56 protein-coding genes and 1 tRNA gene (2 of these 57 cut by a window edge) are annotated in these 56,322 nt (G+C 67.0%); 32 read left to right on the top strand and 25 right to left on the bottom strand.

The features are described from left to right. The 3 genes from OG203_RS22250 to OG203_RS22240 form a co-directional block, all read left to right on the top strand. Positions 1 to 702, top strand: the 3' portion of a protein-coding gene (locus OG203_RS22250; RefSeq protein WP_405167531.1) for a hypothetical protein. 198 nt of this gene lie to the left of the window's left edge; 702 of the gene's 900 nt are visible here — the last part of the coding sequence; the start codon falls outside the window, past its left edge; it ends in the stop codon at positions 700 to 702. Between the two features lie 88 nt (positions 703 to 790). Next, entirely contained in the window at positions 791 to 1,306 is a 516-nt protein-coding gene (locus OG203_RS22245; RefSeq protein WP_405167530.1) for an ImmA/IrrE family metallo-endopeptidase, read from the top strand. Then, positions 1,303 to 2,313 (top strand): hypothetical protein, encoded by a 1,011-nt coding sequence (locus OG203_RS22240; RefSeq protein ID WP_405167529.1) that lies wholly within the window; start codon positions 1,303 to 1,305, stop codon positions 2,311 to 2,313. The genes OG203_RS22245 and OG203_RS22240 overlap by 4 nt, the downstream gene beginning before the upstream one ends. Positions 2,314 to 2,648: 335 nt before the next feature. Here OG203_RS22240 and OG203_RS22235 read toward each other — a convergent pair whose 3' ends face one another. Continuing rightward, a complete protein-coding gene (locus OG203_RS22235) occupies positions 2,649 to 3,065 on the bottom strand; it encodes a helix-turn-helix domain-containing protein (RefSeq protein WP_011207048.1) in 417 nt (138 codons plus the stop codon). Positions 3,066 to 3,427: 362 nt separating this feature from the next. Beyond that, the gene (locus tag OG203_RS22230; protein ID WP_405167528.1) at positions 3,428 to 4,591 is read right to left on the bottom strand and encodes a steroid 3-ketoacyl-CoA thiolase; all 1,164 of its coding nucleotides are present in this window, start codon (positions 4,589 to 4,591) and stop codon (positions 3,428 to 3,430) included. Between the two features lie 97 nt (positions 4,592 to 4,688). Here OG203_RS22230 and OG203_RS22225 point away from each other — a divergent pair, with 97 nt between their 5' ends. Next, positions 4,689 to 5,990 carry a cytochrome P450 gene (locus OG203_RS22225; protein WP_405167527.1) on the top strand — a complete coding sequence of 434 codons (1,302 nt, stop codon included), beginning with the start codon at positions 4,689 to 4,691 and terminating at the stop codon, positions 5,988 to 5,990. Between the two features lie 72 nt (positions 5,991 to 6,062). Here OG203_RS22225 and OG203_RS22220 read toward each other — a convergent pair whose 3' ends face one another. From OG203_RS22220 to OG203_RS22200, 5 genes are read right to left on the bottom strand one after another with little or no spacing between them, the layout of a single operon-like run. Beyond that, the gene (locus OG203_RS22220; RefSeq protein ID WP_405167526.1) at positions 6,063 to 6,476 is read right to left on the bottom strand and encodes a nuclear transport factor 2 family protein; all 414 of its coding nucleotides are present in this window, start codon (positions 6,474 to 6,476) and stop codon (positions 6,063 to 6,065) included. Further along, on the bottom strand, positions 6,473 to 7,363 hold the full coding sequence (locus tag OG203_RS22215) for a TIGR03619 family F420-dependent LLM class oxidoreductase (RefSeq protein WP_405167948.1): 891 nt from the start codon (positions 7,361 to 7,363) through the stop codon (positions 6,473 to 6,475). Before OG203_RS22215 ends, OG203_RS22220 begins: the two co-directional genes overlap by 4 nt. A 5-nt stretch (positions 7,364 to 7,368) precedes the next feature. Next, a complete protein-coding gene (locus tag OG203_RS22210) occupies positions 7,369 to 8,535 on the bottom strand; it encodes a thiolase domain-containing protein (protein WP_405167525.1) in 1,167 nt (388 codons plus the stop codon). Next, complete coding sequence (locus tag OG203_RS22205; protein ID WP_405167524.1) at positions 8,532 to 9,569, bottom strand: thiolase domain-containing protein; 1,038 nt, start codon at positions 9,567 to 9,569, stop codon at positions 8,532 to 8,534. Before OG203_RS22205 ends, OG203_RS22210 begins: the two co-directional genes overlap by 4 nt. Positions 9,570 to 9,581: 12 nt before the next feature. After that, positions 9,582 to 10,550, bottom strand: coding sequence for a Zn-ribbon domain-containing OB-fold protein (locus OG203_RS22200; RefSeq protein ID WP_405167523.1), 969 nt, complete (start codon positions 10,548 to 10,550; stop codon positions 9,582 to 9,584). A gap of 115 nt (positions 10,551 to 10,665) precedes the next feature. On the opposite strand from OG203_RS22200, the gene OG203_RS22195 reads away from it, so the two are divergent. Further along, positions 10,666 to 11,703 carry an LLM class F420-dependent oxidoreductase gene (locus OG203_RS22195; protein WP_405167522.1) on the top strand — a complete coding sequence of 346 codons (1,038 nt, stop codon included), beginning with the start codon at positions 10,666 to 10,668 and terminating at the stop codon, positions 11,701 to 11,703. 22 nt (positions 11,704 to 11,725) lie between these two features. Further along, positions 11,726 to 13,324, top strand: a complete 1,599-nt coding sequence (locus OG203_RS22190) for an acyl-CoA synthetase (protein ID WP_405167521.1) — start codon at positions 11,726 to 11,728, stop codon at positions 13,322 to 13,324. A 110-nt stretch (positions 13,325 to 13,434) separates the two neighbouring features. Here the strand turns inward: OG203_RS22190 and OG203_RS22185 are convergent, their stop codons facing one another. After that, positions 13,435 to 14,433 carry a sigma-70 family RNA polymerase sigma factor gene (locus OG203_RS22185; protein ID WP_405167520.1) on the bottom strand — a complete coding sequence of 333 codons (999 nt, stop codon included), beginning with the start codon at positions 14,431 to 14,433 and terminating at the stop codon, positions 13,435 to 13,437. Between the two features lie 192 nt (positions 14,434 to 14,625). Here OG203_RS22185 and OG203_RS22180 point away from each other — a divergent pair, with 192 nt between their 5' ends. Then, positions 14,626 to 15,042: a VOC family protein gene (locus tag OG203_RS22180; protein ID WP_405167519.1), complete on the top strand. Its 417-nt coding sequence runs from the start codon at positions 14,626 to 14,628 to the stop codon at positions 15,040 to 15,042. Between the two features lie 87 nt (positions 15,043 to 15,129). On the opposite strand, the gene OG203_RS22175 is transcribed toward OG203_RS22180, so the two are convergent. After that, positions 15,130 to 15,912, bottom strand: coding sequence for a crotonase/enoyl-CoA hydratase family protein (locus OG203_RS22175; protein ID WP_405167518.1), 783 nt, complete (start codon positions 15,910 to 15,912; stop codon positions 15,130 to 15,132). Positions 15,913 to 16,015: 103 nt separating this feature from the next. On the opposite strand from OG203_RS22175, the gene OG203_RS22170 reads away from it, so the two are divergent. Continuing rightward, positions 16,016 to 17,668, top strand: coding sequence for an acyl-CoA synthetase (locus OG203_RS22170; RefSeq protein WP_405167947.1), 1,653 nt, complete (start codon positions 16,016 to 16,018; stop codon positions 17,666 to 17,668). Positions 17,669 to 17,727: 59 nt separating this feature from the next. On the opposite strand, the gene OG203_RS22165 is transcribed toward OG203_RS22170, so the two are convergent. The 3 genes from OG203_RS22165 to OG203_RS22155 all read right to left on the bottom strand — a co-directional run bounded on the left by OG203_RS22165 (position 17,728) and on the right by OG203_RS22155 (position 20,680). After that, on the bottom strand, positions 17,728 to 18,192 hold the full coding sequence (locus OG203_RS22165; protein ID WP_405167517.1) for a hypothetical protein: 465 nt from the start codon (positions 18,190 to 18,192) through the stop codon (positions 17,728 to 17,730). 169 nt (positions 18,193 to 18,361) lie between these two features. Beyond that, positions 18,362 to 19,465 carry an acyl-CoA dehydrogenase family protein gene (locus OG203_RS22160; protein ID WP_405167516.1) on the bottom strand — a complete coding sequence of 368 codons (1,104 nt, stop codon included), beginning with the start codon at positions 19,463 to 19,465 and terminating at the stop codon, positions 18,362 to 18,364. 21 nt (positions 19,466 to 19,486) lie between these two features. Beyond that, positions 19,487 to 20,680, bottom strand: coding sequence for an acyl-CoA dehydrogenase family protein (locus tag OG203_RS22155; protein ID WP_405167515.1), 1,194 nt, complete (start codon positions 20,678 to 20,680; stop codon positions 19,487 to 19,489). A 155-nt stretch (positions 20,681 to 20,835) separates the two neighbouring features. Between OG203_RS22155 and OG203_RS22150 the strand changes: the two genes are divergently transcribed. From OG203_RS22150 to OG203_RS22095, 12 genes are all read left to right on the top strand, one after another. Next, on the top strand, positions 20,836 to 21,024 hold the full coding sequence (locus OG203_RS22150; protein ID WP_405167514.1) for a ferredoxin: 189 nt from the start codon (positions 20,836 to 20,838) through the stop codon (positions 21,022 to 21,024). Between the two features lie 122 nt (positions 21,025 to 21,146). After that, on the top strand, positions 21,147 to 22,049 hold the full coding sequence (locus OG203_RS22145; RefSeq protein ID WP_405167513.1) for a 3-oxoacyl-ACP reductase: 903 nt from the start codon (positions 21,147 to 21,149) through the stop codon (positions 22,047 to 22,049). 342 nt (positions 22,050 to 22,391) lie between these two features. Then, positions 22,392 to 23,156: an ABC transporter permease gene (locus tag OG203_RS22140; RefSeq protein WP_150403813.1), complete on the top strand. Its 765-nt coding sequence runs from the start codon at positions 22,392 to 22,394 to the stop codon at positions 23,154 to 23,156. Between the two features lie 4 nt (positions 23,157 to 23,160). Continuing rightward, positions 23,161 to 24,012 carry an ABC transporter permease gene (locus OG203_RS22135; protein ID WP_357379630.1) on the top strand — a complete coding sequence of 284 codons (852 nt, stop codon included), beginning with the start codon at positions 23,161 to 23,163 and terminating at the stop codon, positions 24,010 to 24,012. A 6-nt stretch (positions 24,013 to 24,018) separates the two neighbouring features. Next, positions 24,019 to 25,215, top strand: a complete 1,197-nt coding sequence (locus tag OG203_RS22130; protein ID WP_405167512.1) for an MCE family protein — start codon at positions 24,019 to 24,021, stop codon at positions 25,213 to 25,215. Continuing rightward, positions 25,212 to 26,234 carry an MCE family protein gene (locus tag OG203_RS22125; RefSeq protein WP_405167511.1) on the top strand — a complete coding sequence of 341 codons (1,023 nt, stop codon included), beginning with the start codon at positions 25,212 to 25,214 and terminating at the stop codon, positions 26,232 to 26,234. The genes OG203_RS22130 and OG203_RS22125 overlap by 4 nt, the downstream gene beginning before the upstream one ends. Next, positions 26,234 to 27,298, top strand: a complete 1,065-nt coding sequence (locus OG203_RS22120; protein ID WP_405167510.1) for an MCE family protein — start codon at positions 26,234 to 26,236, stop codon at positions 27,296 to 27,298. Before OG203_RS22125 ends, OG203_RS22120 begins: the two co-directional genes overlap by 1 nt. Then, positions 27,295 to 28,563, top strand: a complete 1,269-nt coding sequence (locus tag OG203_RS22115; RefSeq protein WP_405167509.1) for an MCE family protein — start codon at positions 27,295 to 27,297, stop codon at positions 28,561 to 28,563. The genes OG203_RS22120 and OG203_RS22115 overlap by 4 nt, the downstream gene beginning before the upstream one ends. A 50-nt stretch (positions 28,564 to 28,613) precedes the next feature. After that, positions 28,614 to 29,840, top strand: coding sequence for an MCE family protein (locus OG203_RS22110; protein WP_405167508.1), 1,227 nt, complete (start codon positions 28,614 to 28,616; stop codon positions 29,838 to 29,840). Further along, positions 29,837 to 31,264 carry an MCE family protein gene (locus OG203_RS22105; protein ID WP_405167507.1) on the top strand — a complete coding sequence of 476 codons (1,428 nt, stop codon included), beginning with the start codon at positions 29,837 to 29,839 and terminating at the stop codon, positions 31,262 to 31,264. The genes OG203_RS22110 and OG203_RS22105 overlap by 4 nt, the downstream gene beginning before the upstream one ends. Further along, a complete protein-coding gene (locus OG203_RS22100; protein ID WP_405167506.1) occupies positions 31,261 to 32,142 on the top strand; it encodes a hypothetical protein in 882 nt (293 codons plus the stop codon). The genes OG203_RS22105 and OG203_RS22100 overlap by 4 nt, the downstream gene beginning before the upstream one ends. Continuing rightward, positions 32,139 to 32,624 (top strand): h domain protein, encoded by a 486-nt coding sequence (locus tag OG203_RS22095; RefSeq protein WP_405167505.1) that lies wholly within the window; start codon positions 32,139 to 32,141, stop codon positions 32,622 to 32,624. Before OG203_RS22100 ends, OG203_RS22095 begins: the two co-directional genes overlap by 4 nt. A 25-nt stretch (positions 32,625 to 32,649) precedes the next feature. Here the strand turns inward: OG203_RS22095 and OG203_RS22090 are convergent, their stop codons facing one another. From OG203_RS22090 to OG203_RS22075, 4 genes are all read right to left on the bottom strand, one after another. Further along, positions 32,650 to 34,095 carry a sensor histidine kinase gene (locus OG203_RS22090; protein ID WP_405167504.1) on the bottom strand — a complete coding sequence of 482 codons (1,446 nt, stop codon included), beginning with the start codon at positions 34,093 to 34,095 and terminating at the stop codon, positions 32,650 to 32,652. Further along, complete coding sequence (locus tag OG203_RS22085; RefSeq protein WP_405167503.1) at positions 34,092 to 34,829, bottom strand: response regulator transcription factor; 738 nt, start codon at positions 34,827 to 34,829, stop codon at positions 34,092 to 34,094. The genes OG203_RS22090 and OG203_RS22085 overlap by 4 nt, the downstream gene beginning before the upstream one ends. Positions 34,830 to 34,898: 69 nt before the next feature. Then, on the bottom strand, positions 34,899 to 36,455 hold the full coding sequence (locus OG203_RS22080; RefSeq protein WP_405167946.1) for a trehalose-6-phosphate synthase: 1,557 nt from the start codon (positions 36,453 to 36,455) through the stop codon (positions 34,899 to 34,901). A gap of 88 nt (positions 36,456 to 36,543) precedes the next feature. Beyond that, positions 36,544 to 36,714, bottom strand: coding sequence for a hypothetical protein (locus OG203_RS22075; RefSeq protein ID WP_396964800.1), 171 nt, complete (start codon positions 36,712 to 36,714; stop codon positions 36,544 to 36,546). 165 nt (positions 36,715 to 36,879) lie between these two features. On the opposite strand from OG203_RS22075, the gene OG203_RS22070 reads away from it, so the two are divergent. From OG203_RS22070 to OG203_RS22060, 3 genes are all read left to right on the top strand, one after another. Continuing rightward, a complete protein-coding gene (locus OG203_RS22070; RefSeq protein WP_405167502.1) occupies positions 36,880 to 37,713 on the top strand; it encodes an alpha/beta fold hydrolase in 834 nt (277 codons plus the stop codon). A 173-nt stretch (positions 37,714 to 37,886) separates the two neighbouring features. Next, positions 37,887 to 38,129 carry an MbtH family protein gene (locus OG203_RS22065; protein WP_011207082.1) on the top strand — a complete coding sequence of 81 codons (243 nt, stop codon included), beginning with the start codon at positions 37,887 to 37,889 and terminating at the stop codon, positions 38,127 to 38,129. A 117-nt stretch (positions 38,130 to 38,246) separates the two neighbouring features. Then, positions 38,247 to 38,318 (top strand) — tRNA-Thr (locus tag OG203_RS22060). Positions 38,319 to 38,442: 124 nt separating this feature from the next. Here OG203_RS22060 and OG203_RS22055 read toward each other — a convergent pair. The 5 genes from OG203_RS22055 to OG203_RS22035 form a co-directional block, all read right to left on the bottom strand. Further along, positions 38,443 to 40,359 carry a glycoside hydrolase family 9 protein gene (locus tag OG203_RS22055; RefSeq protein WP_405167501.1) on the bottom strand — a complete coding sequence of 639 codons (1,917 nt, stop codon included), beginning with the start codon at positions 40,357 to 40,359 and terminating at the stop codon, positions 38,443 to 38,445. 54 nt (positions 40,360 to 40,413) lie between these two features. Further along, positions 40,414 to 41,616, bottom strand: coding sequence for a sensor histidine kinase (locus OG203_RS22050; RefSeq protein WP_405167500.1), 1,203 nt, complete (start codon positions 41,614 to 41,616; stop codon positions 40,414 to 40,416). Positions 41,617 to 41,663: 47 nt separating this feature from the next. Next, positions 41,664 to 42,338 carry a winged helix-turn-helix domain-containing protein gene (locus OG203_RS22045; protein WP_405167499.1) on the bottom strand — a complete coding sequence of 225 codons (675 nt, stop codon included), beginning with the start codon at positions 42,336 to 42,338 and terminating at the stop codon, positions 41,664 to 41,666. 117 nt (positions 42,339 to 42,455) lie between these two features. Next, complete coding sequence (locus OG203_RS22040) at positions 42,456 to 42,881, bottom strand: HIT family protein (RefSeq protein WP_405167498.1); 426 nt, start codon at positions 42,879 to 42,881, stop codon at positions 42,456 to 42,458. Between the two features lie 10 nt (positions 42,882 to 42,891). Beyond that, positions 42,892 to 43,269 (bottom strand): PH domain-containing protein, encoded by a 378-nt coding sequence (locus OG203_RS22035; protein WP_405167497.1) that lies wholly within the window; start codon positions 43,267 to 43,269, stop codon positions 42,892 to 42,894. 160 nt (positions 43,270 to 43,429) lie between these two features. Here OG203_RS22035 and purD point away from each other — a divergent pair, with 160 nt between their 5' ends. Then, positions 43,430 to 44,743 carry a phosphoribosylamine--glycine ligase gene (gene purD, locus OG203_RS22030; protein WP_405167496.1) on the top strand — a complete coding sequence of 438 codons (1,314 nt, stop codon included), beginning with the start codon at positions 43,430 to 43,432 and terminating at the stop codon, positions 44,741 to 44,743. A 40-nt stretch (positions 44,744 to 44,783) separates the two neighbouring features. On the opposite strand, the gene OG203_RS22025 is transcribed toward purD, so the two are convergent. Further along, positions 44,784 to 45,773, bottom strand: coding sequence for a M23 family metallopeptidase (locus OG203_RS22025; protein ID WP_405167495.1), 990 nt, complete (start codon positions 45,771 to 45,773; stop codon positions 44,784 to 44,786). A gap of 138 nt (positions 45,774 to 45,911) precedes the next feature. Here OG203_RS22025 and OG203_RS22020 point away from each other — a divergent pair, with 138 nt between their 5' ends. The 5 genes from OG203_RS22020 (at position 45,912) to OG203_RS22000 (ending at position 51,168) form a co-directional block, all read left to right on the top strand. Next, complete coding sequence (locus tag OG203_RS22020; RefSeq protein ID WP_405167494.1) at positions 45,912 to 47,075, top strand: pyridoxal phosphate-dependent aminotransferase; 1,164 nt, start codon at positions 45,912 to 45,914, stop codon at positions 47,073 to 47,075. Between the two features lie 128 nt (positions 47,076 to 47,203). Continuing rightward, on the top strand, positions 47,204 to 47,848 hold the full coding sequence (locus OG203_RS22015) for a TetR/AcrR family transcriptional regulator (protein ID WP_405167493.1): 645 nt from the start codon (positions 47,204 to 47,206) through the stop codon (positions 47,846 to 47,848). Positions 47,849 to 47,931: 83 nt separating this feature from the next. Next, the gene (gene purB, locus OG203_RS22010) at positions 47,932 to 49,353 is read left to right on the top strand and encodes an adenylosuccinate lyase (protein ID WP_405167492.1); all 1,422 of its coding nucleotides are present in this window, start codon (positions 47,932 to 47,934) and stop codon (positions 49,351 to 49,353) included. A 305-nt stretch (positions 49,354 to 49,658) separates the two neighbouring features. Next, a complete protein-coding gene (locus OG203_RS22005; RefSeq protein WP_405167491.1) occupies positions 49,659 to 50,081 on the top strand; it encodes an HIT family protein in 423 nt (140 codons plus the stop codon). Between the two features lie 127 nt (positions 50,082 to 50,208). Then, positions 50,209 to 51,168 (top strand): alpha/beta hydrolase, encoded by a 960-nt coding sequence (locus OG203_RS22000; protein WP_405167490.1) that lies wholly within the window; start codon positions 50,209 to 50,211, stop codon positions 51,166 to 51,168. Between the two features lie 25 nt (positions 51,169 to 51,193). On the opposite strand, the gene OG203_RS21995 is transcribed toward OG203_RS22000, so the two are convergent. Then, positions 51,194 to 51,862, bottom strand: a complete 669-nt coding sequence (locus OG203_RS21995) for a response regulator (RefSeq protein WP_405167489.1) — start codon at positions 51,860 to 51,862, stop codon at positions 51,194 to 51,196. After that, positions 51,859 to 53,064, bottom strand: coding sequence for a sensor histidine kinase (locus tag OG203_RS21990; protein WP_405167488.1), 1,206 nt, complete (start codon positions 53,062 to 53,064; stop codon positions 51,859 to 51,861). The genes OG203_RS21995 and OG203_RS21990 overlap by 4 nt, the downstream gene beginning before the upstream one ends. A gap of 166 nt (positions 53,065 to 53,230) precedes the next feature. On the opposite strand from OG203_RS21990, the gene OG203_RS21985 reads away from it, so the two are divergent. After that, entirely contained in the window at positions 53,231 to 53,464 is a 234-nt protein-coding gene (locus tag OG203_RS21985) for a hypothetical protein (protein ID WP_405167487.1), read from the top strand. Positions 53,465 to 53,564: 100 nt separating this feature from the next. Here OG203_RS21985 and OG203_RS21980 read toward each other — a convergent pair whose 3' ends face one another. Continuing rightward, positions 53,565 to 54,653 carry an alkene reductase gene (locus OG203_RS21980; protein ID WP_405167486.1) on the bottom strand — a complete coding sequence of 363 codons (1,089 nt, stop codon included), beginning with the start codon at positions 54,651 to 54,653 and terminating at the stop codon, positions 53,565 to 53,567. Positions 54,654 to 54,699: 46 nt separating this feature from the next. On the opposite strand from OG203_RS21980, the gene OG203_RS21975 reads away from it, so the two are divergent. Both OG203_RS21975 and OG203_RS21970 read left to right on the top strand, forming a co-directional pair. Continuing rightward, entirely contained in the window at positions 54,700 to 55,077 is a 378-nt protein-coding gene (locus tag OG203_RS21975; RefSeq protein ID WP_405167485.1) for a MerR family transcriptional regulator, read from the top strand. 89 nt (positions 55,078 to 55,166) lie between these two features. Beyond that, positions 55,167 to 56,322: the 5' portion of a S9 family peptidase gene (locus tag OG203_RS21970; protein ID WP_405167484.1), read on the top strand. 1,019 nt of this gene lie beyond the right edge of the window; only the first 1,156 of its 2,175 coding nucleotides appear in the window; it begins with the start codon at positions 55,167 to 55,169; its stop codon lies off the right edge, out of view.

Below are 56,322 nucleotides of genomic sequence, written 5' to 3'. Positions count from 1 at the left end.
ACGCTCGGTTCCGGCTCGGCCGGGCTCGCCGCCGTCCTCGGCACCGGCTCAGCCGGACTCGGTATCACCGGTTCCGCGGGAGTCGGCGCGTTGGCAACTGGTTCCGCCGCGCTGGGTTCGGCCGGAATCGGTGCTGGCGCAACAGGTTCGGCGGCGGTCGGCTCCGCAGGCGTTGGTTCGGCCGGTGTCGGTTCCGCGGGTGTTGGTTCGGCCGGCGTCGGCTCCGCCGGTGTCGGTTCGGCCGCAACCGGTTCTGCCGCAGTCGGTTCCGCTGCTGTCGGCTCCGCGGCGGTCGGTTCGGCCGCCCCGCTGCTGCTGCTCTTGATCCCGATACCGACGCCGCCCACTCCGCCGTCACTTCCGCCGATCGCGGTCCCGCCGGTGCCTGCCCCCGTCCTGCCCGGCATCCCCGGGCTCCCCGCGCTCGCACCCGCCCCCGCGGCCGCTCCGGTCGCGGTGCCACCGCCGCCTCAGCCAGCACCGCCCGCGCCGGTGCAGGCGGCACCCGCGAAGCCCAACCCCGACGTGCGCCCGACGAGCGCCAACGACGGGCTGCCGAAACCCAAACTGCTGTCGGTGGTCGGCGGCCTGCTCGCCCTCGGTTTGGCCGGAGCAGGTTCCGGCGCAGTCAGTTTCCAGGGTGCCTCGGCCGCACAGGCCAGAGTCGACGCCGCCCGTGCCATGTTCTTCCCGAGGCCGTGAGGGGTGCTGGCATGAGTGAGCGAAGCGAACGAATCGTGATACAGCGTGCTTCGCGCATGCCGGAGCCGAGCGCTAGCGAGGTGGAGGCATGAGCGAGAGCAAGACTCAAAACACCTCGCGGTCTTACCGACGGGTCGCGGCCGCGGTGGACGCGGTGTGTGCCGTCGCGGCGGACTCCGACGCCACCACCCTCGACGAGGTGGTGCTCGCCATCGCGAGCGAGCGGCATCGCGAAATCGAAATCGCCAGTGCGCAATTGGGGCCTGGCGTGTGCGGTCAGCGGAGGCTCTTCCCCGATCGTGACGTGATCGTGCTCGCCGAGTCGCTGCCGAGCCGGGAGCACACCCTCGCACATGAGTTGGGGCACATCGTGTTCAACCACGAGGGCGCACCCGCAACCGAAGTGACCCTGGAAGCCAGCGACGACCTGATCGCCTACATGCTGAGCCAGCGGGCACACCAGCAGATCGTCGACGACGGCGCGGACGAACTCGCCGAGTGGGAGGCCGAGACCTTCGCCGCCATGCTGATGACCCGACTCCGCGTGTTCAACAGCCGTGGCGCAGGCGTCTCGGTCCTTCGATTCGATGAGGCTCTGGGATGACCCTCTGGTTGACGGCTCTGCTGGTCTGGATGGCGGCAGGCGCCCGGGTAGGACGCGTGCTCGTCAAACCCGCGACGACGGCCAGGGTGGCCATCGTGGTCGCGGTCGCCGCCGTCGCGCTGGCCGCCACCGTCGCGGTCCCCGAGATCGCGGTGGCGATCGACAACCTGCTTCCGCACGGCGTGCACGCGGGCTGGCTGTCCGACGGTGTCGTGGTTTCGGCCTGGATCACCTTCGTGACGGCCACCTCGGTGGTCGCGTCGGCGGCCTGGCCGGTCGTCTCCCGGCAGAACCTGCGTCAGGTGGCCACGGCGATCTACAGCATCGGTCTGGTCGCTGTGGCCGCGACCATCGCCTGGTCGTTCACCTTCGGCTGGGAAGTCGTCGCGCTCGGCGCGGTGTTCATCGTCGTCACCGGCCTGCGCAACCTCGACTGGACCACGCTCGGTCGCGGCATCGCGATCTACACCACAGGTTCGGCGTTGGTCGCGGTGCTCGCGGTACTCGAGATCCGGCGCGCGTTCGGCGACGCGGCACCGGTGGCACCTGGCCAACCGAACTGGGCGTGGCAGGCATGGGAAGTGGCCGGCCTGCTGATCGCGTTCGGCGCGGTGTGGATCGTGGTGGAGCTGTGGGTGCGAGCGCGGGTGCTACTGCGCCAGATTCGGCTGCTGCACCGCATCATGGTCGGTCGCTTCCCCGAGGTGGTCGCGCACGACCAGACCGGCACCTCCACTCAGCTGAAGGCGTCCGACCAAGTGGCGCAGATCATGGACGCCCTCTATCTGCAGTCCGGCGGTGGTGTGGTGCTCGCCTCAGTGGCCCCGCCGCCACGGTCGATCGTCGAGCGCGCGGACACCGTCGCGCAGTGGGCGAGAAACCCATTGGGCGATGTGACGGTCGACGCGCGATGGATTGCTCCGCCGGAGGGGATTAGTCCCCGAGGCTGGGTCCAGGCCATCGCGAGAGCGTATGACGCGACATCTCTGGAGCACGTCCGAAATTGAGCTCGCGGGGGTCTGCGCGTATTCAACGCACTAGTGCGTGCCACCCGATCCGCGTTGCCGTCTAGCGGTCGCGCGGGCGGCTGAGTTCTGGATGTACACGATGAGTTACCCGGATAGTCACGAAATCAGTTGTCCGAGGAAAACTTGCGGCTGAACTAGTACCAAGATTGTCGAATGTGCTTGCATCGCCCGGGCGCTCGAACTTCGTCAGAGGCCTTGACAGGGCACGCCCCTATTTCCACGGGCATGCCCTGTCCCGCGCTGCTCATTGGACGCACACATAACACAGCACAGTGCGACCCGAAGGTCGCACTGTGCTTGACGTGCAAGCGAACCTATTCGGTGCCATCCGGAGGAATTTCGGGCAAGCCTTCACTTGCCCGCAACTTCTCCGCCATGGACGTGAGGAGGTTCTGAGATTCTTCGGACAGGTCGAACGCTCTACTCGACAGCCGTCGCAGTCCGTAGCCCTGCAGCTGGGACAGCAACTCCAGATCGTGATCGATCTTGGCGGCATAGATGTCGTTGAAGAAGTAGTCCGGCTTGACCTTGAAGAACTTCGCCAGGGCGGCCACCGTCTCATCGGACGGGTTCGTCCGTTGTCCCGACCGCAACTGCGACAGGTACGGTTTCGAGATCGGATGTCCGGAGGCCGTCAGCGCAGCCGCAACCTCCGCGTTGGTGTGCGGCTTACGCCCCGGGGGATGCACGGTTTCGAACAGCTTGTTCAGCCGCGCCGCGAAATCAGCCATTGTGAGCCGCCCAATTCCCTTCGCTGTACTAACAGTCGTTATCTCGGATACGTATCATTGATATTAGCGGCTCAGTAACTGAAAACCTACGCCTGATTCCGGATTTCCTTGAAGCTTCTAGGTGCCGCTCCGGCGAAGGTACTGCGACCGTTGCGTTTGCGGGTCACCCCAACGGCTCTCGAGAAGCCGAGGTACGGACCGGTTCTGGCCCGTCGCGGAGGTCTTCCCCGATACGGTCCTGATAGCGGAAAGATAGCTGACGTCTCATCTAGTTGCAAGTCGAAGACATCATGTGGCGTACGACACGTTTCCGGCCCTGGGGGATGAACGTTCAACAATCCGGTTTTCGGGGGTAGAAGGCCCTAAATCCGTTCGATGATGGTCCCTGTCGCCAATGCGCCACCGGCACACATCAGCACCATGGCGGTGCTGCGGCCGGTTCGCTCCAGCTCGTGCAAAGCCGTTGTGATGAGGCGTGATCCGGTCGAGCCGACCGGATGGCCGATCGCGATCGCGCCGCCGTTGACGTTCACCCGGTCCATGTCCGGCTGGTGCACCGAGGCCCACGACAACGCCACCGAGGCGAACGCCTCATTGATTTCGAAGAGGTCGATGTCCGAAATGGTCATACCCGATCGCTCCAAGAGGCGCGAGCAGGCCTGAACCGGGCCGTCCAGATGGAACTCCGGCTCCGAACCGACCAGCGCCTGGGTGACGATCCGCGCGCGCGGCCGCAATCCGGCTCGCTGCGCGGCCTTTTCGTCCATCAGCAGCACGGCGGCGGCACCGTCGGAGATCTGCGACGAACTCCCCGCGGTGTGGATGCCGCCCTCCAGCACCGGCTTCAGCTTGGCCAGCCCCTCGGCGGTCGTCTCGCGCAGGCCTTGGTCCCGTGACACGTCCAGCTTCTCGCCGGTCGGCTTGCCCTCCTTGTCGACGACCGGCGCGGTCACGGTGAGCACCTCGCGCTCGAAGCGTCCTTCGGCCCAGGCCTGTCCGGCCAGCCGCTGCGAGCGGGCGCCGAACGCGTCGACGTCGGCGCGAGTGATGCCGCGCCGCTTGGCAATCCGCTCGGCCGCCTCGAACTGATTGGGCAGGTCGATGTTCCAGGACGCGGGCCTGCGCGGCCCGGCGTGCTCGCCGACATTGGCGCCCAACGGAACTCGGCTCATCGCCTCGACGCCGCAGGCGACGCCGATGTCGATCGCGCCGGTCGCGATGAGCCCGGCGATGAGGTGGTTGGCCTGCTGCGCCGAGCCGCACTGCGCGTCGATGGTGGTCGCGCCGACCTGCCAGGGCAGCCCGGCATGCAGCCACGCGACTCGGGTCACGTTGTTGGACTGCTCGCCCGCCTGGGTGACGCAGCCGCCGATGACCTGTTCGACCTGTGCCGGATCCAGGTGCGCGCGCTCGAGCAGTCCGCGCTGTGCGAGGCCGAGTAGCTCGGCCGCGTGCAGGCCGGACAGCCAGCCGCCGCGTTTGCCGATGGGGGTGCGAGCGGCCTCGACGATAACGGGTGTGCCCATATCCAACCTTTCGTTCGGGACAGAAACTGAAACGAGTTCATATAGGCAACTGGCGGTTCTGTCCGGTTTCTTTCCTGATCCTGCCGCCTATGCTTCAATGATTATAGAACGTGTTTCAGTTTGTCGAAGGAGACATCTGGTGGTAGACCCTCGGAATGTCCGGCCGAATCTGCCGGACGGATTCGACGTCACAGACCCCGACATCTACGCGGAACGGGTGCCGGTCGAGGAGTTCGCCGAGCTGCGCCGCACCGCCCCGGTCTGGTGGAATCCGCAGCCGGTCGAGGTCAGTGGCTTCCATGACGAGGGCTTCTGGGTGGTCAGCAAGCACGCCGACGTCAAAGAGGTGTCGCGCCGCGGCGAGGTGTTCTCCACCTTCGAGAACACCGCCATCCCGCGCTTCAACGACGACATCACCCGCGAGCAGATCGAACTGCAGCGGTTCATCCTGCTCAACAAGGACGCTCCGGAACACACGAAGCTGCGCAAAATCATCTCGCGCGGCTTCACCCCGCGCGCGATCAACGGTCTGCGCGAGCGACTTTCGGCGCGTGCCAACGAGATCGTCCAGGCCGCAGCCGAATCCGACTCCGGTGACTTCGTCGCCAAGGTCGCGTGCGAGCTGCCGCTGCAGGCCATCGCTGAGCTGATCGGCATCCCGGATGAGGACCGGATGAAGGTCTTCACCTGGTCGAACGAGATGACCGGCTATGACGACCCGGATATCGACGTTGACCCGGTGGCCTCGTCCGCCGAAATCCTCGGCTACGCATACCAAATGGCGGCCGATCGCAAGGCCTGCCCGGCCGACGACATCGTCACCAAGCTGGTCGAGGCCGACGTCGACGGCGATCAGCTGACGCCGGAGGAGTTCGGTTTCTTCGTGATCCTGCTCGCGGTAGCGGGCAATGAGACAACGCGCAATGCGATCACCCACGGCATGATGGCCTTCCTGGACAACCCGGATCAGTGGGAGTTGTTCAAGAAGGAGCGCCCGGCGACCGCCGTCGACGAGATCATCCGATGGGCCTCCCCGATCATCTCGTTCCAGCGGACCGCACTGGAGGACACCGAACTCGGTGGGATGCAGATCAAGAAGGGACAGCGGCTGGTGATGCTGTACCGGTCGGCCAACTTCGACGACGAGGTGTTCGAGAACCCGGAGAAGTTCGACATCATGCGAAAGGACAACCCGCACGTGTCCTTCGGCGGTACCGGCGCGCACTTCTGTGTCGGCGCGAACCTGGCTCGGCTGGAGGTCGATCTGATCTTCAACGCCATCGCCGATCATCTGCCGGATATCACCAAGATCGGTGACGCGAGGCGGCTGCGGTCCGGTTGGCTCAACGGGATCAAGGAATTCCCGGTCGATTTCAAGGGCTGTCCGGTCGCGCACTGACATGACCAAAAGGGCCCTCGTACCGGAAGTCCCCACTCCGGTTCGAGGGCCCTTCGCCCGTTGGTACTTCGCTCAGCCGATCTTCTTCGCGGTGGCCATCGCGCGGTCGACCTCCCAGAAGGCGCGCAGCGCGGCGATTTTGCCCGTGTCGTCCACCCGGTAGGTGAAGACGCCGTCGGCGTCGATCTGATGGCCGCCGAGGGTGCTGCGGATGGTGCCGGTGAACGCGATCTCGTTCCCGCACGCGAACGAGTCGCCGAACAGGAACTCGATCAGCTCGGTCTTCGCGATCGCCTTGTCCCAGAACGCCGCGATCGCCGCCTTGCCGCGATGGCCCTTGCCCTCGGGGTCGAAACCCGAAGGGCCGATGGGATCTTCGACGATGCCGTCCTCGGCGAACAGCGCGACCCACGCCGCCTTGTCCCTGGCCCGTACCGCGGCCTGGGACGCGAGCCCGGCGGTCCGGGCCGGATGGTCGACGGTCATACCGATGCCTCCGCGACGATCGGGTCTGCGATGTTCGCCGCGGCGAATCGGCGCAGCGAGTCCTGTTTGGCGGCGAGTTCGCCGTCGAAGCCGATGCCGTCGAAGAGCCAGGGGACCACGATCGCGTCGGTCACGCCCGCGTTCGCCAGATCTTGATAGCCCGAACGGCCGAACCGGTCGATGCACACCGCCTGGATCTCGAACGGCTCATCACCGCGGCCTGATTCGGCCCGCAGCGCGTCGAGCTTGCCGATGGTGCGGCACAGCTCGTCGTAGGTCATCATGGCCGAGGTCCAGCCGTCGCCGACCCTGGCCGCGCGCCGCAGCGCCACCTCGGTGTGCCCGCCGACGTAGAACGGCACCGGCTCGGTCGGCGCCGGGCTGACCTGCAGCGGATCGAAATCGAAGAACTCGCCGTGGAATTCGACCATGCCGCCGCCGAGCACCAGCTTGATGACCTCGATCATCTCGTCGACCCGCGCGCCGCGCCGCGCGTACGGCACGCCGCACCATTCGAATTCCTCGGGCGCCCAGCCGATTCCGACGCCGAAGCCGAAGCGGTTGCCGGACAGGTTGGCCACCGACCCGACCTGGCGGGCCAGCAGCAAAGGATTGCGCGAACCCAGCTTGAGCACGTTGGTGTAAAACCGGATCCGGCTGGTCACCATGGCCATGGCGGTCGCCCCGATGAGCGGGTCGACCCAGGGCGTCTCCGGCCCCCAGAACCGGCTGCCGTCGGCGGTATACGGATACTTCGCCGCCGCGGACTTCATATAGAACAGCGAGTCCGGCAGCGCGATCGACGAGAAGCCGCACTCCTCAGCGGTTTTCGCCAGTTCAGGCAGCTGGTCGAGTGGGCTCAGCGCGATACCGAGGGAGAACTGCAGCGGGCTCATGGCTTATCCGACCCGACAACCCACATCGAGAAGTACTGGGACCCACCGCCGTACGCGTGCCCGAGGGCCTTGCGCGCACCGTCGACCTGGCATGCCCCGGCTCGGCCCATGACCTGCTTGGCGGCCTCGGCGAATCGGATGAGCCCGGAAGCGCCGATCGGGTTGGAGGAGAGCACGCCGCCGGACGGGTTGACCGGCAGAATGCCGCCGATCTCGGTTTCGCCCTTGTCGGTCAGTTTCCAGCCGTCACCCTGCGGCACGAAGCCGAGGTTTTCCAGCCACATCGGCTCGAACCAGGAGAACGGCACGTAGATCTCGGCCACGTCGATCTCGTTGAGCGGGTCGGTGATTCCGGCGGCCTGCCACAGCGCGGCCGCCGCGTCCTGGCCAGCCTGCGGGTTGACCTGGTCGCGTCCGGCGAAGGTGGTCGGCTCGGTGCGCATCGCGGTGCCGTGCACCCACGCGACCTTCTTGCCGGTGGCCTCGACCGCGGTCGCTGCTTCTTCGTCGCCGATCACCACGGCGCACGCGCCATCGGAGGACGGGCAGGTCTCGTCGAAACGGATGGGGTCCCACAGCATTTGCGAGGCGAGCACCGATTCCAGCGTGATGTCGGGCTGTTTCAGGTGCGCGAGCGGGTTCTTGGCGCCGTTGCGGCGATCCTTGACCGCGACCATCGCGCCGATGTGGCTCGGCGCGTTGGAGCGTCGGATGTAGGAACGCACGTGCGGCGCGAAGTAGCCGCCCGCGCCCGCGCCGACCGGCATGGTGAACGGCACCGGAATCGACAACGCCCACATGGCATTCGACTCCGACTGCTTCTCCCAGGCGATCGCGAGCACCCGCTTGTGCACCCCGGCCTGCACCAGATTGGCGGCGACCACGCCGGTGGAACCGCCGACCGAACCGGCGGTGTGCACCCGAAGCAGCGGTTTTCCGGTGGCGCCCAAGGCATCCGCCAGATACAGCTCGGGCATCATGACGCCCTCGAACAGGTCCGGCGCCTTGCCGACGACTACCGCGTCGATATCGGCGATGGTGAGACCGGCGTCATCGAGTGCGCGATCGATGGCTTCGCGGCACATGCCCGCCATCGATACATCGGTTCTTTTCGTCACGTGATGGGTTTGTCCGGTGCCGAGCACCGCGGCCGGGACACTCATCGGCTCGCCTCCGAATCAAGAACTGTCACAAGGTTTTGCTGCAAAGCGGGGCCGCTGGTCGCATGGGCGAGGGCGCGATTCGCCGAACCGCCCATGATCGCCTTGGCCGCGAAGCCGATTCGCTCCAGGCCGGCGGCGAACATCGGATTCGCGGCGAGCGCGCCACCCGACGGATTCACCTTGGTGCCGTTCTTCAGGCCGATCGCCTCGGCGAGGATCAGCTGCTGGTGGCTGAACGGCGCGTGCAGTTCGGCAATGTCGAAGTTGGTGTCGCCGCCGGTAACCGCCTGTGCGGCAGCCGAAGTGGAGGGCGAGACGGTGAGATCGCGCGCGCCGAGCATCGGGGTGTCCACCCGGTGTGCCATTCCGGTGATCCAGGCCGGGCGTTCGCAGAGTTCGCGGGCGCGGTCGCCGATCGCGAGCACGATGGCGGCAGCGCCGTCGGTGATCGGGGCGATGTCGTGGGCGCGCAGCGGATCGGCGATATACGGTGCGCCGAGCAGATTTTCGACGTCGCCGCCGTCGCCCGCGGCTACCGCCGCCATATCGCGTTCGGTCCAGCGGCCCGCGTCGAGCCCGGCCCTGGCCTGCAGGCCCGCGATGGACCAGGCATCCGGCCACAGCGGCGTCACCAGGTACGGATCGAGCTGCATGGTGAGGACCTGGCGCAGCGTGCCCGCCGACGACTTGCCGAAGCCGTACACCAGCGCTGTCTTCGCCTGTCCCGAGCGCAGTTTCACCCACGCCTCGTACAGCGCCCAGGCGGCGTCCATCTCCACGTGTGATTCGTTGATCGGCGGTACCGCGCCGATCGCGTCGATCGCCGAGATGAACGAAAAGGCCCGTCCGGCAAGGTAATCCGAGGAGCCGGAGCACCAGAAGTCGATATCGGACTTGGTGATGCCGAGCTGGCTGTAGAGCTGCTGGAAGCATGGCACCAGCATCTCCACACCATTGGTGGTGCCGAAGGTCTCCGGCACGTGCGGCGCGTGGGCGAAACCCACGACCGCGATGTCGGTGGCGTTGTCAGTCAACTTGCGCCTCTCTCAGAGGTGATGCTTGTAGGTGTCGTACTCGGCATCCGGCTCGCCGGTGGGGCGGAAGTGGTCCACGTTCTCCAGCCCGAAGCCCCACTCCTCGCGCGGCTTCCACACGGCTTCCACCCGCATGCCCATCCGCACTTCGCTTGCCTCGCAACCGAGTACGAGGTGCAGCACCGGGATGTCCGCGCCGTCAAGCAGCACGTAGGCGGCGACGTACGGCGGCTTGATCCGCTGACCGAGGAACGGCACGTTCACGATGCAGAACGTGGTAACCGTGCCGTGGTCGGGCAGTTCGACGACCTCGTCGGTGGGCCTGCCGTCGGTCGGGTTGGCGCCGCGTGGCGGGAAGTACACCTTGCCCGCGGCGTCGGTGCGGCCGCCGAGCAGCTTGCCCTCGGCGAGTCCGCGCAGGTAGACGGTCTCCTGCGGGGAGGCCGTGTGGTTGTAGTCGAGGGCGACCGGGGTGGTGATCACGGTGACCGGGTCGCCGTCGGCGGCGGCTTCGACCGGCGCGTCGGCCTTTTCGCCGGGCACGAAGCAGGCGATGTCATGGATGCTGCCGGTGGTTTCCTCGGCCCACTTGACGGTTACCCGCAGGCCGGTCTGGATATCGTCCGGCGCGGCGACGTCGACGGCGTGCAGCAGTGCGGTGTCCGCGCCGTCGAGGCGGATCAGCGCCCAGGCGAATGGCCGGTCGAACGGCTGGCCGGGCAGCGGCTCGCGCACCCAGGTCCATGATTCGACGGTGCCGGTGGCGGCGACGTCGACGAAATCGGTGAGTGGCGCCGCGGTGCGCGGATCGTATTCCGGCGGCGGCACGAGCACCCGCCCGTCCGAGCCCCGCACGCCGACGATCTTGCGGTCGCGCAGGTTGGTCAGAAAGTTGCCGATCGTCGGTCCGACGGACCGCGTGTAGTCGAATCGCACCCGAAGGGGCGCGCTGAGCACATCGGGCACGGTATTTGTGTTCAAATCCGACCCTCTCTCATCCGCGATTACGCCGGATGCAGTATTCCCCTGAGTCACAATGTCGAGTAGAACAGGTTCTTATTCTGCTGGCAAGCAGTTGTCTCGGAAAGGGTGGCGCATGAAGTTCGGATTGCAACTCGGGTACTGGATGGCGCAGCCGCCGCAGCACGCGGGGGAGTTGGTGGTGGCGGCCGAGGACGCCGGGTTCGACGCGGTATTCGCCGCGGAATCGTGGGGATCGGACGCGTTCGGACCGCTGACCTGGTGGGGATCGTCGACGGAGCGGGTCAGGCTCGGCACGTCGGTCGTGCAGATGTCGGCTCGAACGCCCGCCGCGACCGCGATGCACGCGCTCACGCTGGATCATCTCAGCGGCGGCCGGGCGATCCTCGGGCTCGGTGTTTCCGGGCCGCAGGTGGTGGAGGGCTGGTACGGGCAGCCGTTCGCCAAGCCGTTGCAGCGCACCCGCGAATACGTCGGGATCATTCGGCGCATCCTCGAGCGGCAGGGGCCGGTCACCAATGACGGGCCGAACTATCCGCTGCCCTACCGCGGGCCTGGGTCGACCGGACTCGGCAAGCCGCTCAAGCCGATCGTGCATCCGCTACGTGCGGATTTGCCGATCTGGCTCGGCGCGGAGGGCCCGAAGAATGTGGCGCTCACGGCGGAGATCGCCGACGGGTGGCTGGCGATCTACTACGCGCCGCGGCTGGCGAACATGTACAACGACTGGCTGGACGAGGGTTTCGCCAGGGCCGGCGCGCGCCGCTCGCGCGAGGACTTCGAGATCGCCGCGAGCTGTCAGGTGGTGATCACCGACGACGCGGCGAGCGAGCTGGAGAAGATGCGCTGGATCATGTCGCTCTACATCGGCGGCATGGGTGCGCCGGAACAGAATTTCCACGCGCAGGTCTATCGGCGGATGGGCTATGAGCGTGAGGTCGACGAGATCGGCAAGCTGTTCATGGCGGGCAAGAAGGCCGAGGCGGCGGCCGTGGTGCCGGACGAGATGATTCTGGATACCGCGATCATCGGCGACGAGGAGCATGTTCGTAAGCAACTCGGGGTCTGGTCGGCGGCCGGTGTCACCATGCTGTTGGTGTCGGCTCCCGATGTCGAGCAATTACGTCGGCTCGCACCCCTTGTCGATATGTAGAACACGTTCTAGATTCAATACTGTGAATGCCTCACCCACCCCGTCGGCTCCGCCTCCTCACCATCCCCAAGGGCAGGAGTCAGTAAAAGTTCTCGGTCTGTGGAACATCGCCGAAGCCGAACCCGATCGGATCGCCCTGGTCGATCCGGCGGGCCGGGAGGTGACGTATCGCGAATTGGCCACGCTGGCCAACCGATATGCCACCGGCCTGCGCGGGCTCGGCCTGGAAACCGGCGATGTGCTGGTGAGCATGGTGCACAACTGCGTCGAGGCGATCGCCGCCTACTTCGCGGCGTACCAGGCCGGGCTGTACATCGTCGCGGTGAACTGGCATCTCACCGGTCCAGAGGTCGCCTACATCTTGCAGGACAGCGAGGCGAAGGCGTTCCTGGTCAGCGATCGTTTCGCCGCGACCGCGAAGGCGGCGGCCGACGAGGCGGGATTGCCTGCCGCGGCGCGCTTTTCGGTGGGCGAGATCGAGGGCTTCAAGTCGGTGGCCTGGCTCGGCGCCGCGGATACCGGGCGACCGTCCGACCGAAGCACCGGCGCGCCGATGCTCTACACCTCCGGAACCACGGGGCGGCCCAAGGGTGTTCGCCGCCCGCTCACCGGCGCCGACCCGGATGTCGTTCCGCCGCATACCAACGCGTTCTTCGGCCTGTTCGAGCTGGCGCCCTACGACGATCACGTGCACATCTGTGGCTCGCCGCTCTATCACACCGCGGTGCTGAACTTCGCGACCATCTCGATTCAGTTGGGGCACACGCTTGTTCTGATGGATCGCTGGGACGCCGAGGAAATGCTGCGGCTGATCGACAAGTACCGGGTGACGCACAGCCACATGGTGCCGACCCAGTTCCATCGCCTGCTCGCCCTGCCCGAAGCGGTGCGCGCCAAGTACGACGTGTCCTCGCTGCGCAGCATGGTGCACGGTGCCGCGCCGTGTCCGCAGGAGACCAAGCGGAAGATGCTGGAGTGGTGGGGACCGACGGTCACCGAGTACTACGCGGCCACCGAGGGCGGCGGTACGGTGATCAACGGGACCGATTGGCTGCGCAAGCCCGGCTCGGTCGGCAAGGCCTGGCCGTGGTCGGTGATCAAGGTGCTCAGCGAGGAGGACGGCACCGAGGTGCCCGCCGGTGAGCCCGGCCTGGTCTACATGCGCATGGGCGCTTCGAGTTTCGAATACCACCACGACAAGGCCAAGACCGAGGATTCACGGGTCGGCGACCTGTTCACCGTCGGCGACATCGGCCACCTCGACGAGGACGGCTACCTGTACTTGCACGACCGCCGCTCCGACCTGATCCTGTCCGGCGGCGTGAACATCTACCCGGCCGAGATCGAAAACGTCCTGGTCACCCACCCGAAGGTCGCCGACGTAGCCGTCTTCGGCATCCCGCACCCCGATTGGGGCGCCGAGGTCAAGGCCGTAGTCCAGCCCGCCGAGGGCATCGAAGGCACCGACACCCTCACCGCCGAGCTATTGGCTTTCGCCGCAACCCAATTGGCGAAATACAAGATGCCGAAGTCGGTCGACTACCTCCCCGAACTCCCCCGCGACCCCAACGGCAAGCTCTACAAGCGCAAACTTCGCGACCGCTACGTCCCCGCGCCCTAACCCCAAATCCGCACTCGGACTCGGAATCCGCACTCGAAATAGGGCCCTATTCTCGGTGCGGCTCCCGAGTCAGAGTGCGGATCCGCGGCTTGGCCGCCGAGGCGACAGGCTCAGGCCGGTTCGCGTAGCTCCGGGGCGAGGCCGAAGAGCGGGAACAACTTCTCCGTGTCGAGGAAGAAGCACATCCCCGAGATGGCATTGCCGTCCAGCTCGAGCACGATGACCGACCACGGGATCCACACGCCCGGCTCGTCGCCGGGCTTGTACTGACCGAAGGCCGGTTCGCCGTTGGCACCTTCCAGGCGGATCATGCGGGAGTCGCGGCAGGCGCTGCCGTGGCCGAGCATGAACGCGGCCACGTTCGCCGGGCCGGAGACCCAGAATTCGAGCGGCGGCATGGACAGGGACACGTCGGTTTTGAGCAGCGTGGTGAGGGTGTCCATGTCGTAGGCCTCGAACGCCTTGACGAAGCTGTCGACCAGTTTGCGCTGGTCCTCGTTCGATTCGTCGTAGGTGTCGGTGACGGTCGGCTGCACTTTCGACATGGTGGCTCGTGCGCGTTGCAGCGCGCTGTTCACCGACGCGGGGGACATGGTGAGGGCCTCGGCGGTCTCGTTGGCGGAGAAGCGAAGCACCTCCCGCATGATCAGGATTGCGCGCTGGGTGGCCGGCAGGTGCTGACAGGCCGCGACGAAGGCCAGGCGCAGCGTGTCCTTGGCCGAGGCGTGGTCGGCCGGATCGGCGCCGAACGCCAAGGCGTTCGGGATCGGCTCGATCCAGACGTAGTCCGGCTGCGGGGCGGGTAGTTGTGCGTCCGGTCGCGAGGGGCCGGACAGGTCCATCGGCCGAGCCCGCCGCTGCGGGCCGTCGAGCATGTCGAGGCAGACGTTCGTGGCGATTCGATACAGCCAGGAGCGCAGGCTCGCTCGGCCCTCGAAGGAGTCGTAGGACTTCCACGCGCGGGTGAAGGTCTCCTGGACGGCGTCCTCGGCTTCGAAGGATGAGCCGAGCATGCGGTAGGTGTATGCGCACAGTTCCCTGCGGTGCTTCTCGAAGGATTCGAGCACGTCGGGAGCGAGGCCGGCGGTGTGGCCGGACAAGTCGTTCATGGGTGTCACCCTGCCACAGCCCACCGACACATCCCAGACCCAAAGACCTGCTACCAGCGCGATCAAGATCATCGGACGTGCTGCCGCAGTGGGGGCTGTCACATCGTCTGGGCGAGCGATGAGTTCCGCTCCCAGGATTCGTCTCTATTGGTGCGCAACTAAACAGGCGGACTACGAAAAGGTGCCCGAGACATGACCAGCCGGATGATTTTCCTCAACCTCCCCGTCGCCGAGCTGAATCGGTCGAAGAGTTTCTACGAGGCGCTCGGCTGGAAGGTCAATCAGGAGTTCTCCGACGACGCCGCTGCCTGCATCGTGATCGACGACAACATCTGCGTCATGCTGCTGACCAGACAGTTCTTCGCCACCTTCAGCAAGCGTCAGGTCGCGGACACCGCCGAGAAGATCAGCGCCACTTATGGATTGGCGTTGAGCAGCGCCGCAGAGGTGGACGCGCTCACAGCGGCCGCGCTGGCCGCGGGCGGTACCGAGGAGATCAGCGAGGACAAGCGGTCGCAAGAGGAGAAGGTCGGCATGTACAGCCGCAGCTTCCTCGATCCGGACGGTCACCAGTGGGAGCCGTTCTGGATGGGCCATGCGGGATGTTGAGCCCGACGAGGGGGCGCCCCCGGTGCCGAAAGGTGCCGAGGGCGGCCTCGCGCAGTCGCGCTCGCAAGCGCTCCGTGCGTTGCCTTTTCAGCTACCGGTGAACGACGGCTTGCGCTTCTCCGCGAAGGCCTTCGGGCCCTCCTTGGCGTCGGTCGAGCGGAAGACGGCGGTGCCGAGCTTCGCGTCGATCTGGAACGCCTCCTCCTCGTGCATGCCCTCGGTATCGCGGATGGTGCGCAGGATGGCCTGCACCGCGAGCGGGCCGTTGGCGGCGATCAGCGCGGCCAGTTCGAGTGCCTTGTCGAGCGCGCCGCCATCGGGCACCACGTGTCCGATGAGCCCGATCTCCTTGGCCTCGGTCGCGGTGATGTGCCTGCCGGTCAGCAGGATGTCCGCGGCGACGGTGTAGGGGATCTGGCGGACCAGGCGCACCGCGGACCCGCCGAGCGGGAAGAGTCCCCATCGTGCTTCGGACACACCGAATTTCGCGCTTTCCCCGGCCACCCTGATGTCGGTGCCCTGCAGGATCTCGGTGCCGCCCGCGATGGCCGCGCCCTCGACCGCCGCGATCAGCGGCTTGGTGAGTCTGCGGCCCTTGAGCAGCGCCTCGATCTTCGACAGGTCCCAGCCGCCGCCCGCGAACGAATCGCCGGGGTGCTGGGTGGTCATCGCCTTCAGGTCAGCGCCCGCGCAGAACGCGCCGCCGGCGCCGGTCAGGATCGCCACCCGGATGTCAGGATCGCTGTCCACCTGGTCCCAGGCGTCGCGCATGATCGCCATCATCTCGCCGGACAGCGCGTTGCGCGCCTCCGGGCGATTCATCGTGACGATGAGGACGTGGTCGCGTTTCTCGACGAGGCAGTGTGGCATTGGCGAATCTCCTGACGTTCCAGGGGGACGGCAGCCGACGAAGTCGGCGGGGCGGGTGAATTCAGCCTTGCCAGGAACAGTAACACGTTCTATTTTTAGCCTTGTGAGCTACAACATAGCGGACCTTGTCGAACATTCCATCGACCTGATGCCCGACCGCGTCGCGCTCGCTGACGACGGCCGCGAGGTCACCTACGCACAGCTGGAGGAGCGCGCCAATAAACTGGCTCACTACCTGCTCGAACATGGTGTTCGGCCGGGTGACAAGGTCGGCATCTACTCGCGGAACACGATCGAGGCCGTCGAGGCGATGGTCGCGGTGTTCAAGGCGCGCGCGGTGATGATCAACGTCAACTTCCGCTACGTCGAGAACGAGTTGCAGTATATTTTCGATAATTCGGACATGGTCGCGCTGATCCACGAGCGCCGGTACAGCGACCGGGTGGCCGGGGTCCGGCCGAATACCCCGCAGCTGAAGACGGTTCTCGTCGTCGACGACGATACGACCGGAACCATCGCGACCGCAGCGGATTCCGTCGAATACGAGGCGGCGCTCGCGGCTTCGTCGGGGGAGCGGGACTTCGGCGAGCGTTCGCCCGACGACATCTTCATGCTCTACACCGGCGGCACCACCGGCCTGCCGAAGGGCGTGATGTGGCGGCACGAGGACTGGTGGCGGGTGCTCGGTGGTGGCATCAACTTCATCACCGGTGAGCCCATCGAGGACGAATGGCAGCAGTCCAAGGTCGGTGCGGCCAACAATCCGAGTATGGTCCGGTTCCCGATTCCGCCGATGATCCACGGCGGATCGCAGACGGCCACCTTCCACAGCTTGTTCGACGGTGGCAAGGCGGTGATGCTGCCCGAGTTCAGCGGGCACGGAGTGTGGCAGGCGATCGACCGGCACAAGATCAACCTGATCTTCATCACCGGTGACGCGATGGCGCGGCCGATGCTCGACGCGCTGATCGAGGGCAATCCGGAAACCGGTCAGCCCTATGACCTTTCGAGCCTCTACGTGATGGCCAGCAGTGCGGCGCTGTTCTCGCCCGCGCTCAAGGACCAGTTCCTCGAGCTGCTGCCGAACCGGATGATCTCCGATTCCATCGGCTCCTCGGAGACGGGTTTCGGTGGTCTGTCGATCGTCGCGAAGGGTGTCAACCACACCGGCGGGCCACGGGTGAAGATCGACGGTTCCACCGAGGTGCTCGACGAAGAAGGCAACCCGGTCCAGCCCGGCTCGGGCGTGGTCGGAATTCTGGCCCGCCGCGGGCACATTCCACTCGGCTATTACAAGGACGAGGCGAAGACCGCGGCAACCTTCAAGGAGTACAACGGGATTCGCTACGCCATCCCCGGCGACTTCGCCAGGGTCGAGGAGGACGGCACCGTCACCATGCTCGGCCGCGGTTCGGTCAGCATCAACAGCGGCGGCGAGAAGATCTACCCGGAGGAGGTCGAGGGCGCCCTCAAGACCCACCCGGAGATCTTCGACGCCCTCGTCGTCGGCGTCGACGACCAGCGCTGGGGCCAGCGCGTCGTCGCGGTGGTGCAATGTCGCGGCGACAACCGCCCGACCGTCGAAGACCTGCGCCCCTTCCTCACCAAAGAGATCGCCCCCTACAAGCATCCCCGCAGCCTCTGGTTCGTCGACGAGATCAAACGTTCCCCCGCGGGCAAACCCGACTACCGCTGGGCCAAATCCCACACCGAGACCCGCGCCGCCGACGAACACTCCGAGCCGACCACGAAGTAGACCCATTCACACCACCGGGCCGTCGCGAACACCGCGGCGGCCGTTGGTCTTTAGGAGCTTCATGTGTCACCGCCGGGGCGGACCACCTCGGTGAAATCGCCGGGCTCGAAGGTGCCGGTGAGGTGCCGAGCCAGTTCCGGCTGGGCGTAGATCTCGGCGGTGTGCTGCCACGCGACCAGGTCGCGGGCGAACGGGGTGAACAAGCCGGTGTCGGCACCGGCGATCAGGTGATCGAGGAGTTCGTTGACGGCCTCGGTGCGGCCGGTCTCCGGTAGCCACTTCAACCAGGGCAGCTCTTCGGAAAACACCTCCTCCGCCAGGCTCCGGTTCGTCTTGGCGATGATGGCGATGGTCCGCGCGAGCAGGCGGATCGCGGTTTCTTTCGCTTCGAATCGCTCGGACCGCGACAGCACCAGATTCTCGGCGTCGCGGCGCTCCAGGATCACGTCGGCGTCATCGAGGGCAGGAAACACCGAGGTCTGCTTGCGAATCAGGTCACTGAACGGGAAGGTCTTCGAGCTCATGCAACCCATGCTACGGGAAGTTCTGAATTAGTTCAGTGATCAGCTCGCCTGAGGCCCTCGGCGAGGGCGATCGCCGTGGTCAGTCCGGCTACCGCACTGTGGTTACCGCTCGACGCAGACAGTGAACGCCCCCGCCGGTTTCGGCAGGGGCGTTCGGCAATGCGATCGATCAGGAGTGGTTGGCGGCCAGGAGGGCGCCGAGGGCGCGGAGGTGGTCGGTGCTGGCGCCGAGGGCGAATTCGTGGTGTTTGGCGGCGGTGAAGTAGTTGTGCACGATGTGGTCGCGGTCGATGCCTACGCCGCCGTGGACGTGGATGACGGTGTGGGATACGCGGTGGCCCGCGTCGGCGGCCCAGAACTTGGCGGTGTGCACGGCTTCGGCGCTCGGGAGGTCTTCGGAGAGTTGCCAGGCGGCCTGGGTGACCGCTAGGCGCAGGCCTTGAACGTCGATGTAGGCGTCGGAGAGGCGCTGGGCCACGGCCTGGAAACTGCCGACGGCCTTGCCGAATTGTTCGCGCTCGCGGGCATATTCGGCGACGAGCTCGAGTGCGCGTTCCAGGGTGCCGAGTTGCAGGGCGCTGAGACCGAGCCAGGCGCGGGTGAGCAGCCAGTCGAGGATCTCGGCGCCGGTCTCGACGGTGCCGAGCAATTCGGCGGGGGTGTCGGTGAGGTCGACGGCGTACTCGGGGGTGTGGTCGACCACCTGCTGCGCGGTCACCGTCGCCGCCGACGGATCGACCAGGAATACCGCGGCAGTGCCGGATACCGTGGCCGGGACCAGGATTCGGTCGGCCCGGTTGGCGAAGGGCACCGTGGTTTTGTTGCCGGTGAGCCGCCAGCCGCCGTCCGCCTCGACGGCGGTGGTGGTCGGCCGGGTGGGCTCCCAGTTGTTCTCCTCGGCGAGCGCGGCGGTCAGGATGACGCGACCCGCACCGGCCCGCGTCGCCCGGTCCTGTTGCGCCGCATCGCCGAACCGCGCGAGCGCACCGGCGCCGAGCACGATCGACCACAGATACGGCACCGCGGCGACGTGCCTGCCGAGCTCACGCAGGACGGCGGTCTGCTCGAGCACGCCGAAGTCGTTGCCGCCAACGGCTTCCGGCAGCGCCGCCGCGAGCACTCCGGTCTCGGCGAGCGAGTTCCACAGCGCCTCGTCGAATCGCTCGGCCGCGGTGTCGAGTTCGCGCAGCCGGTCGGCGGTGACGAGCTTGCCGCACACCTCGCCGGTCAGTCGGCCGAGGTCGAGTTGGGCTTCGGTGGGAGTGAAATCCATGTCTGCTACCTGCTTTCCGACTCAGCGCGCCGACGCGGGCTGCTTGAGCGCCGTCATGGCGATGATGTCGCGTTGCACCTCGTTGGTGCCGCCGCCGAAGGTGAGAATCAGCGCGGACCGGTGCATCCGTTCGAGCCGTCCACGCAATGCCTCGCCGTGCGAGTCCTGGCGCAGATAGGCCTGCGGGCCAAGGACTTCCATGAGTAGACGGTAGGCCTCGGTGGCCAGTTCGGTGCCGTACACCTTGCAGGTGGAGGCGTCCCACGGCCGTGGCGCCGCGTCACCGCCCGCGTCGGCGCGGCTGGCGATCTCCCAGTTCAGCAGCTTCAGGTACTCGACCTTGGCATACACCCGAGCCAGGTTGAGCCGCACCCATTCCTGGTCGATGACGCGAGAACCGTCGCCTGCCTTGGTATTGCGGGCCCAGTCGACGGTCTGGTTCACCGCGAGGCCAAGCGGTCCCGCGGAGGTCAGCGCGACGCGCTCGTGGTTGAGCTGATTGGTGATCAGCGACCAGCCGCCATTCTCCTTGCCGACCAGCGCGCTCGCCGGCACCCGAACGTCCTGGTAATAGGTCGCGCTGGTGTCCGGCCCCGCCATCGTGTGCACCGGGGTCCAGGAGAAGCCCTCGGCCGTGGTCGGCACGATGAGCATGCTGATGCCCTTGTGCTTCTTGGCATTCGGATCGGTGCGCACCGCGAGCCAGACATAGTCCGCGTACGCGATCAGGCTTGTCCACATCTTCTGGCCGTTGATCACGTAGTCGTCGCCGTCGCGCACCGCGTTGGTGCGCAGGCTGGCCAGGTCGGTGCCGGCGCCTGGCTCGGAGTAGCCGATGGAGAAGTGCAGCTCGCCCGCCGCGATCTTGGGCAGGAAGAAGCGCTTCTGCTCCTCGCTGCCGTAGTGCATGATCGTCGGCGCGACCGAGTTGATGGTCAGGAACGGCACCGGCGCGCCCGCGATCGCCGCCTCGTCGGTGAAGATCAGCTGATCCATCGTCGACCGATCCTGGCCGCCGAATTCCTTCGGCCAGGCCAGCGTGAGCCAGCCGTCGCGGCCCATCTCCTGCACGACTTCGCGATAGACGTTGCCCTGGCCGTACTCGCCGGTCTGCGCGCTCAGCGCGGCCCTGCGCTCGGGTGTGATGAGTCGCGCGAAGTAGTCGCGCAGCTCCGCGCGTAGCTCCTCCTGCTGCGGCGTGTACGCAATGCGCATGGCAAATACCTCAGGCCTTCTTCGATGTGGGTTCACTCGATCATTGCATATCGACTGAAACATGTTCCAGTATTGAGGGTGAATCGGGCCGATGGCGCCGCGTCCGGCGGCATCGGCTTGTTAGGCTTCGGCAGGATCGCGGTAAAGGAGTTCTCATGAAGGTCAGCGTCGATCTGGATCAGTGTGAAGCGAACGGAATCTGCGTCGGAATCGCCCCCGACGTGTTCGAACTCGACGATGAAGACCAGCTGCACATCCTGGCTGCCGACGTGCAGGCGGACCGTGTGGCCGACGTCGAGGACGCGGTGGCGCAGTGCCCGAAAGCGGCGCTGCGGCTCCAATGAGACCGACCCTTGCCATAGATTGGAACACGTTCTAGGGTCGGGCTCGTGAGTGAGCGCAGCGAACGAACCATGGACACAGCGTCCACAGGAACGGCGGAGCCGAGCGTCAGCGAGGTGCAGCCGTGAGTGATGATGTGAGTCTTGCTGGCCGGGTGGCGATCGTTACTGGAGCTGGGGCGGGGCTGGGGCGGGCAGAGGCGCTCGCCTTGGCAGGGGCCGGTGCTTCGGTGGTGGTCAACGATCTCTCGGAGTCCGACGCGGTGACAGACACCCTGTCCGAGATCCGCGCGCTCGGCGCCAAGGCCGAATTCGTCGCGGGCAGTATCGCTGAACGAGCGACCGCGGACGCGTTGATCCGCACCGCGGACGAGGCCTTCGGCAGCGTCGACATCGTGGTGAACAACGCGGGCATCACCAGGGACCGGATGCTGTTCAACATGTCCGACGAGGACTTCGACGCCGTTGTCGCGGTCCACCTGCGCGGGCATTTCCTGTTGTCCCGCAACGCCGCAACGTACTGGCGCGGCAAGTCCAAAGCGGCAGGCGCGCCGATCTACGGCAGGCTGATCAACACCTCCTCCGAGGCGGGTCTGCTCGGACCGGAGGGTCAAGCCAACTACGGCGCCGCCAAGGCTGGCATCACCGCGCTGACCCTGTCGGCCGCGCGGGCGCTTTCCCGATATGGCGTGCGCGCCAACGCGATCGCGCCGCGCGCGCGGACCGCGATGACCGAGGCCGTGTTCAGCGCGGCGCCCGAGGGCGAGGTGGACCCGCTCTCGCCCGACCATGTGGCAAGGCTGGTCGCCTACCTCGCCTCGCCCGCCGCCGACACGGTGAGCGGCCAGCTGTTCGTGGTCTACGGGGGGATGGTTGCGCTGATGGCGGCACCCGTCGTCGAGCATCGCTTCGACGCGACCGGCGGGCAATGGTCCGCCGATGATCTCGCCGCCACGCTCGGCGGCTATTTCGCCGAACGCCCTGCCGGGCAAACATTCTCGGCGTCGAGCCTGATGGATCTGAACTGAGTTCGGACCGGCGCGTCCTGGCTGAGCGAATCAAGCTAATCGGGGGTCGACATCTGCAAGACCCGCCGACAAAGAACTGCTGATCGGCCGTCCAACTGTTGATCAAGGGTCGGGCACTTGGTAGACATTGGAGTGCGAGATGTGTGCCGCCTCACAAAGGCGGTACCTATCTCCTGACACTCGTTCCAAATACAAATGCCGATGCAAAGAAAAAGTGCAGTTCAAAAGTGGCAAACATCTTCCGGCAGCGCAGTGAACGTGTTCTAATCGTTGAGGCGGTGCGGCCTCGGTGAAGAATCGTGCCGTGAGCAACCCGTGGTTTTTCAGCAAGGAGGTTCATCGATGAACGAGGTCCTTGCTGTGCCATTGCGGGCAGTCGGCGGGTTCTTCGAACTGACGGCCGAAGTCGCGCGTTCCAGTGTGCGCAGGCCATTTCAAGGACGCGAGTTCATCGACCAGTCCTGGTTCATCGCGCGCGTCTCGATCGTGCCGACGCTGTTGGTCGCGATTCCATTCACCGTTTTGGTCAGCTTCACGCTGAACATCCTGTTGCGCGAGATCGGCGCGGCCGACCTCAGCGGCGCAGGCGCGGCATTCGGCGCGGTCACCCAGGTCGGCCCGATCGTCACCGTGCTGATCGTCGCGGGGGCCGGTGCCACCGCCATCTGCGCTGACCTGGGCGCACGCACGATTCGCGAGGAAATCGACGCGATGCGGGTGCTCGGCATCAACCCGGTACAGCGGCTCGTCGTGCCACGCGTGCTCGCGTCGATGTTCGTCGCGCTGATGCTCAACAGCCTGGTGTGCACCATCGGCATCGTCGGTGGATTTCTGTTCTCGGTATTTCTGCAGGACGTGAACCCCGGCGCGTTCGTCAACGGCATCACGCTGCTGACCCATTTGCCCGAATTGGTCATCTCGGAGGTGAAGGCCGGATTGTTCGGGCTGATCGCCGGGCTGGTGGCCTGTTATCTGGGTCTGAATGTCAAGGGTGGTCCCAAGAGTGTCGGTGATGCGGTGAATCAGACCGTTGTCTTCGCGTTTATGGCTTTGTTCGTGGTGAACGTCGTGGTCACCGCCGTTGGTATCAAGTTCACGGCGCGGTGACCGCATGGCCTTCGTGATCGAATCCCGCTTCCCGCGTACCGTGCGACGAGTGCGTCGGATGTCGGACTCGCTCGATTCTGTTGGTAAACATGCTGTGTTCTATGCACAGGCCCTGGGGGCAATTCCGCGTGCCTTGACGCACTATCGGACCGAAACCATTCGGCTGATCGCCGAAATCAGCATGGGCAGCGGTGCTTTGGCGGTGATCGGCGGCACCGTGGTGATCGTCGGCTTCCTCACGCTGTTCGCGGGCGGCACCATCGCCGTGCAGGGGTACAGCTCGCTCGGCAATATCGGCGTCGAGGCGCTCACCGGCTTCTTCGCGGCATTCATCAATGTCCGCATCGCGGCACCGGTGATTTCCGGTATCGGACTCGCCGCGACCATCGGGGCGGGGTCGACCGCGCAGCTCGGCGCCATGCGGGTGGCCGAGGAGATCGATGCGCTGGAGTCGATGGCGATCCGGCCGGTGCCGTATCTGGTCGGCACCAGGGTGCTCGCCGGGATGATCGCGATCGTGCCGCTGTACGCGCTCGCGGTGATCGCGTCGTTCCTGGCGAGCCGGTTCGCGACGGTGGTCATCTACGGGCAGTCGGCGGGTGTGTACGACCACTACTTCTCCACCTTCCTGATCCCGAGCGACATCCTCTGGTCGTTCGCGCAGGCGATCTTCATGGCGCTGGCGGTCATGCTGATCCACACCTATTACGGCTTCCATGCCTCGGGCGGACCGGTCGGGGTCGGCGTCGCGGTCGGCAACGCGGTGCGGGCCTCGCTGGTCGCGGTGGTCACGGTGACCCTGCTGATCTCGCTGGCCATCTACGGCACCTCCGGCAACTTTCACCTCTCCGGGTAAAGCGATATGGCGGATTCGAACAAAGTGCGCGCTGCAGTGGGTTACAAGTTGGCCGGTGCCGCGATGGTGCTCGCATTGGTCGCGATCGTCGCCGTCGCGTTGGTGATGTTCGTCGGCGGGTTCACCTCAACGGCCACCGTGACGATCGACGCGCCACGCAGCGGGCTCGTGCTCGACCCCGACGCGAAGGTGAAGGTGCGCGGGGTGGAGATCGGCCGGGTGGTCTCGATCGATCAGACCGCCGACGGTGCAAGCCTGAAGTTGGCGCTCAATCCCGAACAGCTGAAGCTTGTTCCGGCCAACGCGGGCGTTGATATCCGCTCCACCACCATTTTCGGCGCCAAGTACGTGAACTTCACCGTGCCGCAACAACCTTCGTCGGCCTCACTGCAACCGGGCGCGCGGGTGACCGCGCAGCACGTGACCGTCGAATTCAACACGCTGTTCCAGCACCTGTCCGACGTGCTGGCCAAGGTGCAGCCGGAGAAGCTGAACGCGACGCTGTCCGCGCTCGGCACGGCGCTGCAGGGACGCGGCCAGAAGCTCGGCGATCTGCTCGCCCGCAGCGACGCCTACCTGCGCGATATCAACCCGACTTTGCCGACGCTGCAACAGGATATGGTGCGCACGGGCGAGGTCACCGACCTATACGCCGACACCGCGCCCGACCTGTTGCGCACGCTCGACAACGCCACCGTCACCAGCAAGACGCTGGTCGACGAGGAGCAGAGCCTCGACGACGTGCTCGCCAACCTGACCGGTCTCGCCGACACCACCGGCTCGGTATTGCGGGAGAACGAGGCCAACTTCAGCACCGCGCTCGATCTGCTGCGGCCGACGACGAGCCTGCTCTTCGAGTACGCCCCGGCGCTCAGCTGCATCATCAACGGGCTCGGCCCGATGATGCCGCTGGCCGAGGACGTGTTCGGCGGCAAGCTGCCCGGCATCGGGATGAACACCAACTTCATGTTCGGCGCTCAGCCCTACAAGTATCCGGACGACCTGCCGAAGGTGAACGCGACCGGCGGCCCGCACTGCGAGGGCGTGGTGGACCGGGTGCCGGACAGCCATTCGAACTACGTCGTCACCGACACGAATCAGGGAGCGCCTTACGTGCCGAGCACGGGTTTCACCAGGCCCAACGAAGCGCCGAAGGTGTTCCAGCTGTTGTTCGCCGGGCTACCGGGGGTTGGTGCGCTGTGAAGAACACCGCGACGACCGTCAAGCTGGTCATCTTCACGCTGGTGATGGCACTGGTGTTCGCCGGGCTGGTGATCGTGTTCAGTCAGATGCGTTTCGCGAGGGAGTACGGCTACCACGCCGTGTTCACCAGCTCGTCCGGCATGCTGCCCGGCTCGAAGGTGCGCATCGCCGGTGTTCCGGTCGGCTCGGTCTCCTCGGTGAAGGTCGGCAAGGACAATCTCGCGCACGTCGACTTCGATGTCGACCGTAAGTACCGGCTGCTGACCAGCACCCGCGCCACCGTCCGCTACGAAAACCTGGTCGGTGACCGGTATCTGGAGCTGCTGGAGGGGCCTGGCACGACCGACGCGCTGCCCGACGGCGGCACCATCGACAAGGACAAGACCGCACCAGCGCTGGACCTGGACATGCTGCTCGGCGGGTTCCGCCCGCTGCTGCGCGGCCTGGACCCCACACAGGTGAACGACCTGACCAGCGCGCTGCTGCAGATCTTCCAGGGCCAGGGCGGCACCCTGGTGTCGCTGCTCAACAGCGGCGGCTCGTTCGCGAAGACCCTCGCCGACCGCGACGAGTTGATCGGCAGCGTGATCAACAACCTGAACACGGTGCTGGCGACCATCGATCAACGCGGCGACCAGTTCGCCACCACCCTCGACGAATTGCAGCGCCTGGTCAGCGGTTTGGCCGCCGACCGGGACCCGATCGGCAATGCGCTGCCGCGCATCGCGGGCGCCACTCGCGACCTGACCGGTCTGCTGCAGACGGCTCGGCCGGATCTGCGGTCAACCATCGAGCAGACCGGGCGGTTGTCCACCAACCTCGACAACGGCTCGGACACGCTGCAGTGGGTGCTCGACAAGTTGCCAGAGACCTACAAGAAGCTGATCCGCATCGGCGCCTACGGCTCGTTCCTGCAGCTCTACATCTGCGGGACCAACCTGGTCGTCGACGGCCCGAACGGGCAGCCGATGCAAGTGAACCTGCCGGGTAAGCAGACGACCGGAAGGTGTACGCCCTGATGAACGAGCGATCACGGGTCGTCACCCTCGGTATCGTCGGCCTGGTCGTCGCGGCGTGTGTCGCGCTGTCGGCGCTGCAGTTCGAGCGGCTGCCGTTCATTCGAGGTGGCGCGGCCTACACCGCGTACTTCGCCGACGCGGGCGGGCTGATTCCCGGCGACCCGGTCCAGGTGGCCGGTGTGCGGTCGGGCCAGGTGGACGACGTGCACCTCGACGGCGCCAAGGTGCTGGTTCGCTTCACCCTCGACGAGTCGATCGTGCTCGGCGAGAAGACGTCCGCGGCGATCAAGACCAATACCGTGCTCGGCCGCAAGTCGCTTGAGCTGACCCCGACCGGATCGGGCGCGCTGCGGCGCACCGACACGATTCCGTTGGACCGCACCACTTCTCCGTACTCGCTCAACGACGCACTCGGCGACCTCGGCCGCACGGTGCAGGGCCTGGACATGGATCAGGTCGACAAGACCCTCGACACGCTCTCGGCGACCTTCGCTGACACACCGGCCCCGTTGCGGTCGGCGCTGGACGGCGTTACCGCGTTGTCGCGCAGCATCAACGCACGCGATCAGGCCCTGTCCGACCTGCTGACCAGGGCGCAGCACGTCACCAAGATCCTGGCGGACCGCAGCGACCAGATCAACGCGCTGCTGCTCGACGGCAACAACCTGCTCGGCGAGCTCGACCGGCGCCGCGCCGCGATCGGGCAGCTGATCGTGTACGTGAACGAGGTGGCCAAGCAGCTGTCCGGCCTGGTCTCCGACAACGAGCCGATACTGAAACCCGCGCTGGACAAACTGAATTCGGTGCTCGGCCTGCTGCAACGCAACAAGCAGAACATCTCTGACGCGCTCGACAACCTCGGCCCGTACGCCGCGGCGCTCGGCGAGCAGGTCGGCAACGGCCCGTGGTTCAACGCCTACGTCGTCAACGCGACGAGCACCGAGTTGCAGCCGCTGGTCGACGCGCTGGTGTGGCCGCAGCATCTGCCCGAGGACCTGCGCAATATCTTCACCAACCCGGCACCGCCGTCGATCGGGCCCGCCCTTCAGGAGCCACCGCGATGAACATGCTGGAAAGAGCCCGCAAGCTGCCGCGCTGGGTGCTGATGGTGGCCGCAGCGCTGGTCGCCGTGCTCGTGGTCGCCGGTGTGTACAGCGGCGTGAGCCGGATCGGAAAGACCACGATCACCGCGTATTTCCCGTCGACCTCGGGGCTGTACAAGGGCGACGAGGTTCGGGTACTCGGCGTGAATGTCGGCCGCATCGACTCGATCGAGCCCGGTAAGGATCGGGTGCAGGTCAAGATGACCTTGGATCGCGGGATCGACATTCCCGTCGACGCACGCGCGGTGATCATTTCGCCGTCGCTGGTCTCGGCGCGGTTCATCCAGGTGGCGCCCGCCTACGTCGGTGGCCCGAAAATGGGTGACGGCGCGGAGATTCCGCTCGAGCACACGGCGGTGCCGGTGGAGTGGGACGACATCAAGGCCGAACTCTCCAAGCTGGCAACGACTCTCGGTCCGGTCGGTGATGACAAGCAGGGCTCGTTCGGCCGCTTCGTCAACACCGCCGCCGACAATATGGACGGCAACGGGCAGAAGCTGCGCGACACGTTGCGCGAACTGTCCGCGACCCTGAATACGTTGTCGGACGGGCGAACCGATCTTTTCGGCACCATCCGCAACCTGCAGAAGTTCGTCGACGTGCTGTCGGCGAGCAACGAACAGATCGTGCAGTTCGGCGGCAGGCTCGCGTCGGTGTCCTCGGTGCTGGCCGGTACCTCCGCCGAACTCGGTGCGGGACTGGACAATCTGGATACCGCGCTCGGCGATGTGAAGCGATTCCTGGACGGCAGCGGCGCCGAGCTCACCGAAGGCGTGCAGCGGCTTGCCGATGTCACCCAGCAGCTGGTGGACAAGCGCCCCGAGCTGGAGCGGGTGCTGCACTCGGGGCCGACGGCGCTGGTGAACTTCTACCAGATCTACAAGCCCGCCCAGGGCACCCTGGCCGGTGCGGTCTCGCTCAACAACACCGCCGACCCGCTCAGCTTCCTCTGCGGCTCGGTGCGGGCGCTGGAGACCAACGATTCGGATCGTTCCGCAGATCTGTGCGCACAGTACCTGGCGCCGGTCATCAGTTCGCTCGCCATGAATTACGCGCCGATCATGCTGAATCCGGCCACCGGCGTGCACGCGTTCCCGAACCAGCTGACGTTCAGCCCGCCGAGCCTGGCCGGCGAGGCCGCACCCCCTGGGCCGGCGCCCGGACCGGCACCGGTGACCGTGCCGAATGACATCACCGGACTGGCGATCCCGGGAGGAGGTCGATGATGCGGCCTCGCGCATTCGCGACTCGCAAGCGCTCCCTGCCTCCTCGTCGGATGGCCATGCTGGTGGTGGGTCTCGCGATGGCGCTCGGCGTCTCGGGCTGCGAGTGGGACGGACTGAACTCGCTGCCGATGCCGGGCACCGAGGGAACTATGGCCGGCGCGTACAAAGTGCGCATCCAAATGCCGAATGTGACCACCCTGACCAGGAATTCACCGGTACGCGTCGACGATGTCACCGTCGGGACGGTGTCTGGCATCGAGGTGGAGGGCTGGCACGCGCTGGTCACCGTCACGCTGAATCCGAGCGTGCACCTGCCGGCCAATGCCGTCGCCAAGATCGGCCAGACCAGTCTGCTCGGCAGCAACCACGTCGAGCTGGCCGCGCCGAGTGATGTTGCGCCGCAAGGACAGTTGAAGGACGGCGACGTCATTCCGCTGGAGCGGGCCGGGGCCTACCCGACGACCGAGCAGGTGCTCTCGTCGCTGTCGGTGGTGCTCAACGGCGGCGGCATCTCGCAGCTGGAAACCATTACCCGCGAACTGAATTCCGCGCTGAACGGGCGGGCCGACGACATCCGCGATCTGCTGCCCCAGCTCAACGAGCTGACCACCAACCTGGACAAGCAGCGCAACGACATCATCGCGGCGATGAGCGGATTGGACCGGCTCAGCGGCCAGTTGGTGCAGCAGCGCGACGTGGTCGCCGCCGCCATCGAGCGCATCCATCCCGCGCTCACCGTGCTCGCCGACCGCACGAAGAACATCACCGCGACGATCAACGCGCTCGGTGACCTCAGCGACGTCACCGATCGCCTGATCGCGAGCAGCGGCGACAATCTCAAGGCGAACCTGCACAGCCTCGCGCCGGTGCTGCAGACGCTGGCCGATACCGGGAACAATCTCATCGAGGCGATGAAGATCATTCCGACCTTCCCGTTCCCGATGAAGAACCTCGACAAAGCGATCTTGGGCGACTACTTGAACCTGTTCATCACGGTCGACCTGACCGGAAAGCGCCTGGACAGCAACTGGTTGACCGGCAGCCCGCTCGGCGGCCGATTCGGCGGCGTCGAGGGCGTCGTCGGCAGTTTCGCCCCCGATACCGCGACACAGAGCGGCAACCCGGCGACCGGCCCGCTGCAACCGGCGCCCGCCGCCGGCGCGCAACCGCCGCCGACCATTCCGGGCCTGCCGCCGATTCCCGGCCTGCCCGCCATTCCCGGGCTGACCGTGCCGCTGCCGGGAGACACCGCGCCACAAGGGGGTCCTGGCCGATGACGCTCACCCGATTCGTCCGCGTCCAGCTGTCGATCTTCGCCGTGCTGACGGTGATCGGCCTGGTGATCATGGGCGGGGTGTACGTGAAGGTGCCCGCGATGTTCGGCATCGGCAGGTACGACGTCACGGTGCAGCTCGAGGCGACGGGCGGTCTCTATCCGACCGCCAACGTCGCCTTCCGTGGCACGAATATCGGTGTGGTGCGCGATGTTCGGCTCACCTCGAGCGGAGTCGAGGCGAAGCTGTCCATCGACAGCGACTACAAGATCCCCTCGGATGTGAATGCCTGGGTACGCAGCGTCTCCGCGATCGGCGAGCAGTACGTCGATCTGATTCCGGCGGATCACCCGGTCGGCGGAAACCTGGCCGACGGCGCGGTGATTCCAGTGGGGCGCACCAAACTTCCGCAGGACGTCGGCTCGCTGCTCGATCAGTCCGACCGGCTGCTGTCCAGCATCGCCGACACCAGGCTGCGGCAGGTGATCGACGAGGCGTTCAAGGCGTTCAACGGCGCGGGCCCGGATCTGCAGCGGTTCATCGACTCGGCGTCGCTGCTGGTGCAGGAGGCGCAGAACAGCGCGGAACCGACGAAGAAACTGATCGAGCAGATCGGACCGCTGCTCGACACCCAGGTCCAGTCCGACGCGGCCATCCGGTCGTGGACCAGCGACCTGGCCACGGTGACCGACCAGCTGCGTGCGCACGATCCCTCGCTGCGCAACGTGCTGCGCGACGGACCGTCGGCGATGCAGCGGGTCACCGCACAGTTCGAATCGCTGCGCCCGACGCTGCCGCTGCTGCTGACGAACCTGGTCAGCACCGGGCAGGTCGGCGTCACGTATCACGCTGGGCTGGAACAACTCCTGGTGGTCTTCCCGCCGCTGATCGCGGCGCTGCGCACGATCATCCGAGGTCCGGCGGAATACGGTGCCATGGTCGACTTCATGGTGGTGGTCAACGACCCGCCCGCCTGCACGACCGGGTTCCTGCCGCCGAACGAGCGGCGCTCGCCGAGCGAAGTGGATTCGGTGCAGTCCCCGCCGGGCCTGTATTGCAAAGTGCCGCAGGATTCGCCGGTCGAGGTGCGCGGCATCCGCAACACGCCATGCGCGGAATTCCCCGGTGTGCGCGCGCCGACCCCGGAACTCTGCCGGACCGGCTATGTTCCCGAAGGCGACAATCCCGCGTTCGGCCCGCCGCGACCGGTAGCACCCGCGGCCGCGCCGACCGCACCGGGCACGACACAGGTGGCACCAGCCGCGTACGGCACCGGCACGCCCGCTGCCGCGAGATCCTATGACCCGTCCACCGGCCAGTACATCGGCCCGGACGGCCGCACCTACCGACAGGGCGATATCGGACCGGGCGGTTCGGGCACGGTACCGTCGAGCTGGCAGGCGATGCTCGAGGAGCAGCAACGATGAACGAAAGCAACGGAGATCAGCACCGCACGCGGCGACGCGCGGTGCGCTCGGTGGGTCCGCCGGCCGAGGAGACGGCCAGCCCCTCGGTGACGTCGGTGCCGGCCGCGCAGGCGACCACCGCCGCGTTCGAGGCTCGGGTCGCGGCGCTGGGTAGCCAGCAGCCGGGCGACGCCAAGAGTTCCGCGCCGTCGGATGTCGAAAAGGCCGCTGCGGCCACGGCTTCCGCGCCGGAGACGGACGCGACCAGCGCGACGCCGACCGACCCGGCCGATGGCACGTCCGTCGACATCGCGAAGGCGCCGACCGACTCAGCCGAGAGCACGTCCGTCGACCTCGCGAAGGCGCCGACCGTGTCGGACGAGACGCCGGACACCGATACCGAGCCGGCCCGCCGCGGCATATGGCGCACCATCGCCGTCGCGGCGGCCGCGGTCCTGGTGCTCGCGCTGCTGATCGGCGCGGGCTTCGCCGGCATGAAGGTACGTTCGATCGACGCCCGCGATGCGCGCCGCACCGAATACCAGCAGACCGCACGCCAAGCCATCCTGAACCTGACCACCATCCGCGCCGACTCCGCCAAGGCCGACATCGACCGGATCCTCTCGGTGGCCTCCGGCCAGTTCAAGAACGAATTCGACGGGCGGGTCGACCCGTTCATGAATATCGTGCAGCAGGCCAAGGTCGTCTCCAACGGCGAGATCATCGACGCGGCGCTGCAAAGCGACGACGAGAACTCCGCGACGGTCCTTGTCGCCGCCAAGCAGACGCTCACCAACGCCGGCCAGCAGGGCGAGCAGACCAGGTACTACCGCTTCCGAGTCACCGTGAGTCGCGGCGATTCCGGGATGACGGTGTCCAAAGTGGAGTTTGTGGGATGAGAACGCGCGGCAAGATTCTCCTGGCTGCATTGAGCGTGCTCGCCCTCGCGGCGGCGGTCGTGCTCGGTGTCAGCGGATTCAAGATCTGGAACGACCACCAGACCGAGCAGGCCCGCACGGACGCGGTGGCGGCCGCGAGCCGAACGGTCTCGGCCATGTTCACCTATGACTTCCAGACGGTGGACAAGGAACTCCCGAAGACGGCCGACAACCTCTCGCCGAAGTTCCGCGCGGACTACCTGAAGCTGATCGAACAGGCAATCGCGCCAGGCGCCAAGGAAAAACAGCTCAACGTGAAGGCGACCACCCAGGCGGGCGGCGTCGTCTCCGCCGACAAGTCGCACGTGGTCGTGCTGCTGTTTCTGAATCAGGTGACGACGAGCAAGGATTCGCCGGAGGGCACGACCACCGGCAGCCGGGTCCGCGCCACGGTGGACAAGGACGGCGACCGCTGGCTGGTCGATCAGGTCACGCCGGTCTGATCGAAACGGTTGCCGCGCAACGGTTTTAGCGGGGCAGCCGGACGGTGAAGGTGCTGCCGACGCCCTCGGTGCTTCGCACGTCGACCGTGCCGCCGTGCGCGGTGACCAGCGCCTGGACAATGGACAGGCCGAGGCCCGTGCCCCCGCTGGTGCGGGCGCGGGAGTTGTCGGTGCGGTAGAAGCGTTCGAAGATACGGTTGGCCTCGTCGGCGGGTAGGCCGGGACCTGTGTCGGCCACCTCCAGGAGGACCTGGTCGGCGGTCGGGGTCAGGCGGACCGCCACCGAGGCGTCCGGCGGGGTGTGCGTGAGCGCGTTGTTGAGCAGGTTGGCAAGCACCTGCCGCAGCCTGGTCTCGTCGCCGACGACTTCCAAAGTGCCTTCACCGGTTTCGATTTCGAGTTCGATGCGGCGGCTCGGGCCGTCCGGATCCTCGGCGGCGGCCATCGCACGCGCGCTGTGCACGGCGTCGCTTGCCACGGCGAGCAGATCCACCTGGCCCTGTTCCAGCGGGCGCTGGGCGTCGAGGCGGGCCAGCATCAGCAGGTCCTCGACGAGGATGCCCATCCGCTGGGATTCGCGTTCGATGCGGTCCATGAAGAGGTCGGGATCGGTGGTCGCGCCCTGCCGGTAGAGCTCGGCGAAGCCGCGGATGGTGGTGAGCGGGGTGCGTAGCTCGTGGCTCGCGTCGGCGACGAACTGACGCATCTTCGCCTCGGAACGCTTCGCGGCCTCCTCCGACGCCTCGGTTTTCGCGAACGCCTGCTGGATCTGGGTGAGCATGCCGTTGAGCGAGCGGGACAGCCGGTCGACCTCGGTGTTGCTGCCGCGCACCGGAACTCGGCGATACAGGTCGCCGCGCGCGATGGCGGCGGCGGTGTTCTCCACCCGCAGCAGCGGACGCAGGCTGCGCCGGATCACGAAATACGCGGCGAAGGCCAGCGCGGTCAGCACGATCAGCCCGACCACCAGTTCCAGCATCACCAGGCGTTGCACGATGTCGAAGGTCTGGTTGAGCGGCAGCGCCACCGTGGTGGTGCCGTCCGGCCCTCGGACGGTCAACGACCGCCATTCGATCGGCCCGCCGTCGGTAGAGCCGACCGTCATCGGCCCGATCTGCGGCGAATCCGGCAGGGCGGGTTCGACATCGAGGCCGAACGCCTTGATCACGAAGACCCGTCCGTCGTCCTGGATCGAGCGGACGTAGAACTGGCTGGTGTGGCGCGGGTCGCCGGGCAGGCTCGGCGGCGGGGGCACCCGGCGGCGCGACCATTCGATCGCGCCGTTGCGCAGCTGCTGGTCGGTGCGGTCGGTCAGCGAGCGTTCCAGACCCGAGGTGACCACCATGCCGGAGATGAGCAGCCCGAGTCCCGCCGTGGCTACCAGAATCAGCATGAGCGTCACCCGCAGCGGGATCGCCGAAAGCACACCGGAGGTCTTGGCGCGCAGCGCCGCGATCCGGCCCTCGGTCATTTCCCAGCCGACCGGCTGCGGCTCGGCGCGCGCATCACATAGCCGACCCCGCGCAGGGTGTGGATGAGGCGTTCGTCGCCGGTGTCGACCTTCTTGCGCAGATACGACACGTAGGTCTCGACCACGCCGACCTCGCCGCCGAAGTCGTAGCGCCACACGTGATCGAGGATGCGCGGCTTGCTCAGCACCGTGCCCGCGTTGACCATGAAGTAGCGCAGCAGCGTGAACTCGGTGGGGGACAGGGCGACCGGCTCGCCTGCCTTCCACACCTCGTGGGTGTCGTCGTCGAGTTCGATGTCCTCGAACCGCAGCCGGGAACTCTCCCGCTGCGGTGCGTGGTGGCCCGCGCGGCGCAGGATCACCCGCAGTCGGGCGACCACTTCCTCCAGGCTGAACGGCTTGGTGACGTAGTCGTCGGCGCCGAGGGTGAGTCCGGTGATCTTGTCCTGCACCTCGTCGCGCGCGGTCAGGAACAGCACGGGGGAGTCGATGCCGTCCGCGCGCAGTCGGCGCAGCAGGCCGAAGCCGTCCATGCCGGGCATCATCACGTCGACGATCAGCGCCTGCGGCCGGAAGCTGCGCGCCTTGTCCAGCGCCTGCGCCCCGTCAACGGCGGTGTCGACGGCGAAGCCCTGATAACGCAGGCTCACCGCGAGCAACTCAACGATCATCGGCTCATCGTCGACCACAAGCACCCGAGCCTCGGATGCCTGCTCCGCAGGCGCACCACTCATGGATTCATAGTCCGGCATCCCCCTGCGAACTTGCTGGACCAAACCTGGGTGATTCCTGTGAAGGGTTTGCTACCGAGATGGCTGCCGTTCCTCCGGGTAGGTGTCGTCGTCGGTCAGCAGGGCGCTGCCCGCGACCTGGCCCTGGGCGAGCGCTTCGAGGAAGGCGCGGGCCCAGCGGTCGACGTCGTGGGCGAGGACCTGGCGGCGCAGCGAGCGCATGCGGCGGCGTTTGGTGTCGCGATCGTCCTCTATCGCGGAGACGATGGCGTCCTTGACGCTGTCCAGGTCGTGCGGGTTGCACAGGTAGGACTGGCGCAATTCGGCTGCGGCGCCGGTGAATTCGCTGAGCACCAGGGCGCCGTTGAGGCCGCTGTGGCAGGCGACGTACTCCTTGGCGACCAGGTTCATGCCGTCGCGCAACGGCGTCACCAGCATCACGTCGGCGGCCACGAAGAAGGCGATCAGCTCGTCGCGCGGGATGGGCCGGTGCAGATAATGCACCACCGGGTAGCCGACCTGGGCGAACTCGCCGTTGATCCGGCCGACCTGACGCTCGATATCGCCGCGCATCTGGATGTAGCTCTCCACCCGCTCGCGGCTGGGCGTGGCCAGCTGGACCATGACGGTCTCGGACGGATCGATCCGCTTTTCCAGCAGCAGCTCTTCGAGCGCGTTGAGCCGGATGTCGATGCCCTTGGTGTAGTCGAGGCGGTCGACGCCGAGCAGGATGTTCTTCGGATTGCCAAGTTCGGCACGGATTTTCGCGGCCCGCTCGCGGATCGACCGGCGCCGGGAGTGCTCGTCGAGTTCGGCCGAGGAGATCGAGATCGGGAACGCGCCGACCCGCACGGTTCGGAACCCGACCTGCACGACGCCGAGCTTGGAACGTACGCCGACGGTGCCGCGCGAGGTCGGCTGTCCGGCCAGCCTGCGCGCCAGATACAGGAAGTTCTGCGCGCCGCCGGGCAGGTGGAAGCCGATCAGGTCGGCGCCGAGCAGGCCCTCCACGATCTCGGTGCGCCACGGCATCTGCATGAACAGCTCGACCGGCGGGAACGGGATGTGCAGGAAGAAACCGATGGTCAGATCGGGTCGCAGCATCCGGAGCATCTTCGGCACCAGCTGCAGCTGGTAGTCCTGCACCCACACGGTGGCGCCCTCGGCGGCCACCTTCGCGGTCGCCTCGGCGAAGCGCCGGTTCACCGTGACGTAGGCGGCCCACCACTTGCGGTCGTAGACCGGACGCACGATCACGTCGTGGTACAGCGGCCACAGCGTGCCGTTGGAGAAGCCCTCGTAGTAGTCGGCTACCTCCTGCGCCGTCAGCGGCACCGGATGCAGTTCGAGGCCGTCCTCGATGATCGGATCGACGTCCGCGTCGGGCACCCCCGCCCAACCGACCCAGGCGCCTTTGTTGTTGCGCAGCACCGGTTCCAGCGCCGTGACCAGTCCGCCCGGACTGCGTTTCCACCTGGTCGTGCCGTCGGGCAGTCGCTCGAGATCGACCGGGAGCCGGTTGGCCACGACAACGAAACCGGAACCGGATTCGGCCGGGCCGGTGATCGCTGCGGTGCTCTCGTCAGGTGGTGTGTCTAGGGCGGGGTCGGAGTCGTCGGACGAAGTCATCTGGTCCACTCACGCATCCTTTGCGCGTCGCTGGGTCCCCCGGGGAGTCCGGTGCGTCGACGTCGCCGTTGGCGTCGAAAGGCTGGGCTTATTCTGCCCGGGCGCTCGGTGCGATGCCGAGCATCGACAACAGCATCCGGCACTCGTCGGCGTCCTCGGCGTAGGCCGCGACAACGCGCTGTGCCTGACGTGCGGTTTCGTCGGCAAGTGGTTCCAGATCGTCGTCCGCGATGTCGTTCGCGCTGCCCTTCGCGGCCATCTTCAAGTCCTCCCGGTTCACTACGCTCGTACGTGCGAATAGTCAATGGTATCTGTCCTCAGCAGGCGCGGGTGGCACCCGCGTCAGACCGGCCCCCGGCCGGTGTGCCGACTCCAGCCGTCCCTATACCGTGGGACGGAGCATCAACTCCACGAAAGGGTCGATATGCCGCTGGCCACGGTGAACGGAATTTCCCTCAACTACCAGGTCAAAGGTGACCGCGCGCGGGGTACCGATGTCAAGGGTTCCGGGCCGCTTGTGGTCATGATCATGGGCACCGGGAGTCCGGGGCGGGTGTGGGAACTGCATCAGGTGCCCGCGCTGGTCGCGGCCGGGTATCGGGTGTGCACCTTTGACAACCGCGGGATCGCGCCCTCCTTCGAGGCCGCGTCCGGGATGACCATCGACCAGCTGGTCGCCGATACCGCCGGACTGATCGAGTTCCTCGACGAGGGCCCCGCGCTGGTGGTCGGCACCTCGATGGGTGCGCGAGTCGCGCAGGAACTCGCGCTTGCCCGCCCCGAACTGGTGCGCAAGGCCGTCTTCATGGCGGGCCACGGACGCCTCGACCAGTTCCAGAAGACGCTCTCACTCGGCGAGCACGACCTCGACGCCAGCGGGGTGAAGCTGCCGGAGAAGTACGAGGCAGCGGTGACCGCGGCGATGAACCTGTCGCCAGCGACGCTCGCCGAACCGAACTCGGCCCGCGACTGGCTCGACCTGTTCGAATTCACCGGCGGCCCGGTGACCCCCGGCATCCGCGCGCAACGTCGGATGGATCACGATTTCGACCGGGTGCAGGCCTACCGCGCGATCACGGTGCCGTGCTTGGCCGTTGGCTTCGCCGACGACCGGATGATCCCGCCCTACCTGTCCAGGGAGATCGCCGAGGTCATCCCCGGTGCGCGCTACCAGGAAGTTCCCGACGCCGGTCACTTCGGCTACCTGGAACGCCCCGAGACGGTGAACAAGATTCTGCTGGACTTTTTCGCGAGCTGAGATTCCCCGGCCAGAGGTAACCGCCCAGGCGTAACGTCTCCCTTGCTAGGGTCGAAACAACGCTCGGGACTCCAACGGCGCGCAAGTCCGCGGTACCCCTCGGTTCGTCGGACCCGGCGCCGGAGGATCCGAGAGCGATCCCGTACACAGCGCCAGTATCCAGTGAGGTGAAATTGAGCACCAACCCCTTCGATGACGAAGACGGCCGCTTCTTCGTCCTGGTCAACGACGAAGAACAGCATTCCCTGTGGCCTGCCTTCGCGGAGGTCCCGGCCGGATGGCGCGTCGTGTTCGGTGAGGACAGCCGGGCTGCCTGCGTCGAGTACGTCGAAAAGAACTGGACCGATATGCGTCCGAAGAGCCTGCGCGACGCGATGGCCGCCGATGACGCGGCCCGTCAGGGCGCCCAGTCCTGATCCCGCGGTAGCTGAAATACTGCGCCGGGACACTCGCCGACTGCGTGATGCCGTAAAGCCGGTGTCACGCAGTCGGTGTGCCCGGCTATGATGGCAACCGCTTTCCGAAAGCACCCCGCCTCCTTAGCTCAGTGGTAGAGCACCGCTCTTGTAAAGCGAAGGTCGTCAGTTCAATCCTGACAGGGGGCTCATTCAAAAAGGGTGGTCAGACCGAGTTTCGGTCCGGCCACCCTTTTGCTTTGAGCTGGAACGACGTTCAGCCGGGGATGGTCGATCGGCGGCATGAAGCCGCCATCGAACGCATCCTCAGCTTTCAGCCCTGTGACAGGGCGAAGGCGAGCGTTGCGGTGGAGGTGAAGTCGATCGAGGGTTCCACACTCTGCCATGCGCCGACATCGTCGAGGAAACGGGCTTTGTGCCCGTCGAAATCGGTCCAGGGTGTACCGGGATCGGCGGAGCAAAGTTTCATGGTCGGGAAAGCGTTGAGTTCGTCGAGTTTGTCTGCGGCGTTCGGGCCGTTCACGACGGCGCCGCGCAGGATGTGGCCGTTGCCGTCGAGGCTGCCGGCGAGGTTGGCCACCTGGTGTTCGGGGCAGCGCGGGTAGACCTCGCCCGCACCGATGAGGAAGGTGCTGCCCCAGGAGTTCGCACCAAGGGCCCAACTGCGCTGTTGCGTACCGAAGGCGTCGTAATGGTGGTCACCGGTGGCTTTGCGGTACAGCTGTGCGGTGGTGACGAGGCCGAAAGTATGTGGCACCGAGTCGAAGTCGGTGTACACCGCCCCTGCTCGGAAGGGGTCTTCGGCGGCTCGGTTCATGCCGTCGTCCAACTGTCGGCGCAGGTCTTTTCTCAGGTTCTCACCGTTCTCGTTGCCTGCCTGCAGGAGTGTGAGGAGGTCGGCGTGGGCGAGCGCGCTGACGTCGGCGACGCCGAGGGTGCCTTTGGTGTCGGCGGAAATGTACTGTGCCGCCCAGTGGATGGCCTGCTGCTTCCAGTCGGCGGCGCGGGTGTCACCCAATGCTGTAGCGGCCAGGCTCATTTCGGTGGCGCCGAACTCCATGTCGTCTTGCCAGGAGTTCTCGGGGTAGAAGTTGTGCGGGAACGCGGTGATCAACGCGTCGCCGGGTTCGGTATTCGCCTTGGCGTAGACAGCAGCCGCTTTGCCCAGCCAGGATTTGGCGGCAGCGGGGTCGTCGTTGGCGCTGTTCTGCGCAGCGAGCGCGAAGACCGCGGCTACCCGCCCGGCCAGGTTGGGGCTGATCGGTGCGCCCGGCTCGTTGGCCCGCAACACCGGCCGGTTCTTGATCAGGTAGTCGGGGTCGCCTGGTTGCACGTTCAGGTCGTCGTCGGTCTCGGGTAGCCGCCAGATGTCGTGGTCGGTGTGGACGTTGTCGTTGCCCGCGCCGATGCCGACTTGGGCATAGAGGGTGCCGCTCTTGCCGTCCCACATCTTGTCCAACCAGGACACGCCATGGTCGACCTCCTGCGCCAGGCCCGCGGCGTGCGGCGCGATGCGCAGCGCCAGCAGGAGGTCGGCCGTGCTGTAGGCGGTGGTGTGGGTGAATTTCAGGAAGTCACCCGCGTCGAACCAACCGCCGGACACGTCGACGGGGCCGCCGATCGGGGTCAGCGCCGCGTCGAGCAGTTCGTTGCCTTCCTCGTTGTATCGGGGAGTGGCGTACACAGTGGCCCGGCGATCCGCCAGGTGTGCGGGCTTGCGGTGCAGCACATTCGGAAGCACGTCCGCGCCGTCGCGCTGGGCCTGGAAGAAACGGACGTTGTCCTCGATAAGGGGGGTGAGCAGCTGCGCGGCGGGCGCGATGCGGAACATCGGAGAGCTGCCCGACGCCGTGCCGGTGAGCTCGACGTGGTAATTGCCGGGAGTGTCGAGACCGGAGAGGTCCACGAGGTGGACTGCGGGGTACTTGCTGCTCCAACTGCCGGTGCGGGCGCCGACCCGGCCGGTGGTCACGGTGGTGCCGTGTTCGTCTACCACCCGGTAGCCGGCCCTACTCAGTTCCGAGCCCATGACGAAGGCTTGTTTGGCTTCTCCGACGGCGTAGCCGGCCTGGTTGACCCGGATCGCGGGCGGGCGGGTGCTCGACGGGCCTTCGTCGGCAGGACTGGTCCCGCCCGCAGGCAGCGTGCAGGCGGTGATCGCGAGGGTGAGAGCTGCCAGCAGAGTGGTGGAGCGCAGGCTCCAGGCGCGGCCGAGTCGGAAAGTGGACATGAGCAGCACCCTGCCCGGTGCTAGATGAGATGAAGATGAGGAAGGCTGTGCAGTTCAGCGGCTTGTGCGTGCGGGTAGCAGCAGCTGCGCCAACGCCCCGCCGCCGGGAGCCTGCGACATGCGGGCGGTGCCGCCATGCAGCTCGGCCACCCAAGCGACGATCGCCAGACCGGTGCCGGTGCTTGCGGCACCGGTGACGCGTCGCTCGAATATCCGGATCCGGTCGTTTGGGGGTACACCGGGACCGTGGTCGCGTACCTCGATCCGGGTGGCGGTGACCGTCACTTCGACCGCCGTGCCACCGCCGTGGCGTAGCGCGTTTTCCACGAGGTTTCGGACCGCTTGCGCCAGTAGCTCGGGATCCCCGTCGACGATGACGGGCTCGCTGGTGACGGTGACACCGGTGGGATCGGGTAGTTCCCGGATGGTCTGCTGGACCAGTTGGTCCAGGCGTAGCGGGGTGAGTTCGGCCGCCTGGGTCCCGGCTTCCACGCGGGCGCGGGCCAGCAACCCGGTGACGAGCCGGCCCAACCGGTCGACCAACCCCAATGCCTCGTCCAGTGCCGCGGGTGCGCGTTCCGGTGAGCCGCTGCCGTGCTCCACCACCAGGCGCAGGGTGGCCAGCGGTGTGCGCAGTTCGTGGGCTGCTTCGGCGAGGAACTGCTCCTGCTGCTCGAGTCCCTGTAAAGCGGGCCGCATCGCGCGTCCGCTCAGCAGGTGACCCACGGCGGCCGCCGCCAGTACGAGTGCCACGCAGCCAAGAGCCAGCCACTCGATCAGCCGTCGGTGGGCGGCCTGGCTGCGGGCCGGGTCGGCACCGACCAGCACGGTGGCGCCGATACTGTCCTGGTCCCAGACCGGGGCCGCGGCCCACCGATACTCGCTCCCATCGGCGGCTGCAGTGGTGACCAGGACCGTCTCCTGATCGTCTTGGACTTCCTGCCAGATCTCCTGGAGTGCCGCCTGCGCGGGGAGGGCCGCCGGGGACGGGTAAGCGGAGCGGATCTGCGGTCCAGAACTCGGGGATGCCTGCAGGATGGCGAGCATCTCGGCGCTGCGGGCGAGCTCGTCCTCGGGCAGTGAGTCCAGCCGCAGCGTGCCTTGTGCGTCATAGAACAAGGTGCGGGCCAGGCCGTCGGCGCGGTGACTGACCGCATTGTCGAGGTCGTTGGTGCGCGAATGGCTGTCGGTGCGCACGGCGATGGTGGCCAGCACCAGCAGACACAGTGCGGTCGTCGCCGCGAACAGCAGAGTCATCACCCACCGGGCGCGATGCAGCCGCGCGAGTGCGGGAGCCCGCGACGTCACTGGTCGGTGGCCGGGTCGGTGATGCGGTATCCCACGCCGCGCATCGTCACGATGAGCTCCGGTGGGCCCAGCTGGCGGCGCAGTTGCCCGATGAGGACATCGACGACGTTCGACAGTGGCTCGGTCTGTTCGTCCCAGCAGCTTTCAATGAGTTCACTGCGAGTGACCACCTCGCCCGCACGCATCATCAGCACCTCCAGGACCGCGAACTCCTTTGCGGTCAAAGCCAGCAGCACGCCGCCTCGCCGCACCCGGCGGCGTGGATGATCCAGCTCCAGGTCACCGACCCGCAACTGCGGTGGCCGAGCAGGTTGGCCGCGGCGGCACAGCGCGCGCACCCTGGCGTTGAGCTCGGCGAACGCGAACGGTTTGACGAGGTAGTCGTCCGCGCCGTGCTCGAAGCCGGTCACGCGGTCGGTGACCGCGTCCAATGCGGTGAGCAGCAGGACCGGGAGGGTGGATCCTGCGGTGCGCTGGGCGGCCAGCAGGGTCAGTGCGTCACCGTCGGGCAGCATGCGGTCCGCGATCAAGCAGTCGTAGGTGTTGACGGCGAGTTTGAAGTCGGCGTCGGCCAGATCGACCGCGACATCGACCGCGAAGCCCGCCTCACGCAGCCCTCGGGCGATTGCCGGGCCGAGCTCGGAGTCGTCCTCGAGGACCAGTAGGCGCATGAGGAGCGACGCTACTGGCCAGGTCGTCAGTTCAATCCTGACAGGGGGCTCATCCGAAAAGGGTGGTCAGACCGAGTTTCGGTCCGACCACCCTTTTGCTTTGGGCTGGAACGACGTTCAGTCCGGGACGTTGGCTCCATAGCCGAGATCGCGCAGCGCCTGCTTGATCTTGGCCTGGGCCTCGTCCATCGACTCGGGGCTCGGATCGGTGTCGGCACCGGAGATGTCGAAGTCGCCCATGGTGAAGGCGGGGAAGACGTGCACGTGCAGGTGCGGCACCTCCAGACCGGCGATCAGCAGACCAGCGCGCGGTGCGTCCCACGCGGCGCGCACGGCCTGGCCGATCTTCTGCGCGACGACGTTCAGGCGGGCGAAGGTGTCCGCGTCGACGTCCTGCCACTGATCGATCTCCTTGCGCGGCACCACGAGGGTGTGCCCAGGGGTGACCGGAGCGATGGTGAGGAAACCGACGAATTCGTCGTCCTCCCAAACGAATCGACCTGGAAGCTGACCGGCGATGATCGCGCTGAAGACAGAAGCCATGCCCCGCAGGCTACGCCGAGGTGAAATGCGACAGGATGCCCTGCACCTCATAGATGTCGACCTGTCGGTTGAACCGCTTCTGCAGCGGCTCGTTGCTGCCGGAGATCCAGAGGCAGAGCTCGGCGTCCAGGTCGAAGGTGCCCGCGGTCTCCACCGAGAAATGGGTGATCGCGCGGTAGAGGATGCTGTGATAGCTGACCTTGCGGCCGGTCACGCCCTGCTTGTCGACCAGGATCAGGCGCCGGTCGGTGAACAGGATGGCGTCGCGCACCAGCAGATACGCGGCGTAGATCTGTTCACCTTCCCCCATGAGTTTCGCGTACTCCTGTTGTGCCCGGCCGGGATCGATCCGCCCGGCATTGCCCATCAGTCCGTCGATCAGACCCATCGTGTGCACATCCTTCGCGCGGTGTGGGTGGCGTGGTCCGGCTGCGGTATGCCTGAACCATCCCTTTCCATCATCCATGTCGCGAGACCGATATTCGATGGTCGACCGCTGTTCATGAGTGAGCGCAGGCCGCCGGGGGCCTTCACCTAAGCTGTCTGCCGTGCGCGTACTCGTCATCGGTTCCGGAGCCCGTGAACATGCCCTCGTCCTTGCGCTGCGCCGCGACCCCTCGGTCAGCGCGATCGTCGCCGCGCCGGGCAACGCGGGTATCGCGCAGCACGCGACGACCCGGCCGGTGGATCCGTGCGCCGCGGCTGCGGTGGTCGCGCTGGCCACCGAGTCGGCGGCCGATCTGGTGGTGATCGGGCCCGAGGTGCCGCTGGTGCTCGGCGTCGCCGACGCGGTGCGCGCGGCCGGATTCGCCTGCTTCGGACCGTCCGCCGCGGCCGCGCGGATCGAGGGCTCGAAGGCCTTCGCCAAGGACGTGATGGCGGCGGCGGGGGTGCGCACCGCGCACAGCGAGATCGTGGACACCCCGGCCGACCTCGATGCCGCGCTGAGCCGGTTCGGGCCGACCTGGGTGGTGAAGGACGACGGCCTCGCCGCCGGCAAGGGTGTGGTTGTCACCGCCGACCGTTCCGCGGCCCGCGATCACGGCGCCGAACTGCTGGAGCAGGGACACCCGGTGCTGCTGGAGTCGTTCCTGGACGGGCCGGAGGTTTCGCTGTTCTGCCTGGTCGACGGTGAGACGGTGGTGCCGCTGCTGCCCGCGCAGGATCACAAGCGGGTCGGCGACGGGGACACCGGCCCGAACACCGGCGGCATGGGCGCGTACACGCCGCTGCCATGGCTGTCCGACGAAGCGGTTACCGCCATCGTCGACGACGTGGTGAAACCCGTTGCGGCCGAATTGGTTCGCCGCGACAGCGCCTTTTCCGGGCTGCTCTACGCCGGTCTCGCGATGGGCGCCGCCGGACCGGCGGTCGTCGAATTCAATTGCCGCTTCGGCGATCCCGAAACCCAGGCCGTGCTCGCCCTGCTGGAAAGCCCGCTTGGCGAGCTGCTCAACGCGACCGCCACCGGCACGCTCGCCGAGGTGGATCCGCCGCGCTGGCGCGACGGCGCCGCGATCACCGTGGTGGTCGCCGCCGAGAACTACCCGGGCCGCCCGCGCATCGGCGACGTCATCACCGGCGCGGGCGACGGCGCCATCGACGACGCCGCCGCGGTGCTGCACGCCGGAACCGCGCTGCGCGAGGACGGTGCCCTGGTCTCGGCCGGTGGCCGCGTGCTCAATGTGGTCGGCGTCGGCGCCGATCTCGCCGAGGCCCGCGCGCATGCCTACGAGCGCATCACCTCGATCAAACTGCCGGGCAGCCACTACCGCACCGACATCGGCCTCGCCGCCGTCGAAGGCCGCATCGCCGTGCTTCCCCGCCTCTCCGCGAATTCAGGCCAGACTCAGGAGCCGTGACAGCGGCGTCGTGAAATCAGTCGCTGCGTCGGGCCAAGCACTAACCAACGGTGAGCCCGTGTAGGGCCAGCCACGGCTGCGGGTCGACGTGCTGGCCGCCGATGATGACCTCGAAGTGCAGGTGCGGGCCGGTGGAGTCGCCGCGGTTGCCGACGCGGGCGATCTGCATCCCGGCCGGGACGCGTTCGCCGCGGGAGACGAAGAAGTCGTACATGTGGCCGTACACGGTGATGGTGCCGTCGTCGTGGCGGATGCGCACCCAGAGCCCGAAGCCCTCGGCCGGGCCCGCGTCGATGACGGTGCCGTCGGCGACCGCGTAGATCGGGGTGCCGATCGGGGCCGCGATATCGATGCCAGCGTGGAAAGTGCCCCAGCGGGAACCGAATCCGGAGGTGAAGGTGCCGTGCGCGGGCAGGAAGAACCCGCCGATGCCGGGCAGGGTCGCGCCGGGCATCGGCGTCGCACCGCCGCCGCCCATCCACGGCTGCCATTGGCCCGCTGCCGCGGCGGCGGCCTCGGCCTTGGCGCGTTCCAGGGTGGCGCGCGCGGCGGCCGCGACGACGGCCTGTTCGCGCAGGCGTTCACCGTTGTCGATGGCGTTCAGTAACCGGCGCACCGACGACGGGGTCGACTGCACCTGCAGGGGATAGGCCACGGCGACGCGTTGCGCGTGCTCCTGGTCCGGGGTGCGATCGGTGATCGTGCCGGCGAGGGAGGCGTCGCCCGCGGCGAATACGGCGATCGCGACGAGCCAGGCAAGCAGCACCCGATGCTCGCGCAGCAGTGCGAGCAGCTTGTCGCGGTCGGGTCGCTTGTCCCACTTGGCGCGCAGCTCGGCGCGCCGCCGCCACAGGTCCCGCGGATCGGGCCGTCGTCGCAGCAGCTCCTTGACGTCGCGCCGATCGAGCAGGACCCGAGGGCCGCGCGCTGGTCGTTGCTGGAGCTTGGCACGCCAGTCCGGCGGAATGACCCCGATGCCACCCACTCCGCGTACCCGGTCGAGCCCAGCTCGTCGAGCATTCTCGAGCATCAAGCCGACCATAACCCCGGCGGCAGGGCAGCGCACGACCGGCGCCGGGCGGGTCGGGCCGAGCCTTGGTCGGTGGGGCACGACGCAAGCCGGGCGTTAGCGAGGTGTCGTCGTGCGACACCGTCTACCGTTTGACGGGTGTCCAGAGAATCTCGCCGGTCGACCATTCCACCTTTCTACGTGATGGATGTCTGGAAAGCTGCGGCGCAACGGGCCAGGAGCCACGGGGATGTGCTCGTGCTCGCCGCCGGTCAGCCGTCGACGCCGGCGCCCGCCCCGGTGTTGCGCGCGACCAAGGCCGCGATCGATTCCGAATTGCTCGGCTACACCGAAACTTTCGGCATCCTGCCGCTGCGCGAGGCGATCGCCGCGCACCACACCGAGACCTACGGCTACGCCGTAGACCCGGACGACGTTGTCGTCACGACCGGTTCGTCGGGCGCGTTCTCGCTGATCTTCCTTGCCGCCTTCGACCCGGGCGACACCGTGGTGGTGGCCCGCCCCGGCTATCCCGCCTACCGCAACACGCTCACCGCGCTCGGCTGCCGCGTGGTGGAACTGGATTGCGGCGCGGAAACCAGGTTCCAGCCGACGGTCGCCATGCTGGACGCGCTGCCCGAGGCACCGGCGGGGCTGGTCGTCGCGAGCCCGGCCAACCCGACCGGCACCATGATCGCCCCCGCCGAATTGGCCGCGCTGGCCCGCTGGTGCGACGCGCACGGCACGCTGCTCATCTCCGACGAGATCTATCACGGGATCACTTACGACAGTTCGGATACCGGAACGTCCTCGTCCTGGGAGACCTCCCGCGAATCGGTCGTCATCGGCTCGGTGTCCAAGTACTTCTCGATGACCGGCTGGCGGCTCGGCTGGATGCTCGCGCCCACCGGATTGCGTCCCGCCCTGCAGCGGCTCGCCTCCAATCTCACCGTTTGCCCGCCCGCGATCTCGCAGTACGCGGCGCTGCACGCGTTCGGCGCCGAGGCCAAGGCCGAGCTCGACGGGCACGTGCGCCGCTACGCGATCAACCGGCAACTGCTGCTCGACGGCCTGCCGAAGATCGGCATCACCGACCTGGCCCCGGCCGACGGCGCCTTCTACGCCTACGCCGATATCGGCCATCTCACCGGTGATGCGCGCAAGTGGTGTGCCGACGTACTCGACCACACCGGCGTCGCGCTCGCGCCTGGCATCGACTTCGATACCGTGCACGGAAATCGGACAGTTCGCTTCTCCTTCGCGGGCGCCACCGCCGACATCGAGCAGGCCCTGGTTCGTCTAGGGCACTATCTAGGTGTTTGATCGTCGTGTCCGGCAACAACTTTCCGCAGTTCGGCACCGTGGCCGCGCGGATACGGTAGAACATCGATGGTTGCTTTTCCTCGCTGATTTCCCCTGGAAGAACTGATGACGACTGGCACGATGGCACGGTGATCACCGCGACGACCCCGAAAGGCGAACGGCGTCGCCAGGCTTTGGTAGCTGCCGCCGCCGAGTTGTTGCTCGAAGGCGGGTTCGAGGCGGTGCGGCACCGTTCGGTCGCGACGCGCGCCGACCTTCCGTTGGCGTCGACCACCTACTACTTCGAATCGTTGGAAGATCTGATCGCGCGGGCGGTCGAGTTCAGCGGCAACGTCGAACTCGACGCGATGCGCCGCCGGGTCGGCGAGGTGAGTCACCGCCGCCGCGGCGCCGAGGCGACCGTCGATCTGGTGCTCGATCTGCTGGTCGGCGCCGACGGGCACTGGCACGACGAGGGCGCGCGCGGGCAGTTGATCGCCCGGTACGAGCGGTCGGTGGCGTCCGCGCGGCACCCCGAGTTACGCGAAGTGCAGCTGCGGCTCAGAGCTCAGCTCGATGAGCTGCTCGCCGATGTGCTGCGCCGCTCCGACCGATTGGTGCGTCCGGAACAACTGCGCAGGTTGGTCGCGGTGGTCGACGGCGCGGTGGTCGCGGCACTGACCGAAATGGAGCCCGAACCGCGCCGAATGGCCCGTGGCGCGCTGCTTGAGGTGATCGACATCGTCGCACCGGCGACGCCCCAGCAAGTGGATCGTTTCCGCGCATTAGACTGACGAGACGTGAGCGAGCGCAGCGAGGGAACCATAGACACAGTGCCCAGGGGCACGACGGAGCCGAGCGTCAGCGAGGTGGAGTCGTGAGCATTGTTCCGAACGTCCTCGCCACTCGATACGCCAGTCCCGAACTGGTTCAGCTGTGGTCGCCCGAGCACAAAATCGTGCTCGAGCGGCGGCTCTGGCTCGAGGTGTTGCGGGCGCAGTCGGAACTCGGCATCGAACTGCCCGCAGGCGTGCTCGACGATTACGAGCGGGTGATCGACCAGGTCGACCTGGCCTCGATCGCCGAGCGCGAGCGGGTCACCCGGCACGACGTCAAGGCGCGCATCGAGGAATTCAACGCGCTCGCCGGACACGAGCACGTGCACAAGGGCATGACCAGCCGCGACCTCACCGAAAACGTGGAGCAGCTGCAGATCCGGCTCTCGCTCGAGCATGTGCACGCGCACGGCGTCGCGATCGCGGCCAGGCTCACCGAGCGGGCCGCCGAATATCAGACGCTGGTGATGGCGGGGCGTTCGCACAATGTCGCCGCGCAGGCCACCACGCTCGGCAAGCGGTTCGCCTCCGCCGCCGACGAGCTGCTGATCGCGCTGACCAGGGTGCGTGAGCTGATCGACCGTTATCCGCTGCGCGGCATCAAGGGCCCGATGGGCACCGCACAGGACATGCTCGATCTGCTCGGCGGCGACCCGGCCAAGTTGTCGAAGCTGGAGCAGCAGGTTGCCAGGCATCTCGGCTTCGCGACCGTGCTCACCAGCGTCGGCCAGGTGTACCCGCGCTCGCTCGACCACGACGTGCTCTCCGCGCTGGTCCAGGTGGGCGCAGGCCCGTCGTCGTTCGCGCACACCATCCGGCTGATGGCCGGAAACGAGCTGGTCACCGAGGGCTTCCAGCCCGGCCAGGTGGGCAGCTCGGCGATGCCGCACAAGATGAACACCCGCTCGTGCGAGCGCGTCAACGGACTGCAGGTGGTGCTGCGCGGCTACGCCTCGATGGCCGCCGAGCTCGCCGGTGCGCAATGGAACGAGGGCGATGTCTTCTGCTCGGTGGTGCGCCGCGTCGCGCTGCCGGACGCCTTCTTCGCCATCGACGGCATGATGGAAACCTTCCTCACCGTGCTCGCCGAATTCGGCGCCTACCCCGCCGTCATCGCCCGCGAACTCGACCGCTACCTGCCCTTCCTCGCCACCACCCGCATCCTGATGGCCGCCGTCCGCGCCGGTGTCGGCCGCGAAACCGCGCACGAGGTCATCAAGGAACACGCGGTAGCCGTTGCCCTCGCGATGCGCGAACAAGGCCGCGAACCCGACCTCCTCGACCGCCTCGCCGCCGACCCCCGCCTCCCCCTCGACCGCGCCGCCCTCGACACCGCCCTGGCCGACAAGTCCGCCTTCATCGGCGCCGCCGAAGCCCAAGTCTCCGACGTCATAGCCGCCGTCCAAAAACTCGTCGACAAGAACCCAGCAGCCGCCAACTACACCCCCTCCCCAATCCTGTAGCGGGAGCAGCGGTTTCGCCGCGAATTCGCTAGCGTGGCCCAATTCTTGGCAGCCGTTCGAGGTGGGCCGGGAAGCTCCGGCTGGCGCGGAACCCGACTGCTGGACATCCATCCAGGAGCCGGGGCCACTTCCTCCGGCTACAGCCGGAAGCGAGGCGCGGAACCCGGCTTTCCACCGTCCGGTGACGAGCCGGGCCCACTTCTCCCAGCTAGTGCCAGGAGCTGTTGTCAGTATTGTCCTGTCGAAAGGGCTGGCGGTACCGGTTTTTCGACAGACGGTGCGGTCGGGCGGGTTAGGGTTTCGGCGTGAATCCGTACACGGTTTTTGGGGAGATCATTGCTGGGCGGGCGGCGGCCAGTCGGGTGTATGAGGACGATGATGTGGTGGCGTTCATGGATATTCGGCCGATGACGCCGGGGCATGTACTGGTGGTGCCGAAGGTGGTGGCGCGCAGTCTCGCGGAGTTGGATCCGGTGGTCGGCGGGAAGTTGTTTCAGGTGGGGCAGCGGTTGGCGGCGGCGTTGCGGGACAGTGAGGTGGGGTGTGATGGGGTGAATTTCTTTCTGGCCGATGGGGTGACGGCGGGGCAGGAGGTATTCCATGTGCATCTGCATGTGATTCCGCGGACGCCGGGGGATGGGTTCGGGTTGCGGGGGCGGCCGACGAGTCCGCAGCGGGCCGATCTGGATTATCTGGCCGGGTCGATTCGTGGTGCGTTGAGTAGCTGAGAGGTCAACTACCAGGTACGCACGGCCCCGTTTGCTGAGTGCACGCCAGAGATCTACATCACTTCCGCGATAACCCATGGTGAGCTACCTTTAAAAGCCGTTGTCATGCGGTGATGGAGGTGTGACCATGCGTCGAACACCAGTTGCTGTGACAGTGCTGACCTGCGCGCTCGGCTTGATCGGCCCGGCATCCATCGGGCCGGCGACGGCCTCGGCCGCGCAGATCGACCGCGTCGACATCCTGAGCCCGACGCGTGCCGCGGTATTCATCAACTCACCCGCCATGGGACGAACCGTCCAGGTGCAGGTGCTGCATCCGGCAGGCGGCGGCCAACGCCCCGCGTACTACCTGCTGGATGGTCTCGATCCCGGCACAACCCAGAGCACCTGGACCAACGCCACCGACGCGGAACGGTTCTTCGCTGGCGCGAACGTCAACGTCGTCCTGCCGGTCGGCGGCGAGGCCAGCTACTACACCGACTGGCAGCAGGACGATCCACAACTCGGCCACTACCGGTGGGAAACGTTCCTGACCGAGGAACTGCCACCGCTGATCAACGCCCGATTCAACGGCAGCGGCGTCAACGCGATCGGCGGCCTCTCGATGGGCGGCAACGCGGCCTTCATCCTGGCCGCCCGCAACCCATGGCTGTACCGCGCTGTCGCGGGCTACAGCGCCTGCCCCGACACCGGATTGGCGACGGGCGCGGTGATGTTCTCCATCGCCAACCGCGGTGGCAACCCGCTCAACATGTGGGGCGCCCCCGGCAGCCCGGCCTGGGCCGAGCACGATCCCGCGCAGCTGGCAGAACGCTTGCGCGGCAAGACTATCTACCTGTCCAGCGGCACCGGCATTCCCGGCCCGCACGAGACGGAGATCAAACCCCAACTGGCCGAGAACATCTTCCTCGGCGGCCCGGTGGAGGTCGGCGTCAACGTGTGCGTCGTCTCGTTCGAGCAGCGCCTGCGTGCCCTCGGCATCCCGGCCCGAATCGACTACAGCCCCACCGGAACTCACTCGTGGTCCTACTGGCAGGACGCGCTGCACGCATCTTGGCCGACCATCGCGTCGGCCATCGGCGCCTGAGTTCTATACGGGCACAGCGGCTTTCCTAGTCGCGTCCGCCGGCATTGAGCACGACGATCGCGATCTGCACCCGGTTTTCGGCATCGAGTTTGCTGAGCAGCCTGCTGGTATACGACTTCACCGTCGCGACACTCAGGTGCAGCTCCTTGGCGATATCGGAGTTGGATAGGCCGCGGCCGATGGCCTCGGCGATATCGCGTTCGCGCTCGGTCAGCGAGGTGAGGGCGGCGCGGGCCCGTTGGCGTGCGGTGTCGTCCTCGCTCGATCCGGCCGTGGCGACCGAGATCAGTTGCGCGGTAACGCTCGGCGAGAGCATCGGCCGGCCCGCCGCCACCTGTTTGACCGCGGCGACGATATCCGCGGGCGGGGTGTCCTTGAGCAGGAAACCGTGTGCCCCGATCCGCAGCGCCCGCAACACCATGTCGTCGGCGTCGAACGTGGTCAGCACCAGCACCCGGGGCGGGTCGGCCCGGCTCAGCAGTTCCCGGGTGGCGTCGAGCCCGTCGCGCACCGGCATCCGGATATCCATCAGCACGACATCGGGCGCCTGCTCGCGGACCACCGCGAGCGCCTGTTCGCCGTCGGCGGCCTCACCGACCAGCTCGAGCTCCGGATCGCCGCCGAGGATCAGCGTCAGCGCCGAGCGGGCCAGCGGCTCGTCGTCGACGACGACCACGCGGATCCGTGCGTTCATCTGTTGCTCTTCGCGATGAGCGCGGGCCACGGCAGCACGGCGCGCAGCCGGAAGCCGCCGGTCGCGTCGGGGCCGTAAGCCAGTGTGCCGCCGACGAGTTCGGCCCGTTCGGCGAGCCCGAGCAGGCCGTAGCCGGAGGACGGCAGTGCGAGCCCGAGGTGCCGCGGCGCGGAGTTGCCGACGTCGACGATCAAATCCTGGCCAGGCCCGCCGTCGATGCGCACCAGGACCGCGGCACCGGGAGAATGCTTGCGCGCGTTGGTCAGTCCCTCCTGGGCGATGCGATACGCCGTGCGCGCGCTGGTCGCCGGGAGGTCGGCCGTCGTGGTGTCGGTGATCGACACGTCCATGCCCGCCGAGCGGGCCTCGTCGACCAGGCGGGCGAGATCGGCGAGGGTGGGCTGCGGCGGTTCCGGGGTATCGGTGAGCGCGTCGTCGCTCGTGCGCAGCACGCCGAGCACCTCGCGCAACTCCTGCAACGCCAGATGTGCGTTCTCGGCAATGGTTTTCGCCGTCGAGGCGGTCTGCTCCCTGGTCAGGTCGGTGCGGAAGCCGAGCGCACCGGCGTGCATCGCGACCACCGAAATCCGGTGCGCCAGTACGTCATGCATCTCCCGCGCGATGCGGTGGCGTTCAAGCAGGCGCGCCTCGGCGGCTCTGGCGTGCTGTTCCCGCTCGGCGGTCTCGGCGCGAGAGCGCAACGACCACACCAGATCTCGCCGCGCGCCGACAGCGAAGCCGATCGCGACAACGGCGGCGATGCAGGCCGTGATCACCAACGGCTCATACCAATACGGTTGCAGGTCAGGGCGTTTCGGGTAGATCATGCTGTCGGTGATGAAGCCGGTCCCGATGCTGACCACCGCAAGCGAGATCGTCTCGGCGTAGCGCCGCCGGGTGGCCAGCGAACACAGCACCAGCGCCGCCGCGCCATTGGCGGTGACCGACGCGGTGGACGCCACCGTCACGATGGCAGCGACGGTCACCGGATACCGCCGCCGCAGCAGCGTGAGCAGCAGGCACGCGAGGCCGAGCAGTGGATCCCCGATCTGGAACCAGGCAAGCAACGCGCCGTCGATCGGCGCCATCTCCGACTGGGTGCTCGACCACGCCATCAGGCCGATGAGGGTGACCACCGTCAGCCGCCAGGCATGTGACCACGGCCGAAGCGGCGGCGCCGACGACAGAGGTGCGGTGGACATGACGCGACTGTAGGTGGCGCCAGCACGCCCGCGCATCGGCCTGCAGGGCGAATTCGGATCGACCAAAGGATGAGCCGTCCGTCGACCGATGGCCGATGTGCGATGACCTGCCTCGGGGCAACCATGGGATGCGTCGCCACCAGCCAACGGAGAAACGGAGCGTGTGATGGGCAAAAACGTTTGGGTCGGACTGCAGATCGTCGGCATGGTCTTGACGGTCGCGTCGGCCCAGGCCGTCATCCGACTGCTCATCGATCACCGCAAATCCCAGGTGTGGGGCCTGCTTGACTGGGTGCCGGGCGGCTGGGGCGGTCAACTCGCGGTGCTCGTCGTGATCGCCGCGGGCGGAGCCGTCCTCGCCGATCGCGCGAACAACAAGGTGAAGCTGCTCGAAGCCTGAACTACTGCGGGTAAACCCTGAGGCCGCGCCCGAGATTTCCTGCCGCGCACAGAAACATCGGCCGATGCTGTGCGCGGCAGGATAACTCGTGCGCATCGGGTCAGCGGGCCGGAACCTCGGCGGGCTGCCAGTGCGGGTAGTCGCTGTAGCCGTCGGCGGTGCGGCCGTAGAGCAGGTTTTCGCGGATCGCCGCGAGGGGAAGCTCGTTGGCGATGCGATGTACCAGGTCGGGGTTCGCGATGAAGGATCGGCCGAACGACACCAGGTCGGCGAGGCCCGCGCGCAGCACATCCTCAGCGGCCTCGACCGTTGTCGGCGCACGGTTTTCACCGACATTGGCGATGAGCGTGCCGCGCCAGCGTGGCCGAAGATCGGCTAGCGCCGAGTAGTTGTCGTTGTCGGTCAGGTGCAGGTAGGCGAGGCCGCGCCGGTCGAGTTCGGTGACAAGCGTGCGATAGAGCGGTGCCGGGTCGAGCTCGACCATATTGAACTGCGGGTTACCCGGCGACAGGCGGATGCCGGTGCGGTCAGCGCCGATCTCGGCCGCCACCGCGTCGACGACGGCCAACGGCAGGCGCAGCCGATTCTCGATCGACCCGCCGAATTCGTCGGTGCGCAGATTGGTGTTGTCGGCCAGGAACTGATGCACGAGATAGCTGTTGGCGCCGTGGATTTCGACGCCGTCGAAGCCGGCGGCGATGGCGTTGCGCGCCGCGACGGCGTGCTGCTCGACGAGTGCGTCGATGCCGGCGCGATCGAGCTCCGCCGGTGTGATCGGCTCACCCTTGCCGCCGTTGATCAGGTGCACATGATCGTCGTCGAGCACTGCGGACGGACCGGCGGGCCAGGAGCCGTCGACCCGGGCCAGCGGATGGCCTTTGCGGCCACCGTGCATCAGCTGCGCGAAGATGCGTCCCCCGTTCGCCTGCACGGCCTCGGTGACCCGCCGCCACGCCTCGACGTGGCGCTGCGTCTGCAACCCTGGCACCCACGCCTCGCTCTGTCCGGTCGAATGCGGCCAGATGCCCTCGGTCACGATGAGCCCGGCCGCCGCCCGCTGGGCGTAGTAGTCGGCGACATCGCTGGTCGGCGAGCCGTCGGGCAGCGAGCGCAGCCGGGTCATCGGCGACATGACGATCCGATTGGGCAGTGGGCGAACGGGATTGCGGTATTCGGTCAGCAGCAACATTCCTGTACCGTAAAACCTGACATCAATGTCAGGTCAAGGAGAGAGTGTGCGCATCGGTGAACTGGCCGAGCGGACCGGGGTCAGCGTCCGGTCGCTGCGGTACTACGAAACCAAGGGACTGCTCGGCTCGGAGCGGACCTCCGGCGGCCAGCGCGAGTACGCGGACTGGGCCGTCGACCGGGTCCGGCGCATTCAGGAGATGTTCGCCGCAGGCTTACACAGCGACACCATCGGCGAACTGCTGCCCTGCATCCACGACGTGGACGGCACGCCGAACGCGGCCGCCACTCCGTTCCTGGTGCGGAAGCTCACCGGGGAGCGCGAGCGGATCGAACAGGCCTTGCGTGACCTGGACCGCACCCGCGAGGTGCTGGACAGCGTCATCGAGGCCGCGTCCGGCGCAACGCGGCACAGCGCCGGATAGATCACGAATCCCGCACCGCGACAGCTCGAGCAGGGCGGTTGCCGGGTCCTGGCGGGACGGGCGAGGTCCGCGCCGCTACGGTGGAACCCATGGCTCTCGACAGCGGTACCGGAACGATCTCAGACCTCGACGGGGTGACGGCACCGATCGCCAAGACGGTGCCCACCGAACGCGTCCATCACGGCGACGTGTTCATCGACGAGTACGAGTGGCTGCGGGACAAGGAGAACCCCGAGGTCATCTCCCACCTCGAGGCGGAGAACGCCTACACCGAGGCGCAGACCGCGCACCTGGCCGACCTGCGTGACTCGATCTTCGACGAGATCAAGGGCCGCACCCAGGAGACGGACCTGTCCGTGCCGACCAGGATGGGCGACTACTGGTACTACTCGCGCAGCTTCGAGGGCAAGCAGTACGGCGTGCACTGCCGGTGTCCGATCGCGGCCGATGCCGAGGGCATCGATGCCTGGACCCCGCCGCAGCTGGAGGCAGGCACCGAGGTACCCGGCGAACAGATCCTGCTGGACAGCAACGTGGTCGCCGAGGGACACGACTTCTTCGCGCTCGGCGCGTTCTCGCTCAGCCACGACGGCAACCTGCTCGCCTACTCCGTAGACACCGTCGGTGACGAACGGTATGTGCTGCGCTTCAAGGACCTGCGCACCGGCGAGATGCTGTCCGACGCCATCGCGGAGACGGCGCCCGGCGCGACCTGGTCGCTGGACGGCACGCACGTCTTCTACCAAACCGTCGACGAGTCCTGGCGCCCCGACACCGTGTGGCGGCATCGGCTCGGCAGCCCGACGGTCACCGATGTGAAGGTGTTCCACGAGCCCGACGAGCGCTACTGGGTGAGCATCACCTCGACCCGCTCGGAGAAGTACCTGATGATCTGGGTCGGCTCCAAGATCACCACCGAGGGTTGGGTGCTCGACTCCGACGATCCAGAGGGCGAATTCCGGGTCATCCTGCCGCGCCGCGAGGGCGTCGAGTACTCGGCCGAGCACGCGGTGGTCGGCGGCGAGGACCGCTTCCTGATCCTGCACAACGACGTGGTGGACGGCGTGAAGGCGGAGAACTTCGTGCTCGCCGACGCACCGGTCGCCGATCCGTCGGACCTGACATTGCTGATCGAGCACCGCGACGACGTGCGGCTCGAGGATGTCGACGCCTACGCCGATCACCTGGTGCTCAGCTACCGGCGCGAGGCGCTGACCAGGGTCGCGGTCTGGCCGCTGACCGATA

It is taken from the genome of Nocardia sp. NBC_01499 (genome assembly GCF_045040275.1).
Lineage (GTDB): Bacteria > Actinomycetota > Actinomycetes > Mycobacteriales > Mycobacteriaceae > Nocardia.
The sequence above is the reverse complement of the archived record's forward strand: the minus strand, read 5'-3'. Positions and strand labels throughout refer to the sequence as shown.

Coding starts and splice junctions, on each gene's coding strand:
- OG203_RS22055 (WP_405167501.1), bottom strand. CDS start 40,359: ATGTCCACTTTCCGACTCGGCCGCGCCTGGAGCCTGCGCTCCACCACT.
- OG203_RS22120 (WP_405167510.1), top strand. CDS start 26,234: ATGAACGAGCGATCACGGGTCGTCACCCTCGGTATCGTCGGCCTGGTC.
- OG203_RS22135 (WP_357379630.1), top strand. CDS start 23,161: ATGGCCTTCGTGATCGAATCCCGCTTCCCGCGTACCGTGCGACGAGTG.
- OG203_RS22040 (WP_405167498.1), bottom strand. CDS start 42,881: ATGGCTTCTGTCTTCAGCGCGATCATCGCCGGTCAGCTTCCAGGTCGA.
- OG203_RS22220 (WP_405167526.1), bottom strand. CDS start 6,476: ATGACCGTCGACCATCCGGCCCGGACCGCCGGGCTCGCGTCCCAGGCC.
- OG203_RS21990 (WP_405167488.1), bottom strand. CDS start 53,064: ATGTCCACCGCACCTCTGTCGTCGGCGCCGCCGCTTCGGCCGTGGTCA.
- OG203_RS22100 (WP_405167506.1), top strand. CDS start 31,261: ATGAACGAAAGCAACGGAGATCAGCACCGCACGCGGCGACGCGCGGTG.
- OG203_RS22000 (WP_405167490.1), top strand. CDS start 50,209: ATGCGTCGAACACCAGTTGCTGTGACAGTGCTGACCTGCGCGCTCGGC.
- OG203_RS22140 (WP_150403813.1), top strand. CDS start 22,392: ATGAACGAGGTCCTTGCTGTGCCATTGCGGGCAGTCGGCGGGTTCTTC.
- OG203_RS22075 (WP_396964800.1), bottom strand. CDS start 36,714: ATGGCCGCGAAGGGCAGCGCGAACGACATCGCGGACGACGATCTGGAA.
- OG203_RS22085 (WP_405167503.1), bottom strand. CDS start 34,829: ATGAGTGGTGCGCCTGCGGAGCAGGCATCCGAGGCTCGGGTGCTTGTG.
- OG203_RS22110 (WP_405167508.1), top strand. CDS start 28,614: ATGGCCATGCTGGTGGTGGGTCTCGCGATGGCGCTCGGCGTCTCGGGC.
- OG203_RS22070 (WP_405167502.1), top strand. CDS start 36,880: ATGCCGCTGGCCACGGTGAACGGAATTTCCCTCAACTACCAGGTCAAA.
- OG203_RS22175 (WP_405167518.1), bottom strand. CDS start 15,912: ATGCCACACTGCCTCGTCGAGAAACGCGACCACGTCCTCATCGTCACG.
- OG203_RS22095 (WP_405167505.1), top strand. CDS start 32,139: ATGAGAACGCGCGGCAAGATTCTCCTGGCTGCATTGAGCGTGCTCGCC.
- OG203_RS22025 (WP_405167495.1), bottom strand. CDS start 45,773: ATGCTCGAGAATGCTCGACGAGCTGGGCTCGACCGGGTACGCGGAGTG.
- OG203_RS22130 (WP_405167512.1), top strand. CDS start 24,019: ATGGCGGATTCGAACAAAGTGCGCGCTGCAGTGGGTTACAAGTTGGCC.
- OG203_RS22090 (WP_405167504.1), bottom strand. CDS start 34,095: ATGACCGAGGGCCGGATCGCGGCGCTGCGCGCCAAGACCTCCGGTGTG.
- OG203_RS22240 (WP_405167529.1), top strand. CDS start 1,303: ATGACCCTCTGGTTGACGGCTCTGCTGGTCTGGATGGCGGCAGGCGCC.
- OG203_RS22045 (WP_405167499.1), bottom strand. CDS start 42,338: ATGCGCCTACTGGTCCTCGAGGACGACTCCGAGCTCGGCCCGGCAATC.
- OG203_RS22155 (WP_405167515.1), bottom strand. CDS start 20,680: ATGCGCATTGCGTACACGCCGCAGCAGGAGGAGCTACGCGCGGAGCTG.
- OG203_RS22035 (WP_405167497.1), bottom strand. CDS start 43,269: ATGGGTCTGATCGACGGACTGATGGGCAATGCCGGGCGGATCGATCCC.
- OG203_RS22165 (WP_405167517.1), bottom strand. CDS start 18,192: ATGAGCTCGAAGACCTTCCCGTTCAGTGACCTGATTCGCAAGCAGACC.
- OG203_RS21995 (WP_405167489.1), bottom strand. CDS start 51,862: ATGAACGCACGGATCCGCGTGGTCGTCGTCGACGACGAGCCGCTGGCC.
- OG203_RS22115 (WP_405167509.1), top strand. CDS start 27,295: ATGAACATGCTGGAAAGAGCCCGCAAGCTGCCGCGCTGGGTGCTGATG.
- OG203_RS22210 (WP_405167525.1), bottom strand. CDS start 8,535: ATGAGTGTCCCGGCCGCGGTGCTCGGCACCGGACAAACCCATCACGTG.
- OG203_RS22185 (WP_405167520.1), bottom strand. CDS start 14,433: ATGAACGACTTGTCCGGCCACACCGCCGGCCTCGCTCCCGACGTGCTC.
- OG203_RS22160 (WP_405167516.1), bottom strand. CDS start 19,465: ATGGATTTCACTCCCACCGAAGCCCAACTCGACCTCGGCCGACTGACC.
- OG203_RS22235 (WP_011207048.1), bottom strand. CDS start 3,065: ATGGCTGATTTCGCGGCGCGGCTGAACAAGCTGTTCGAAACCGTGCAT.
- OG203_RS22195 (WP_405167522.1), top strand. CDS start 10,666: ATGAAGTTCGGATTGCAACTCGGGTACTGGATGGCGCAGCCGCCGCAG.
- OG203_RS22230 (WP_405167528.1), bottom strand. CDS start 4,591: ATGGGCACACCCGTTATCGTCGAGGCCGCTCGCACCCCCATCGGCAAA.
- OG203_RS22245 (WP_405167530.1), top strand. CDS start 791: ATGAGCGAGAGCAAGACTCAAAACACCTCGCGGTCTTACCGACGGGTC.
- OG203_RS22225 (WP_405167527.1), top strand. CDS start 4,689: ATGATTATAGAACGTGTTTCAGTTTGTCGAAGGAGACATCTGGTGGTA.
- OG203_RS22050 (WP_405167500.1), bottom strand. CDS start 41,616: ATGACTCTGCTGTTCGCGGCGACGACCGCACTGTGTCTGCTGGTGCTG.
- OG203_RS21980 (WP_405167486.1), bottom strand. CDS start 54,653: ATGTTGCTGCTGACCGAATACCGCAATCCCGTTCGCCCACTGCCCAAT.
- OG203_RS22105 (WP_405167507.1), top strand. CDS start 29,837: ATGACGCTCACCCGATTCGTCCGCGTCCAGCTGTCGATCTTCGCCGTG.
- OG203_RS22080 (WP_405167946.1), bottom strand. CDS start 36,455: ATGACTTCGTCCGACGACTCCGACCCCGCCCTAGACACACCACCTGAC.
- OG203_RS21985 (WP_405167487.1), top strand. CDS start 53,231: ATGGGCAAAAACGTTTGGGTCGGACTGCAGATCGTCGGCATGGTCTTG.
- OG203_RS22150 (WP_405167514.1), top strand. CDS start 20,836: ATGAAGGTCAGCGTCGATCTGGATCAGTGTGAAGCGAACGGAATCTGC.
- OG203_RS22180 (WP_405167519.1), top strand. CDS start 14,626: ATGACCAGCCGGATGATTTTCCTCAACCTCCCCGTCGCCGAGCTGAAT.